This window comes from Clostridium massiliamazoniense, assembly GCF_001403635.1.
Taxonomy (GTDB): Bacteria; Bacillota; Clostridia; order Clostridiales; family Clostridiaceae; genus Sarcina; species Sarcina massiliamazoniense.
In genome coordinates this window covers 2,017,917-2,075,587 of the sequence record NZ_LN879468.1, presented here as the reverse complement: position 1 = coordinate 2,075,587, position 57,671 = coordinate 2,017,917, and the positions used below count along the sequence as shown (strand labels likewise).

At 26.7% G+C, this 57,671-nt stretch carries 44 protein-coding genes, 8 tRNA genes, 1 rRNA gene and 2 other annotated features (2 of these 55 cut by a window edge); of the genes, 12 read left to right on the top strand and 41 right to left on the bottom strand.

The features are described from left to right. From ARA19_RS16765 to ARA19_RS16740, 6 genes are all read right to left on the bottom strand, one after another. Nucleotides 1-77, bottom strand: the beginning of a protein-coding gene (locus tag ARA19_RS16765) for a GTP-binding protein (RefSeq protein WP_055072050.1). It extends 508 nt beyond the left edge of the window; the window shows 77 of its 585 coding nt (coding positions 1-77); its start codon is at nt 75-77; the stop codon falls past the left edge of the window. Between the two features lie 2 nt (nt 78-79). Beyond that, nucleotides 80-1,024 (bottom strand): CobW family GTP-binding protein, encoded by a 945-nt coding sequence (locus ARA19_RS16760; protein ID WP_055072049.1) that lies wholly within the window; start codon nt 1,022-1,024, stop codon nt 80-82. 170 nt (nt 1,025-1,194) lie between these two features. Then, complete coding sequence (locus tag ARA19_RS16755) at nt 1,195-2,241, bottom strand: TDT family transporter (protein ID WP_055072048.1); 1,047 nt, start codon at nt 2,239-2,241, stop codon at nt 1,195-1,197. 201 nt (nt 2,242-2,442) lie between these two features. Further along, a complete protein-coding gene (gene tadA, locus ARA19_RS16750; protein ID WP_055072047.1) occupies nt 2,443-2,880 on the bottom strand; it encodes a tRNA adenosine(34) deaminase TadA in 438 nt (145 codons plus the stop codon). A 34-nt stretch (nt 2,881-2,914) separates the two neighbouring features. Continuing rightward, nucleotides 2,915-4,189 (bottom strand): HlyC/CorC family transporter, encoded by a 1,275-nt coding sequence (locus tag ARA19_RS16745; protein WP_055072046.1) that lies wholly within the window; start codon nt 4,187-4,189, stop codon nt 2,915-2,917. A 297-nt stretch (nt 4,190-4,486) separates the two neighbouring features. Next, nucleotides 4,487-4,561 (bottom strand) — tRNA-Arg (locus ARA19_RS16740). 196 nt (nt 4,562-4,757) lie between these two features. Here ARA19_RS16740 and ARA19_RS16735 point away from each other — a divergent pair. After that, a complete protein-coding gene (locus ARA19_RS16735; RefSeq protein WP_055072045.1) occupies nt 4,758-5,648 on the top strand; it encodes a phosphatidylserine decarboxylase in 891 nt (296 codons plus the stop codon). 21 nt (nt 5,649-5,669) lie between these two features. Here ARA19_RS16735 and ARA19_RS16730 read toward each other — a convergent pair whose 3' ends face one another. The 5 genes from ARA19_RS16730 to ARA19_RS16710 form a co-directional block, all read right to left on the bottom strand. Beyond that, nucleotides 5,670-6,809, bottom strand: coding sequence for a Card1-like endonuclease domain-containing protein (locus ARA19_RS16730; protein ID WP_055072044.1), 1,140 nt, complete (start codon nt 6,807-6,809; stop codon nt 5,670-5,672). Nucleotides 6,810-6,869: 60 nt separating this feature from the next. Then, entirely contained in the window at nt 6,870-7,862 is a 993-nt protein-coding gene (locus tag ARA19_RS16725) for a 4Fe-4S dicluster domain-containing protein (RefSeq protein WP_055072043.1), read from the bottom strand. Nucleotides 7,863-8,173: 311 nt separating this feature from the next. Then, the gene (locus ARA19_RS16720; RefSeq protein WP_055072042.1) at nt 8,174-9,199 is read right to left on the bottom strand and encodes a HoxN/HupN/NixA family nickel/cobalt transporter; all 1,026 of its coding nucleotides are present in this window, start codon (nt 9,197-9,199) and stop codon (nt 8,174-8,176) included. A gap of 741 nt (nt 9,200-9,940) precedes the next feature. Beyond that, nucleotides 9,941-10,714, bottom strand: coding sequence for an SH3 domain-containing protein (locus ARA19_RS16715; RefSeq protein ID WP_055072041.1), 774 nt, complete (start codon nt 10,712-10,714; stop codon nt 9,941-9,943). A gap of 614 nt (nt 10,715-11,328) precedes the next feature. Then, a tRNA-Arg gene (locus tag ARA19_RS16710) sits at nt 11,329-11,405 on the bottom strand. A gap of 234 nt (nt 11,406-11,639) precedes the next feature. On the opposite strand from ARA19_RS16710, the gene rbr reads away from it, so the two are divergent. Continuing rightward, nucleotides 11,640-12,266 carry a rubrerythrin gene (rbr, locus tag ARA19_RS16705; protein WP_055072040.1) on the top strand — a complete coding sequence of 209 codons (627 nt, stop codon included), beginning with the start codon at nt 11,640-11,642 and terminating at the stop codon, nt 12,264-12,266. A 201-nt stretch (nt 12,267-12,467) separates the two neighbouring features. Here rbr and ARA19_RS16700 read toward each other — a convergent pair whose 3' ends face one another. The 5 genes from ARA19_RS16700 to ARA19_RS16680 form a co-directional block, all read right to left on the bottom strand. After that, nucleotides 12,468-15,665: an AAA family ATPase gene (locus ARA19_RS16700; protein WP_055072039.1), complete on the bottom strand. Its 3,198-nt coding sequence runs from the start codon at nt 15,663-15,665 to the stop codon at nt 12,468-12,470. 2 nt (nt 15,666-15,667) lie between these two features. Further along, nucleotides 15,668-16,861, bottom strand: a complete 1,194-nt coding sequence (locus ARA19_RS16695) for an exonuclease SbcCD subunit D (protein ID WP_055072038.1) — start codon at nt 16,859-16,861, stop codon at nt 15,668-15,670. A gap of 195 nt (nt 16,862-17,056) precedes the next feature. Then, complete coding sequence (locus ARA19_RS16690; RefSeq protein ID WP_055072037.1) at nt 17,057-17,539, bottom strand: SMI1/KNR4 family protein; 483 nt, start codon at nt 17,537-17,539, stop codon at nt 17,057-17,059. Between the two features lie 203 nt (nt 17,540-17,742). Continuing rightward, nucleotides 17,743-18,333, bottom strand: coding sequence for a hypothetical protein (locus ARA19_RS16685; protein WP_055072036.1), 591 nt, complete (start codon nt 18,331-18,333; stop codon nt 17,743-17,745). A 116-nt stretch (nt 18,334-18,449) separates the two neighbouring features. Next, nucleotides 18,450-19,022: a YcxB family protein gene (locus ARA19_RS16680; protein WP_055072035.1), complete on the bottom strand. Its 573-nt coding sequence runs from the start codon at nt 19,020-19,022 to the stop codon at nt 18,450-18,452. Nucleotides 19,023-19,303: 281 nt separating this feature from the next. Here ARA19_RS16680 and ARA19_RS16675 point away from each other — a divergent pair, with 281 nt between their 5' ends. Continuing rightward, on the top strand, nt 19,304-20,296 hold the full coding sequence (locus tag ARA19_RS16675; RefSeq protein ID WP_055072034.1) for a hypothetical protein: 993 nt from the start codon (nt 19,304-19,306) through the stop codon (nt 20,294-20,296). Between the two features lie 110 nt (nt 20,297-20,406). Further along, nucleotides 20,407-20,673 (top strand): hypothetical protein, encoded by a 267-nt coding sequence (locus tag ARA19_RS16670; RefSeq protein WP_055072033.1) that lies wholly within the window; start codon nt 20,407-20,409, stop codon nt 20,671-20,673. Between the two features lie 289 nt (nt 20,674-20,962). Here the strand turns inward: ARA19_RS16670 and ARA19_RS16665 are convergent, their stop codons facing one another. Together ARA19_RS16665 and ARA19_RS16660 are read right to left on the bottom strand one after the other, a co-directional pair. Next, nucleotides 20,963-21,553 carry a hypothetical protein gene (locus ARA19_RS16665; protein ID WP_055072032.1) on the bottom strand — a complete coding sequence of 197 codons (591 nt, stop codon included), beginning with the start codon at nt 21,551-21,553 and terminating at the stop codon, nt 20,963-20,965. 130 nt (nt 21,554-21,683) lie between these two features. Beyond that, the gene (locus ARA19_RS16660) at nt 21,684-22,274 is read right to left on the bottom strand and encodes a hypothetical protein (RefSeq protein WP_055072031.1); all 591 of its coding nucleotides are present in this window, start codon (nt 22,272-22,274) and stop codon (nt 21,684-21,686) included. A gap of 322 nt (nt 22,275-22,596) precedes the next feature. On the opposite strand from ARA19_RS16660, the gene ARA19_RS16655 reads away from it, so the two are divergent. Then, a complete protein-coding gene (locus tag ARA19_RS16655; RefSeq protein WP_055072030.1) occupies nt 22,597-22,848 on the top strand; it encodes a hypothetical protein in 252 nt (83 codons plus the stop codon). Nucleotides 22,849-23,358: 510 nt separating this feature from the next. On the opposite strand, the gene ARA19_RS16650 is transcribed toward ARA19_RS16655, so the two are convergent. From ARA19_RS16650 to ARA19_RS16625, 6 genes are all read right to left on the bottom strand, one after another. Continuing rightward, the gene (locus ARA19_RS16650; protein ID WP_055072029.1) at nt 23,359-24,447 is read right to left on the bottom strand and encodes a hypothetical protein; all 1,089 of its coding nucleotides are present in this window, start codon (nt 24,445-24,447) and stop codon (nt 23,359-23,361) included. A 210-nt stretch (nt 24,448-24,657) separates the two neighbouring features. Next, entirely contained in the window at nt 24,658-24,867 is a 210-nt protein-coding gene (locus ARA19_RS16645) for a hypothetical protein (protein WP_055072028.1), read from the bottom strand. A 26-nt stretch (nt 24,868-24,893) separates the two neighbouring features. Next, nucleotides 24,894-26,117, bottom strand: a complete 1,224-nt coding sequence (gene pepT / locus ARA19_RS16640) for a peptidase T (RefSeq protein WP_055072027.1) — start codon at nt 26,115-26,117, stop codon at nt 24,894-24,896. 110 nt (nt 26,118-26,227) lie between these two features. After that, nucleotides 26,228-26,959, bottom strand: a complete 732-nt coding sequence (locus ARA19_RS16635) for a MerR family transcriptional regulator (protein ID WP_055072026.1) — start codon at nt 26,957-26,959, stop codon at nt 26,228-26,230. A 166-nt stretch (nt 26,960-27,125) separates the two neighbouring features. Next, entirely contained in the window at nt 27,126-27,812 is a 687-nt protein-coding gene (locus ARA19_RS16630) for an ABC transporter ATP-binding protein (protein ID WP_055072025.1), read from the bottom strand. 11 nt (nt 27,813-27,823) lie between these two features. Continuing rightward, entirely contained in the window at nt 27,824-28,993 is a 1,170-nt protein-coding gene (locus ARA19_RS16625; RefSeq protein ID WP_055072024.1) for an ABC transporter permease, read from the bottom strand. A gap of 283 nt (nt 28,994-29,276) precedes the next feature. On the opposite strand from ARA19_RS16625, the gene ARA19_RS16620 reads away from it, so the two are divergent. Continuing rightward, on the top strand, nt 29,277-30,443 hold the full coding sequence (locus tag ARA19_RS16620; protein ID WP_055072023.1) for a L,D-transpeptidase: 1,167 nt from the start codon (nt 29,277-29,279) through the stop codon (nt 30,441-30,443). Between the two features lie 94 nt (nt 30,444-30,537). Here ARA19_RS16620 and ARA19_RS16615 read toward each other — a convergent pair whose 3' ends face one another. Further along, the gene (locus ARA19_RS16615; RefSeq protein ID WP_055072022.1) at nt 30,538-31,506 is read right to left on the bottom strand and encodes a 3'-5' exoribonuclease YhaM family protein; all 969 of its coding nucleotides are present in this window, start codon (nt 31,504-31,506) and stop codon (nt 30,538-30,540) included. 224 nt (nt 31,507-31,730) lie between these two features. Here ARA19_RS16615 and ARA19_RS16610 point away from each other — a divergent pair, with 224 nt between their 5' ends. Then, a complete protein-coding gene (locus ARA19_RS16610) occupies nt 31,731-32,933 on the top strand; it encodes a CCA tRNA nucleotidyltransferase (RefSeq protein WP_055072021.1) in 1,203 nt (400 codons plus the stop codon). A 304-nt stretch (nt 32,934-33,237) separates the two neighbouring features. Here the strand turns inward: ARA19_RS16610 and ARA19_RS16605 are convergent, their stop codons facing one another. Further along, entirely contained in the window at nt 33,238-34,239 is a 1,002-nt protein-coding gene (locus tag ARA19_RS16605) for a GGDEF domain-containing protein (RefSeq protein ID WP_242862456.1), read from the bottom strand. Nucleotides 34,240-34,439: 200 nt separating this feature from the next. Then, nucleotides 34,440-38,234, bottom strand: coding sequence for a helicase-exonuclease AddAB subunit AddA (addA, locus tag ARA19_RS16600; protein WP_055072019.1), 3,795 nt, complete (start codon nt 38,232-38,234; stop codon nt 34,440-34,442). A 345-nt stretch (nt 38,235-38,579) separates the two neighbouring features. On the opposite strand from addA, the gene ARA19_RS16595 reads away from it, so the two are divergent. From ARA19_RS16595 to ARA19_RS16580, 4 genes are all read left to right on the top strand, one after another. Then, a complete protein-coding gene (locus ARA19_RS16595) occupies nt 38,580-39,218 on the top strand; it encodes a hypothetical protein (RefSeq protein WP_055072018.1) in 639 nt (212 codons plus the stop codon). An 852-nt stretch (nt 39,219-40,070) separates the two neighbouring features. Continuing rightward, a complete protein-coding gene (pnuC, locus tag ARA19_RS16590; protein WP_055072017.1) occupies nt 40,071-40,871 on the top strand; it encodes a nicotinamide riboside transporter PnuC in 801 nt (266 codons plus the stop codon). 544 nt (nt 40,872-41,415) lie between these two features. After that, the gene (pnuC, locus tag ARA19_RS16585) at nt 41,416-42,186 is read left to right on the top strand and encodes a nicotinamide riboside transporter PnuC (RefSeq protein ID WP_055072016.1); all 771 of its coding nucleotides are present in this window, start codon (nt 41,416-41,418) and stop codon (nt 42,184-42,186) included. A gap of 197 nt (nt 42,187-42,383) precedes the next feature. Next, on the top strand, nt 42,384-42,962 hold the full coding sequence (locus tag ARA19_RS16580; protein WP_055072015.1) for a TMEM175 family protein: 579 nt from the start codon (nt 42,384-42,386) through the stop codon (nt 42,960-42,962). Between the two features lie 217 nt (nt 42,963-43,179). Here the strand turns inward: ARA19_RS16580 and addB are convergent, their stop codons facing one another. The 4 genes from addB to ARA19_RS16560 form a co-directional block, all read right to left on the bottom strand. Then, entirely contained in the window at nt 43,180-46,632 is a 3,453-nt protein-coding gene (gene addB / locus ARA19_RS16575) for a helicase-exonuclease AddAB subunit AddB (protein WP_055072014.1), read from the bottom strand. A 117-nt stretch (nt 46,633-46,749) separates the two neighbouring features. Continuing rightward, the gene (locus tag ARA19_RS16570; protein WP_055072013.1) at nt 46,750-47,616 is read right to left on the bottom strand and encodes a metallophosphoesterase; all 867 of its coding nucleotides are present in this window, start codon (nt 47,614-47,616) and stop codon (nt 46,750-46,752) included. A gap of 149 nt (nt 47,617-47,765) precedes the next feature. Next, nucleotides 47,766-47,856: transfer RNA gene (locus ARA19_RS16565), tRNA-Ser, on the bottom strand. 35 nt (nt 47,857-47,891) lie between these two features. Next, a tRNA-Ser gene (locus tag ARA19_RS16560) sits at nt 47,892-47,982 on the bottom strand. Nucleotides 47,983-48,266: 284 nt separating this feature from the next. Here ARA19_RS16560 and ARA19_RS17905 point away from each other — a divergent pair. Further along, nucleotides 48,267-48,437, top strand: a complete 171-nt coding sequence (locus ARA19_RS17905; protein ID WP_207643347.1) for a hypothetical protein — start codon at nt 48,267-48,269, stop codon at nt 48,435-48,437. A gap of 32 nt (nt 48,438-48,469) precedes the next feature. On the opposite strand, the gene ARA19_RS16550 is transcribed toward ARA19_RS17905, so the two are convergent. The 10 genes from ARA19_RS16550 to rrf all read right to left on the bottom strand — a co-directional run bounded on the left by ARA19_RS16550 (nt 48,470) and on the right by rrf (nt 56,416). Then, a tRNA-Ser gene (locus ARA19_RS16550) sits at nt 48,470-48,560 on the bottom strand. A gap of 33 nt (nt 48,561-48,593) precedes the next feature. After that, nucleotides 48,594-48,684, bottom strand: a tRNA-Ser gene (locus ARA19_RS16545). 254 nt (nt 48,685-48,938) lie between these two features. Next, nucleotides 48,939-50,216 carry a serine--tRNA ligase gene (serS, locus tag ARA19_RS16540; RefSeq protein WP_055072011.1) on the bottom strand — a complete coding sequence of 426 codons (1,278 nt, stop codon included), beginning with the start codon at nt 50,214-50,216 and terminating at the stop codon, nt 48,939-48,941. Between the two features lie 64 nt (nt 50,217-50,280). Further along, nucleotides 50,281-50,486, bottom strand: a binding site (T-box leader). A gap of 98 nt (nt 50,487-50,584) precedes the next feature. Next, nucleotides 50,585-50,821, bottom strand: coding sequence for a DUF1667 domain-containing protein (locus tag ARA19_RS16535; protein WP_055072010.1), 237 nt, complete (start codon nt 50,819-50,821; stop codon nt 50,585-50,587). Nucleotides 50,822-50,834: 13 nt separating this feature from the next. Further along, the gene (locus ARA19_RS16530; protein WP_055072009.1) at nt 50,835-52,226 is read right to left on the bottom strand and encodes an NAD(P)/FAD-dependent oxidoreductase; all 1,392 of its coding nucleotides are present in this window, start codon (nt 52,224-52,226) and stop codon (nt 50,835-50,837) included. 237 nt (nt 52,227-52,463) lie between these two features. Next, nucleotides 52,464-55,196, bottom strand: coding sequence for a UPF0182 family membrane protein (locus tag ARA19_RS16525; RefSeq protein WP_055072008.1), 2,733 nt, complete (start codon nt 55,194-55,196; stop codon nt 52,464-52,466). Nucleotides 55,197-55,486: 290 nt separating this feature from the next. Next, nucleotides 55,487-56,023 carry an HD domain-containing protein gene (locus ARA19_RS16520; RefSeq protein ID WP_055072007.1) on the bottom strand — a complete coding sequence of 179 codons (537 nt, stop codon included), beginning with the start codon at nt 56,021-56,023 and terminating at the stop codon, nt 55,487-55,489. Nucleotides 56,024-56,137: 114 nt separating this feature from the next. Continuing rightward, nucleotides 56,138-56,213: transfer RNA gene (locus tag ARA19_RS16515), tRNA-Ala, on the bottom strand. 5 nt (nt 56,214-56,218) lie between these two features. Then, nucleotides 56,219-56,295, bottom strand: a tRNA-Ile gene (locus ARA19_RS16510). A gap of 3 nt (nt 56,296-56,298) precedes the next feature. Next, nucleotides 56,299-56,416 (bottom strand): 5S ribosomal RNA (gene rrf, locus ARA19_RS16505). A 59-nt stretch (nt 56,417-56,475) separates the two neighbouring features. Then, nucleotides 56,476-57,671, bottom strand: a sequence feature (23S ribosomal RNA rRNA prediction is too short); it runs 505 nt beyond the window's last position.

Below are 57,671 nucleotides of genomic sequence, written 5' to 3'. Positions count from 1 at the left end.
CTTAAAAATCCATTCAAAAAAGTAGTCTTGCCAGATGAAAGAAATCCATTTATAATTTCCACCGAACATTTTCTCATAACTATTTCCTTCTTTCTTTTAAAAACAATTCCCTTAAATTATTTTTATTAAGATTTTTTCCTATAACACAAATCCTTCCTGTATAATCACTTTTAAAATCTTTTATATCAACATTCTTGGGAACATAATCAAACTGAATCCATTTTCCATCTTCTATAGAAACTATGCCCTTTGCTCTAAGAACTTCACCATATATTTCTTTTTTATCTAAGTTTTTTAACAGATTATTTAATTTATATCTATTAAAGCTTTTTGTAGTTTCTATACCTATGTTTTCAAAAATCTTATGAGCTGAATTATTATTTTTTATACTGACTTTTCCTTTGAACATCTGCATCTCATAAGTTAAATTTTCCTTTGACATCTTAGCAACTTCCATTATTCTTTTAGCTGTCATTTTATCTAAAGAAGTTGTTATTATTTTTAAAGTAGGTTTTATATTTTTTATACTACTACATATGTCATCAACTTCTTCAGCCTTTAAAGACTCTGTTCTATTTAATATAATTAACTCTGCTGACTCTAACTGATTTTTATAAAATTCTCCAAAGTTATCTAAATAATATTTATAGTTATTTGCATCTACTAAAGTTATTTTCATATTTATATCTATATTCTTTAGATTAGAACTTTTTATAGATGAAATTACTTCTGAAAATTTAGCAACTCCTGATGGTTCAATAATTATTCTCTCTGGTTTATACTTTTCTACAACTTCTTTTATACTATCTTTAAAGTCACCCTTTATACTGCAACAAATACACCCTGATGTTATTTCTTTAACTTCAATATCACCACTACTTAATATAGTTCCATCAATAGCAACCTCACCATATTCATTTTCTATAATTGCAATTTTTTCTTTATACAATTCTTCATCTATGAGCTTTTGAATAAGAGTAGTTTTTCCTGCTCCTAGGAAACCAGATATAATATCTATTTTCATCTAATCGCTCCTTATAATTTCTCCTTTAAATTTTATTCTTCCTTAATTATTTTTATTACAAAAAAGATGAAGTCCTCTGCAAGACTTCATCTTCTACTTATATAGACACTAAATTTAATTTTACATTTAATATTTATTATATTTTTTTACTCTTTATACCTCTTTATATACTAAGCATGTATTTTTTCTTCTTTTATTTTTTCATTTAATGTTGTTTCTTCTATTATAGTTTCTTTTATCGCTTTAGCTTCTATTTCTAATTTCTTCTCTATAGCTGGATTTATAGCATTTACAAACATTTTTAAGAAATTATATAAAACTGTAAAGATTACATAAGTTGCAATAAATATTTCTACATTTCCAAGGAAAGTAAATACATTACTTAAAACTCTATGACCTTGCCCATTGAAATAAACTCCTAATTTAAAAGCAGCTAATGTTGCTATTGCTAAAGGGAATGTAAATGATGCATGTGATGGTTTAAATCCATCTTTAAATAACTTAATAATGTAAAAATAAACTACAGGTAATAACATTAATCCAGTTACAATTAACCACCATAACATATACTTATTTGGATTAGAACTCATTGTTAACATTCCAACTACCCCAAGAGGTGCTGGTGAACAAATTATTCCTACTGTTGGTAACTTATGATCTTCCATTTTTTCGCTTCTAAATACTATAAATAATACTAAAGGTAATAATGCAGTATAAAATACAAATCCGAATAGTAACATGAAATGTGCTATAGGTTCAACTCCTGCTATATTCTTACTTACAACAGTTCCTGTAATCATTCCTGTATATACTATAAACATAGTAGGAACTAAATTCTTAAAGTTTCTTTCTTTAATTCTAAAAACAGTATATAAAATTACTATTCCATAATGCCAAATCACTGCCCCTAACCATAATGCTGTACAGAATTTTGGAAACATTGGATAAAAATAAGCTGATACCAACCATGTTACCATTCCTATAGTAGGATAAAATGTTCCTGTAACAGGATGTTTCACTTCTTCAATTACTGTTTTAGGAAACTTTATAAATCTTATAACCATTAATGTAAGCATCCCCACAGCTAATATTATTGATATAGGCTTTAAATAATCTACTCCTTTTAAAAGCCAGCAATTACTTAATGTTATAAAAGATAGACAAGTTCCACTTATTCCAATTGGATACCTTTCTAACTTTTCTAAATACTTATTCATTAGCTTCTCTTCCTTTCTCTTTTGTTCAATCTATATAAAACTCTTATTTAAAACTAATTTTTTAATAACTTTTACATCTTTATTATAAAAACTTATCATATATAAGTAAAATACTATTATTATTTTATAATAATAATTATTTACCTATATATAAATATAAAAATAAAGCTTGTATCAATATAAATTAATACAAGCTCTACTTTATCTTCTTCTATATTTGAAAAAACTGCTAAGTAAATTACTACAGTCCTCATTATATTCCCACTTCAAATCTAAAAAAAAGTTAAGATTGTCATTTTGTACTATATTAAGTACTGAGCCACAAGCTCCTGTTTTCTCATCAAAAGTTCCTATATGTAATTTAGATATTCTACTCTGTAATATTGCCCCCGCACACATAGGACAAGGCTCTAAGGTTACATACATTTCACAGCCACTTAATCTCCAATTCTTTAGAACTTTAGTAGCTTTTTGTATTGCTAAAATTTCAGCATGTGCTGTTGGGTCATTTAATGTTTCTTTTAAATTATGAGCTTTGCTTATAATTTTATTATCTTTAATTATAATAGCACCAACAGGGACTTCTCCAAGCTTCATAGCTCTTTTCGCCTCCTCTAATGCTATATCCATATAGCCCATATTTTAAGTTCTCCTTAAATCACAAAAAAAACAATTATTCCTCATCTTTAGCCACCTTAGAATTAAGAACAAAAATTCTAACTTTCATTATTCTCTTCTTCTCTATTTCTTCAACCTTAAACTTAAGATTTTCATACTCTATTTCTTCGCCTTCTTCTGGTAATCTATCTAAAAGACCTATAATAAATCCACCAACTGAGTCAAACTCATCTGAAGCTATTTCAACATCTTCAATTATATCACTTAAATCTTCTAATCTTGTGCTTCCATCAACTTCATATTCGTTTTCTTTAACTTCTTTGACCTCATCTTCGACTTCATCATATTCGTCTTCTATTTCTCCCACTATCTCTTCGATTAAGTCTTCTATAGTAACCATACCAACAGTTCCACCATACTCATCTAAAACAACAGATATATGGTTTCTTGTATTTTTCATTTCTTCAAAAAGATCTGAAATGTTTTTAAATTCAAAAGTATAATAAGGCTTTCTCATATGCTTTCTTACATCGAAATCTTTTTTACTTTCGTCATCTAGAAGTATTAAATCCTTTATGAATAAAATACCTACTATATCATCAATAGTTTCTTCATATATAGGAATTCTTGAAAATTGATATTCTTTTATACCAGCTAAAAGTTCCTCATATGTTACATCAACACTCTCAGCTATTATATCAACTCTTTGAACCATTATATCTTTAACTTGATGATCTCCAAATTCAAAAACATTGAATATCATTTCCTTTTCTTCCTCTTCAATGACACCTTCTTCTCCACCAACATCAACAAGGGTTTTTAGCTCTTCCTGAGTAATGAAGGCTTCTGCTTTGCTAGGGTCTCCTCCTAATATTCTTATAAAGAAAGATGCTATCTTGTTAAATAACCATACAATAGGCTTTAATAAATACACTGTGAAAATAACAGGTTTTATAACAACCTGTGAAACACCTTCTGAATATTGTTTCGCCAATGATTTTGGAGTTATTTCACTAAATATAAGTATTACAACTGTCATTATCCCAGTTGCTATGGCAACCCATGCTCCACCGAATCTATATGCAACAGTTGTTGCTAAAGATGATGCCGCTATATTTATAACATTATTTGCAACTAAAATTGTAGCTAATAATTCATGTGGGTCCTCCGTCCAATTATAAACAAGTTGCGCTTTTTTTACACCTTCCTCTGATAAATGTTTCATTCTTATTCTGTTTACAGACATCAATGCGGTTTCTGAAGCTGAATAAAATCCTGAAAGAAATACCATTATTATAAGAATTATTACCTGCCCCGTAAAAGGATCCAAAAATATCACTCTCCTAAAAAAAAATTTTATATCTATTATAACACAATAAAATATTTTTTTCGTAATTCCTTCTAAAAAAAAAATATTAAAATTGAGTTTTAATTTTCAATTGATTTAATTTTTCGTTTACTTATTAAATATTTTTTAAAAATTTGACCTTCTTGATACATTATATCTATTAATTATTAAATATGATATATATTATTTACATATTTTGTAATATTAATTTATAATAAAATTTAGAGACTTAGAATAAAATTTAGATAAAAAAATAAGCTCCATATAAAATATGAAGCTTGGTACCCCTAGTAGGAATCGAACCTGCATCTATCCCTTAGGAGGGGATTGTTCTATCCGTTGAACTATAGAGGCTTATGAAATTCTATTAAGGTTATACCTTCTTATTTAATTTTATATTTATTACTAATTAGTGTCAATAATATAATTGTATTTATATTGCTAAAAATTTTAAAACAATTATTTTATATATATTTTTATATTTTTAATTCTTACGTAATTTATTAATGGTAATATAATTACAATAAATAATTAAGGGGAGTTTTATTTAATGATTAAAATTTATAATAGAGAAACTAAAGATTATGATATAGAAAACGTTGCTGGACTAAATTATATTAATTGGTCTTATTGCTCACCAGTTGGTAAGGGAATGGTTGAGCTCTTTGTTAAGAAAAAAATGTTTTCTAGAGTTTACGGACTTTATTGTAGCAGTCGTCTAAGTAAAAAGAAAATTCCTAAATTTGTAGAACAATTTCATATTGATACAGAATTATGTGAAAAAGATCTACATGAATTCAGAAATTTTAATGACTTTTTTAGCAGAAAACTTATTGATTCCGCTAGACCTATAGATAAAAAAACTACCTCCCTAATTTCACCGGGAGATGGAAGGCTATTTGCCTTTGAAAACATCAATATGAATGCTTTAGTTCAAGTAAAAGGCTTTACTTATTCACTTAGAGAATTAATATCCAATGATGTTGTCGCAAATAAATATGAAGGTGGAACATGTCTTATCCTTAGACTTTGTCCAACTGATTACCATAGATTTCATTTCATTGATGATGGCATATGTGGACCTACAAAAAAAATAAAAGGCTCTTATTATTCTGTTAATCCTATAGCCTTAGAAAAAATACCTAAACTTTTTTGTAAAAATAAAAGAGAATGGTCTATATTTAATTCAAAAAATTTTGATGATGTTATTTTAATAGAAGTTGGAGCCACTTGCGTTGGAACAATAATTCAAAGTTACCAAAGTAATATTCCTGTAAAAAGAGGAGAAGAAAAAGGCTTTTTTAAATTTGGTGGTTCTACAACTATACTTTTCTTTAAAAAAGATACTGTAAAAATAGATAGTGATATAATTAAACAAACCAATAAAGGTTTTGAAACACAAGTTTCTATGGGTGAAAAAATAGGAATATCATTAAAATAAGCTGAGGTCTTAAACATCAGCTTATTTTAAAATTATTGATTTAAGTTCTTCTTTAAATCCTTCTATTGAACCATTAAATAAAACTATATTTATCCCCATTTCTTTTGCTCTTAATTCTACCACAGGTTTTGCTGGTACCATTGTAGCTACTAATATCTTTTTAACATTTTCCCCACCTAATTGATTAGCATATACATTTAATTCATTTAAAGCTCTTTCATCATATTTCTTTGAATCCTTGCAAGAAATACAAATTAATATAGAATCTTTTATTGCAACTACATCTAATTCATTTTTAACTCTACTTTGACTATCATTCCAAAGAAATAATAATCCACTTTTTATATCATCAATTTCTTTTATTTCTTCAATTATATTTTTTGTTAATACCTCTAACCAAGTACCACTTTTAAATATAAAACCTTTTATGAAGTCATTTAAAAAATATACCTTTATAAAATCATCAGAATTCTTATAAGCTATCATTTCTAAATTCTTTAAATAATTTAATGCCCTATAATAAAATTCCATTTTATCTTTACTTAAAATATTTTTATCTATTTTCATTATTTCCGGATTACATTCATCTCTTATAAAAACATCATTCATCTGTAGATCACTTTTTATTTCTTCCCAAATTTCAAGATGCTTTGCTATCCAATAAGTTATGCAAGTTATAGCTTCTCTATTATAAATTTCTGTTGAGTCTACTATTATTGAACCTCCAACGCTTTTTATAATATCATCTATATTTAAATCAACAAAACTATTTTTACTTATATTAATTTCCTTATCTGAAAAATCTATAATTAATTCCTTTTCTATATCAACATACTTACATTGAATATAATTTTTTAAAGCTAAACTATAAACCATTAAAAGAGCTACTTTTTTTCCCGAAGTAACGTTAAATATATTTTCATTAGCTTTATATTTCATTATAATATTTTCAATTTCCATAGGATTATTAATATTAATTTTTTCATAGCAAAACTCTATATTAGGGAATTTTTTTGTATAATATTCTTTAAACTTTGTAAGTCGATATGCTTCCTTGCTAGTCAAATAAAAAAATAATATTTTTTTAGGTTTATATTTTTCTGACAATAATATACTTGCTTCATTATGTCCATCAAATATACTCATTAAAAGGTCTATCATTTCATAAACACCTTCTTCTTTTATTATTAAAGTTAGTGTTGCCCAATACTATAACTTATATTATTTTTCTATTTCTTCTGAAAGTTCGTTTACTATATTTACCAGAGATATTCCTTCAGAACAATTATCAATGCATCTTCCACATCCAACACACATTGGCATTCCAAATTTATTTTTATACGTATAGAACTTAGAAAATATCTTATTTTTTATTTTTTCACTCTGTGATTTCATAAAATTATATCCACCCATCATGGCATCAAAACCTTCTGTATCATAAAAAACATGAATTTGTTCAGAACTTTTTCTATTTTTTTTTAATTCTATGGTAGCAAAACATGAACATACACTACAAACAAAATTACATTTTCCACAATCTATGCATTTTTCATTAAAATTTTCCCATAATTTAAGATTGTTAAGCTTTTCAAATTCCTTATCACTCTTTATATTTAAGTTTGGAACTTTAAATTTATTACTTTCAATAAATCTAATTTTATAATCAAATTCCTCACTGCCAATAAAATACTTAAAAAATTTATTGTCTTTAACTTCAAATAGAAGATTATTTTCGCTAAATTTAATAGCCATACTATAATTATTAGTTTTATTACTTCCCATTGATACACAAAAACAATTATCAAAACTTTTATCACACTCAATACATATAAACTTTACCTTTTTTCTCAAGTTTTTGTAAAATTCATCTTCTTCATTTTTAAAATATATATTATCTTGCCTTAATTGTGCATTAATATCACAAGCTCTTGCAAAAATAATAATATCTTTGTCATCCTCTAAATTATTTATTTTTAAATTTCCATCTTCATAATATATAGTTTTAGTTATTGTTAATATTATTTCTTTAATTGGATATTCAGATTTCTCTTTATAATTAATCTCACTAATAGAATTTATTTCATCGTAAGCAATAACTTCCTCCTCAAAAAAATCATTATATTTTATTACTTTTTTAGGACCATATATTTTATACTCTTTTTTTAGTTCATTAATTAAACTTTCACTATTTGAAATGCTTAATCTATGTCCCATTGTCACTCCTCCAGCTGTCAATTTTCATTAATTTCTTAAATAAAACTATGCTTATCTCAGACATAACCTTCGATTTATTTAAGGTTTATCCAATAAATTTTAAATCTATTTGATTTTATCTAAGAACGTAACATCATTAATTTTCCAATTATTAGTCGTTTAATAATTAATATCATTAAAATGATAATCCTTTTTTATTTTATTATCAATAAATAGTTATTATTCAATTTATACTTTTATATATAAAAAATGAAGATATTTAAGTTCTATATTGCTTAAATATCTTCATTATACTTTTAATTATTAAGATCTTAATTTGCCATCATATTTTTATCTTTTTCATCTAAATTAAATATTCTCCAACAAATTAAAGATACAATCCAAACTACTACAAATAATCCAACAAGACTATATCCCATCATACCAAAATCTAAGTTTTGTAACCAACCCCAAAATCCACTATTCCAATTTTCTTCCATAGCAAGAACTTGTCCAACTTCTATAATACTTATAACTCCCGCTGCTATTATAGAAATAGTAGTAATAGTGATATTATAATATACCTTCTTTAATGGTGAAGTAAGTACCCATTGATATGCTGTAGACATAAAGAAACCATCTAATGTATCCATAAGACACATACCTGCAGTAAATAGAACAGGAAAGGCTAATACTGCAATCCATGGTATTCCTTGAGCTGTTGCAGTGGCTGATGTTGCAAGAACAGCAATTTGTGTAGCTGTATCAAATCCAAGCCCAAATAGAAAACCTATAACATAAATATGCCAATTTCTATTAGCGATATTAAGTAAACGATTTATTGCGCGGTTTATTGCACTTGTTTCAGGTCTTTCAAGGCTTTCTTCAGTGTAAGTTCCATTTTTCATCATTTTAAAAGTTTGTACTGAATTTTTTAATATCATAAAGTTAGCTATAGCAAGAATAAATAGGAACACGGCTGAGATAATAGTACCGATAACTCCTCCAACAGCTTGAAATTGAGGTATTGCTTTCTTTGCCCAGTTAACGGCAAAAATTGTTGCTATTCCCATAAGCATAACTACTGTTGAATGACCTAATGAAAAGAAAAATCCAGCTCCTCTAGTTTTTCCTCCTTCTTGAACTAATTTACGAGTCATGTTATCGATACATGCTATATGATCACAGTCAAAAGCATGAGCAAGCCCAAAACTTAAAGATATTACTCCCATTCCTAGAAGAGTTGGAAATTTAAAAACTCCAGTTGAAAGTAATAGACCTCCACAAACAAACATAAAGATAATAAATGCACCATATCTTGTTGCATCTACCTTCCAGTTTCTGCTACTATTACGCATAAAAATAATCATTCCTTTCTTTTATTGCATACATTGTACACAAAATTATTAAATTAAAAATATATACTAGATATAAATTGGATATAATTTAGATACAATTTAGATACAATTTAGATACAATTTAGATACAAGTTAGTATAATTTAAAATAAAGTTTTTCACAAACCTTTCAAATAAAAAATCTACGAAAAAATCTACCTTCATCTTTTAAATTTAATAAATATTTAACTATTTATTAAAAAAATTCAAAAAATATTTATATAAAAAATATTAAATTCAATTTATTTTATATTGAGAAAACTTTTTCAATTAATACTTGAATATTAATTAAAAAATAAATATCAATTTGAATTTAGATAAAGTTTAGACTTTATCTCATTACGCAGTTTTAGCTACTTAAAAGCATGAACCTATAGTAATACTCCTCTTTCTTACTTATAAGAAATAACAATAACATCACTCTAGTTGAGTTATATTTAATTCAACATATTATTAACATAATATTAACTTTTTATTAACTATTTTATAACAAAAGATTTACAAAAAATATTCATTTTATTTTATACATCATATTTTAAGGAATAATATAATACTATATTATCCAAAAAGTTATTTTCTTAATTTATTTTTTAAATAATATTTTTTTTTCACATTTAATAATATTTCTAGATATAATATTCTTTAAAATATAATAAAAAACAGTAAGAAGAAATTTCTTACTGTTTTTTATCAAACTATATATTTATTTAAGGTATGTCGCACTAACAAAAGCTACTTTTCCATTGTACATAATTTTTGACCAATTTCCTTCTTGTCCTATAACTTCAACTTTTGAACCCTTTGGTAAAATTCCTAATCTTGAAGAATTTACTGATGCTTTTGCTCTAACATTTAGTCCATTTGCTGTAACTACTTTTGCTTTTTGGCTTGTACCTTGTGGTTTTGCTTGGCTTGTGCTAGTTCCACTAGTTCCGTTAGCTAAATAGCTTGATGCTACATAAGCTACTTTTCCATTGTACATAATTTTTGACCAATTTCCTTCTTGTCCTATAACTTCAACTTTTGAACCCTTTGGTAAAATTCCTAATCTTGAAGAATTTATTGATGCTTTTGCTCTAACATTTAGTCCATTTGCTGTAACTACTTTTGCTTTTTGGCTTGTACCTTGTGGTTTTGCTTGGCTTGTGCTAGTTCCACTAGTTCCGTTAGCTAAATAACTTGATGCTACATAAGCTACTTTTCCATTGTACATAATTTTTGACCAATTTCCTTCTTGTCCTATAACTTCAACTTTTGAACCCTTTGGTAAAATCCCTAATCTTGAAGAATTTATTGATGCTTTTGCTCTAACATTTAATCCATTTGCTGTAACTACTTTTGTATTTCTGTTTGCTAATAATCTTACATTTTGTTGAGCTGGAGATGCTGTTGCTGTAATGCTTGGTACTGCTGAAAAAGCTACTCCTGATAATAATGTTGCTGCTCCTAAAATTCCTAAAATATTTGTTCTTTTCATAATAATTCCCCTCACGTTTCTTAATTTCTATTTTTCTATTTGTATATATTTTCTAATAAAATTTCTATATTTTTCTTTGCCTTTTGTGATTTCATTATAGCTAAAAATAAATATACGTACAGTTAAAAAAATGTAAATATTATTAATGAATAGAGAATAAATTGATTATAAAATATTAATTTTTTAAAAAAATTAATATTTTATTTAATAAGTATCAAAAAGAAAACAAATTAAATTATTTTTCTTAATACTTTTGAAATTACTAATCTCTTACTTGTATATAATAATACATTTAAATCAAAATAATTATCCAATAAATTCAATTTTAAATATTAAATTTTCTCTATTTTTTTATATATTATTGTATTATATTTTTATTTTTTCTATGGATAATACTTTTTAAATAAAAAAACTATAAATCAAAATCTTTATTTAAAAATTAATTTACTAATACACAAACTATTCTATTTTTTATAATATTACTTAATCTAATATTAAGATAAACTAATATTAAAAATGACAATTTTTAATATTGAATTATTCTACATCATAATAAGAAAAAAATAAAAAAACACTAAATTTCAATAATTGAAATCTAGTGTTTCTCTATTTTATGGTGCGTCGGAGAGGATTCGAACCCCCGGCCAATCGGTTCGTAGCCGATTGCTCTATCCAACTGAGCTACCAACGCATATATTATAATTACTCTAATATGATAGCATAATTAATTTTGGAAATCAAGAAAATATATATATATATTAATATAGTTATTTATTTTAATTAACTCTTCCTCTTCTCTAAACACCATATAAATATTACCACTTCCCTAAATAAAATTATTTTTAGGTTATTTTACAATTCTTGAATAATAATAGCTTATTTCTAAAAAACTATCTTTAATAACATTTTACTAGGAGGTATTATTATGAAAAGTTTAAAAGGAACTAAAACAGCTGAAAACTTAGCAAAATCATTTGCTGGTGAATCACAAGCTAGAATGAGATATGACTATTTTTCAAAAGTTGCTAAAGAAGAAAAACAAGGTCATATATCAAGAATTTTTTCAGAAACAGCTGATAATGAAAAAGAACACGCTAAGATATTTTATAAATATCTTATAGAAGGACTTGATCCTAAAGAAGTAGCTGCTGAAGTTCTTGTTGATTCTACTTATCCATTTGGTTATTCAGACACTCTACACAATCTTAAATATGCTGGAGATGGTGAAGATGAAGAAGCACACATGTATCCTGATTTTGCTGAAGTTGCTAAAGAAGAAGGATTTCCTGAAATTGCAGCTAGTTTTTTAAATATTACAGAAGTTGAGAAAGCTCATAGAAATAGATATTATTTTCTACATAAAGCTCTTGAAAACAATACTTTATATAAAAGTGATGAAAAAGAATATTGGAAATGCGTAAACTGTGGATATATTTATTATGGTGAAGAAGCTCCTGCAATTTGCCCTGCTTGCAAACATCCACAAGGCTACTTTGAACGTTTATATAAACCATTAAACGAAACTCATGTAGCAAAGAAAAAAACTATATAAAAAATTAACAGTATTGGCGCCATAGGTGTTGATACTGTTTTTTTTAGAATCAAGCCTTATTATCAAAACTTAATAATAAAACCAAAGTAATAAAATTATTTTTACATATTAATTTCTTTATGAAAGTAAAAAAATACTCAATTGAGTATTCTTTTACTTTTATATTTTTAATTTTTTTGATAAGAAAATTACTACTATAAATTATATTGTATCATTATAATTTGGAATATTAAACTTGGCAGTACTTCCCTCTCCATCCTTAGCTTTGACTTCAAGTTTTACCTCTATTCTTTCTTTTAATTCATCTACGTGAGATATTATTCCAACAAGTCTTCCCTCCTGTTGTATATTTAATAAACATTCTATAGCACTATCTAAAGATTGTGGATCTAATGTTCCAAAACCTTCATCTACAAACATAGTGTCAATAGATATTCCCCCAGCATAGCTTTGTATTACATCAGCAAGTCCTAAAGCTAAGCTTAAAGCTGTTTTGAAGCTTTCTCCTCCAGATAAAGAGTTTACCCCTCTTTCTCTACCAGTATTATTGTCGTAAACTTCTAAATCTAGCCCCTGCTTTTTATTACCTTTTCCTAAATCCTCTTTTCTTTTAAGAACAAATCTTCCATTAGTCATTCTATCTAATTTTATATTAGCTCTTTCTATTATTTCATCAAAATATGATGTTAGAACATAACTTTCAAAGGTTACTTTCTTTAAATTTCCTTTATCACCATTAGCAATATTACTTAAATGAGATAACCTTTCATAAACCTTTTCTTTCTCCCCTATTTTATTTCTTATAAGATTTACTTTCTTAAGCATAGTTTCATTATGTTCAACTCTGTTACTTAATAGATTACACTTACTATTTTCATTCTTTTCTTTAAGTTCTATTTCCTTATACTCTTCACCAAGCTTATTTCTTAGTTCTTCTAAATCATTCTTATCCTTTACTTCTAACTTATTAAAACTATTATTTATATTTTCATATAAAGCCTCTAAAGCTTTAAGATTTTCATAATAGGACTTTATTTTATTATCTATTAACTCTAAATCTCCTGAAATCAACGAAACCTTATAGTCTTCATAGGATTTAAAATCATTTTCCTTTATGGCTACTTCAAATTCTTCTCTTATGATATGAAGCTTTTCATTTATTTTTAAAAGTTCTTCTTCATATATTTTTTCACTTTTATTAAGTTCTGTATATTTATTATTTATATTATTAAAAGCATTTTCTGAAGTTATAATATTCTCCTCAATTTCTTTAATGGCTAATTCAATTTTCTTCATTTCATTCTTTATAGAAATTCCATCCCTAAGACTTTCTGGAACTTCAGCTTCTATAGCTCTTAAAACTTCAATTTCCTTTGATAACTTGGGTCCATTAATTTTAATAAATTCATTACACTCTTCAACTGTTTCTTTAGTAATTTTTAATTTACCTTCAAGAGCTAATTTTACTTCTTCTAACTTAGGCTTTAGATCTGATATTTTCTTTATATCTCTATATATTGCCCTTTCTTCTTCTATAATTTTATTTAATTTTAATCCTTCAGAAGTTATTTTTTCCCTTTGCTCACTTTCATTTAAAGTACTTAAAAAGTCTTTTTCTAAAATTTCTTCAAGTGCCTTAACCTTAACCCCTATAACTTCCTTCTGAAAACTCTCAATTTCTTTGTTCAATACAGTTAATTCTCTTAAGAAAAGTTCTTTTTCTTCATAAGCTTTATCATAACCTTCTTTTAAGACTTTAAGTTCTTCTTCACTTAGAACACTACTTAGCCTTACTGCTTTATTTGGATGCTCCTTAGAACCACAAACAGGACAACTCATTCCTTCTTCTAAGCTTTCTGCTAATATACCAGCTTGTCCCTTCTTAAAGTCATCTTCACTTTTCTCAAATTCTAACTTAACCTTTTTAAACTTTTTCTCTACTAAAGTGAACTTATTCTTTTTTTCATCAAAATCCATCTTTTTATATCTTATATTTTCATAACATTCCTTTAAGTCTCTTAAAGCATCTATATCTCTTTTATGCTTTTTACCCTTTTCTAATATTAAAGCAATTTGTCCTTCTGCTTCTATGGACTTTCTTAATTCCTCTAAATTATCTTTTATTTCTTTTTCTAACTCAACTTCTCTCTTCTTTGAATTTTTCAATCCCTTCTCTTTTTCCCCTAACAGTCTCTCTAAATTAACAACCTTATCTTTTTTATCTATATAAGTTGATACAGCGTGTTCTTGCTTTTTAAGTTTCTCTAACTTAATGATTAATTCTTCTTTTTCTTTAACCTTACTTTTAGACTCTTCTAAATTCTTCTTTGTTTTTTCTAAATTAGTTGAAACATCATCTTTTTCTCTTCTAATATTTAAAATAGTGTTTTCTCTTTTTGTCTTATTATCCTTTTCTTCATTTAATTTATTTTCTATTAATTTTATTTTTTCAGCCTTTTTCCCTTTTGAAAGTTTCTCTTCATAAGTCTTAACAGTTTCTATTTTCCCCTTATGTTCTTCTAATCTTTTCTTAGTATTTTCATATTCTTCAAGGACTTTTTTATCATTAGCAAGACCTAATATTTTTCCATCCAATTCTTTTAATTGGTTTCTCAATAGGTTACTATTTTCTTTACTCTTAATAACATCCTCTTTATCCTTTTTTATTCCTTCTACCACTAAATTGCAAACTTGCTCAATATCTATATCTTCTCTGTTTATAAGCTCATAAAGCTCACTATCTTCATCACTTTTTATTTGCTTTACATATAAATCTCTCTCATTTTTACTATCCTTTAATTCTACCCATAACTTCTTGACATCATCCCTTAAATCATCTTGTATTTTCTTAAACCCTTCTGTACCAAATATCCTTCTAAAAATCTCTTCTCTATCTTTAGAGTTTGCCTTTAGAAGCTTTAAAAATTCTCCCTGTGGAAGCATTACTATTTGTCTAAATTGGTCCTTATCAACACCTAAAAGTTCATTTATTCTATCATCAACTTCCTTAACCTTTGTTAAAGGTTTTTCATCACTATCTAAGAATATAAGCTCTACCTTAGCCCCTTCCTTCTTATATCCTTCTCCCCTCTTTTTATTTAACATCTGTTCAGGACTTCTTCTAATTCTATATCCCTTATTTCTAAGTTGAAATTCTAACTCAACAAAGGTTTCAACATCTCCATCTACATAATGACTTCTTAAGGATGCAGTATCTCTAAACTCTCCTGATGGGGAACCGTATAAAGCATAACTTATAGCATCAAATATTGTAGTTTTCCCTGCTCCAGTATTCCCTGTTATAAGAAATAAGTTCTTTCCATTTAACCTTGAAAAATCTATAGTTTGTTCCTTTGCATAATTCCCAAAAGCACTTAATGTTAATTTTAAAGGCCTCATCTTTACTCTTCCTCCCTCTTTTCAATAAATTCTGTCATTAAGGTTATTGATACTTCATCAATCTCTCTTTGAGTAACATTTTCATAGAAATCCTTAAATAAATCTATTTTAGATTTTTGTCTTTCTTTCACGTTTAACTCTATATTCTTATGACCTAAGGTTTTCTTTGAATCTTTCCTAAGACCCATTATATTAGGATAAATAGCCCTTAAAGTTGCCATAGGCTCATGCAAATCGCCTTCATCATTTAAAAGAGCAAAGACATAATCATCTCTATTTCCCTTGTTATAAAATTCAGGCTTTATTAATTCTTCTAAAGTTCCATTAATTACTCTCATATCTCTAAGAGGTTTTAAATTCTTTAATTCTACCTCCACATCACCTTTTTCATTTATGCTAACTAGAGTAACTGTTTTATTTTGATGTTCTTCTGAAAAGGAATATTTTAATAAAGAACCAGAATATCTTATTTTATCTGATCCAACCTTTTGCGGACCATGTAAATGTCCTAAAGCAACATAATTAAATCCATCAAAAACTTTCCCAGGAATTATATCCGTTCCCCCTATACTTAAAGGTCTTTCTGATTCACTTATTTCAAGTCCACTTTCCTTTATTGCTTCCTCTCTAGATAAGTTTTCATTACTTCCCATATTAGTTATATATCCATGTGCTATTGCTACTGCTCTTCTCTTCATATCTCTTTTACTATTTATTTCATCTACTATCTTTTTCATAGCATCTTCATGAGTTCTTATAGTATTATCTCCATAAACTTCTCTAACTACAGCAGGATCTCCATAAGGAACTAAATAAAAGTCAACATCTCCATATGTATCATTTAAAGTTACACAATTTATTTTTCCCTTAAGTTCTCCTTCAATATAAAAACCTTGTTTTCTTAAAATTGAACTCATAAATCCTAGTCTTTCACCACTATCATGGTTACCTGCAATAGCTAAAATAGGTATTTTTAAATCTAAGATTATCTTTTCTATATATTTATCTAATAATTCCACTGCTCTAGCTGGAGGCACACTCCTATCATATAAATCTCCAGCTATAACTAAAGCATCAGGTCTCTCACTTTCTAAAAATTCTATTAATCTATCTAAAATATATTGTTGGTCCTCTAACATAGAAATTTCATTTACAACTTTACCTATATGCCAATCTCCAGTATGTACAAATTTCATATAGTCCCCTCCTAATCCATATCCTTTTCATTTAATTATATCTTATAGTAATCTTCTTAGTCTCCTATTATTTACATTAAATCACCTTTCCTACTAATAAAAATAAAAGATTGTCTTAAACTTATTTAAGTACAACCTATTATTTTCAAATTCACTTATAACTTTATATCATAATGATTTATATTCTACTAATATTTAATCAATTAGAATTAAGCTTAATTGATTGTATAAAAATTCTCCAAAATCTTCAGCTATAATTTCATTTGGTTGCTCATCTAATTCATATCCTGGAATATATATAATAACTTTTGGCTCTCCATTAGTTTTATTGATATTATTTAAGTCTAGGCAATATAATTCACCTTCTCCAAAATTAGCAATAATTATTAAGTTTTCAGGTAAATTCATTCCCTTTCTTTCATCTAATGTATACCAAATTGCATCTGGTGTTCCTATCTCTTCTCCTATTTCATCATTTACTATTCCGTATATTTCTAAATCATCAAAATATAAAACACCAAAGTCCATTAAAAACTTATTATACAAGTATGAAAAGTTAATATTAAGCCTTTTTTCTGCTAATTCAATAGTTTCTTTAGAAGCACCTTTACTTTCTATCAATAATCCTTTATTTTCTCTTATCAAATCTAAACTTTTTTCATAGTCCTTATAGCTCATTCTATTCTCTCCTTTAATTTCATTCCATAAAATCATTTACTCTATTTTTCTAATATACTTTTCTCCGATAAATAAAAGCACTTCTATTCATATCACTTCCAATAGTTCTTTGATTTATGCGAATAACCTTATCTAAAGTTAATTATAAAAAGCTAAAGAATTAAAACTCCTTAGCTTTTTAATATTTTTCCTTTTATTTATAATTACACTTCTTGGTTCATGCTCTTTAAATATTCATTTGAATTATCTACTAATATTTTATTTTCTATATTATTCACACAGTATTTAGCTACTTTTAGTTTAATTTCTTTATATTTATCTTCTCCATATAAGTTGTAAAAATTATCTCCCCCTAGAATAGTTCCATCATCAAGTACCATAAGTGGAACTTCTAAAGTGATTTCATCGCTTAAATGTAATAAATTATATCTAAATTTTTGTTCTATGAAATACACTTTTATACCATCTATTTCAGTTGAACCCAAAACTTCAGCTTTATCATATGAATTATTATCATCTAGTGTATTTGAAACTCTATATAATTTAATCTTCTCCCCTTTAAAATTAGCATATACTATAGCCTCATAAGTTTTAAGCCCTAACCTATCAACATAGGCTATATCACCTTCTATAGATAAATTATTATCTAACTTTTCAACGTATCTATCATTTGGACGTATTAATTTTGCTTGTTCAATTCTAGCATGATTCCCCCAAATTATTAGAGAAATTGTACAAATTATCAGAAACGTACAGACACCAAAAAACATATTTTTTTCCTTTTGACTTAACATAAACTTCCCCTTTAGATAGCATAGTTTATACTAACTTAATATTTTTAATATCCATTAAAATTTTATAAATTCAAAAAAAGTATAAATACTAAAAATATACTACCTTCAACTTAAAACTATATTGCCATTTGTATCAACTTCTCATCTATATTCATCGTACAAGTCCTATCTATATTCAATTTAATAATTTCCATAAATTCTTTTTTCTTATTACTATCATTAAAAGCTCTACTTGGAATTAAAATATATCTATTATCAAGTACTTCTATAAGAATCCCATCACTATCTTCAAATACAGATTTAATGTCACCTAATGCATAAATATTTTTCATTGTACCAATGTTATAAATTATATTACTATGATCTATTTCTAATGATATTTTTTCATTAGAATCTTTATCTATCTGTAAATTCCTATATAAAATTTGTTTAGTCTGTTGTTTAAAATGCTCTTTTCCTTTCTTTACATAGTAAATAGAAAAAATTAAAGAGATTATATAAAGAAGTTTTACTTTGTTACCCCTTCCAATAGACAATGTAAATGACACTAAAAATGTTAATATTATATACTTTAACCAAAACTTAAATAATTTCTTCTTAATACTTTTTTTATAATTATCATTATTTTCAATTTTAGTCATAATAAAATCTATACATTCATCTTTTTTTAACTCATAAAAGATATTCATTTGACTCCCCCTTAAATTACAATAATACCTTTTAAAAATTTATTTTAAATCCAATCTCTTAGTATTTTAATTTTAATATGTAATAATCATAGCAATAAATTATAGACTTTTAATATATAATTGGTTAATAAATAGTTGCTTTTTCACATTTCATTTAATTACACTTTAAAATAATTTATCATTTACAAAAATTACTTTATTTATACATGGATTATTATTTTGTTTATTATATAATAAACAAAAGTACATATATAAAAATTTTATGTTTAGGGGGATAAGCATTGAGAATACAATATGAAATGAAATTAAATGAGTATAAAAGTGAGTTATCCAAGTTTAATAAACCTACAAAATTGTCTTATCTTCTTAGTAAAAATTTTAATTATAGTAATAACACCACAAGTAATGTAATAATACAGCTTTCAAATGATGAATTACAAATATACGAAAATGATAATTTTATGAAAATTTCCCTTGATACTATAGTAAAATTAGAATGTAATGAAAAGTATATATATATATTAAATAATTTAAATTATAGCATAATCATTCCTTGTAAAGCTTTTCTCAATGATTATGAAAGAGAGAGTTTTATTGATATTATAAACTCAAAATTATCTAGTGAAAAGAAATATATCAACATTGATAAAGAGACTCTACTATTTAGTTATAAAAAATTCTATATATTTTCTTGTATACTAATTCCAATAATAATTGCAAGTATAAACATACTTATTTTTTCTAAAAATTTAAATATACTTGATCTCATAGTATCATTATTTACTATTGCTTCAATTATAAGTTTATTTTATCATTTGATAATTATTAAATTATTAAACACTAAATTACATATAAAAAAATCAACAGAAGAAAAAGTATCATTTAAATTTCAAAATAATGAAATAGACTTATGCACTTCAGGCTTCGTAGCCAATATTAAAATTAATAACATAACTAAAATAAGTTCCTTAAAAAGAAATACTTGCTTTCATATGAATAAAAATATTGTTATTAATTCTATATTTATTTCTAAAAACATGATAAAAGAAACTCTTAGTTTAAAAGAATTCTTTGCAACTATAAAAATTATAAACAAAAATATAAAAGTAAAAAAATATAAGATATTTACTATCTATCCATCATATTTAATTCTATTTCTAACTGGTGTATTTATTGTTATTTTACCTGCAGTTATAAAATTAATTTGTATCATTATGGCACTTATAATGCTATATACAACTTCTTTTATTTACTATATTTCTAATCATATATAAAATTTATCTTTTAATAATACAATCTTAGAAGATTTTAAAACTATTTTATTACTTTATTATTAATTTTAATTTATATTATTAAAATTATATTGCAGTAAGGGGTTGAACAAATGAAAAAATTAGAAGGCACATTAACAATAGAAAATAAAACATATCCTTTTGACTTAAAAGAAACACATATTGGTGATAATATATTTTTAGGTTCTGTCTCAAATAATTCTAATATATTAAGAATCCATTTTAATCTTAATACTAAAGCTATATTAATTTATAACAGTGAATCAAATACACTTTTGTTTAATCATAGTGATAAACTAAAATCTTATGATTATACCTCTATTTTATATAATGTAAATGGTCCTCTTAAATTAAAATAATTATTTGAACCTTACTACAAAATATTAAAAGATGCCATTTCACAATGCTACAATTATATTTTTATAAATCTACATGTTGTATTTGATGTAGGTGGTTTTAAATTTTTTAGAATATTTTCTTTATTCATAGTTAAGTTTATATCATAAATTTTATTTATTTTGCATGATTATATTTTAAGCAAAATCTATAAAAAGTCATTTAAATACAAAAAGGGGATTGCCTTCAAAGCTAGAATTTAATTCTACCTTGAGACAGTCCCTCTTTAATATTTTTCCTTTTTATTTATAATTACACTTCTTGGTTCATGCTCTTTAAATATTCATTTGAATTATCTACCAAAATTTTATTATCTATATTATTCACACAATATTTAGCTACTTTTAGTTTAATTTCTTTATATTTATCTTCTCCATATAAATTGTAAAAATTATCTCCCCCTAGAATAGTTCCATCATCAAGTACCATAAGTGGAACTTCTAAAGTGATTTCATTGCTTAAATGTAATAAATTATATCTAAATTTTTGTTCTATGAAATACACTTTTATACCATCTATTTCAGTTGAACCCGAAACTTCAGCTTTATCATATGAATTATTATCATTTACTGTATTTGAAACTCTATATAATTTAATCTTCTCCCCTTTAAAATTAGCATATACTATGGCCTCATAAGTTTTACGGCCCCATAAATCAACATAGGCTATATCACCTTCTATAGATAAATTACTATCTAACTTTTCAACGTATCTATCATTTGGGCGTATTAATTTTGCTTGTTCAACTTTAGCATGATTACCCCAAATTATGAGAGAAATTGTACAAATTATTAAAAATGCACAAACACCAAAAAACAATTTTTTCTCCTTTTGACTTAACATAAATTTCTCCCTCATTTCCTACAAATATATATAATTGAAAATTATTATTTAGAACATAAAAAAGAGATTTTGAAATCAATCAACATCTCTTTTATCTATAACTTGAACTATATTATCAAGTTCTCACTAACTAGTTACTTAATTCAATATTTTTTAAAGCCTTTATCATTTTCCTTTGAACATAAGTTTCAAATATCTTAACATATATTAGACCTATGCCTATAACAGATAAGAATATAATTAAAAAATATAAGATGTATAAATTATTCTTATCTATAATCTCAAAAAGGTATTGATTTTTATCTATAATTTCATTTCCTAGATATGTACATAAAAAATATATAAAAAATAAAATTACTGACCCTATTTTTAATGATTTCTGTTTCTCAATATAAAGACTACATGGTATAAGTGTTAGTTCATCATAATTATTTAATGATTTCTGTTTCTCCGCATCCAAATCATAAACTTTCAAAGCTTTCTTTCTCATAATAAATATTTGCTTCTCAATTATATTTTCTTCCTTAGAGAATATATTTTTTAAACTACCCTTAATTTCTTTATAAGCAGAATTCTTAGGTAGAATATTTATTAAACCTTCTATTTTTTTATCTTTTGAAAATATAAAAAACTTTTCAAAAAATATTATATATCCACTATAAAAATTTTCTAAGTTAACTAAACTTCCATTTATATTTTCTAATAAAACACTTGTTTTCATATAAAATCACCCTCATGTTGAACTAATTATTTATAAGATATAATAATAATAGCAATATTTTATAAACTTATAATATACAATCAGTTAACAAATAGTTGCTTTTTCATACTTCATTTAATTACACTTTAAAATAATTTATCATTTATAAAAATCACTTTATTTATACATGGATTATTATTTTGTTTATTATATAATAAGTAAAAGCACATATATAAAAATTTTATGTTTAGGGGGATAAACTATCTAACCTTATGATAATATAAAAATTCAAATAAAAGCTAACATAATTGATGGGAAGTATAGTGAAATTGGCCATAAAATAATGAAATTACTAAAAGGAACTTTAACACTAGAAAATAAATCTTATCCATTTCAATTAAAAGAATTATATTATGGAAACAATATTTTTTCTGGTGTTGTTACTACAGGTAGCGACTCATTGGGAATTACTTTTAATTCTAATACTAAAGCTATATATATTCAAAACTTTAAAGAAGAAACTATTTTATTTAATTATAGTAATAATTTAAAGTCTTATAATTATGATTCTCTTTTTGAAAGTGTAACTACTTAAATTAAATATATATTACTTAATAAAAAACACTTTACATTTATAGCCTTAATTATACTTGTAAAAAAGTATAATCAAGGCTAATAAAAAATATTTAATACATTACATTGCTTGTCCCATATAACATCCAACGATAAAAAATAGAATACAAAGTATAAAAACTATTATACTTATTGATAAAAGTACCCAAAAAAGTATCTTATATATTTTTTCCATAAATTTACGTCCTACTCAACAAATATATTATTTAAGAACTTAAATAATATCATAATAATATCATAATTTTTTCTATTTTAAATATCCATTTTGTAAACTTTCTATTTTTACAACGAAGACATAACTACAAACTTTATATATATCTTATACGAATAATGGATACTTATGAAAATATTCTATATATTAGATATACATCCTAAATCTGTCTTATACCAAAAAATTGCTTGATAGTATATTTTTTATTAAAGATTAATGCATATCTTTATTATTTATATGCTTTTATCTATAGATTTCCTTCTAACTTAGTTCAACTACTCTCATTTGAGCATAAACTCCTCCTGTATAAACTTTTATACTAGTTTCAGAGCTATTAACTAAACTCAATGTGCCCCTACCATCAACCTTAACTATAGCATTTCCATTATATTGAGTTCCTGCTGATGATAAAGCTAAAACTCTAACAGTACTTATAGATGAACTATCTAACTTTAAAGTAACACTATAATTTTCAACAACTGAAACTTCAGCTGTTTGTATCCACCAATCTACTAGATATATTCCTGATTTTGAAATATAAATATTATTATTTACCAACGAAATATTACTACCACCTAAAAATTCTGTATCATTAAAAGGAACAGAAATACCACTTTCTATAATTCCTCCTCTTAAATCTCCTGTTGCTACAGCAACTATACCATTGAATGTACATGCTTCCGTGGCTCTCCTTTCATCAGTTATCCCTGTTGTTCCTGCATCTTCTGTTTCTCCTCTCGAATCTGTAACTCCATTTACTATTCTTTCTTTCCATCCTCTATAAGCTAAGTTACTTATTTCATCAATATCACTATTATAAGCTCTTAATCTCTCTAACCTAGGAACTTTACTCTCATTATATTCTATTAATATATGAGAGTCTCCATTGTCATTTTCCCCTTCTATTTTTCCTTCAGAGTTATCTATTAAAATAGCCACACCATTATTACTTTCTGGATGTGTTATCCACTTCTTAAATAAATCAGTTATATCAAATTCTAAATACTCATTTTTTATTCCATTCTCTAAATTTTTGCTCTCAATTTCTTTATTAAGCCTCAAATTATCAAAACTTAATTCAGTAAGTAACTTATTGGAATTTAAAATACTGCATAACTTTATAGTTACAAGTTTATTTTTACTATACACACTATTAAGTAAAATCCTAAGCTTTGCACTATACAACTTTTCTATATCTAACTCTTTATTGCTCAAATCAACCTTTAATAAAAACACTGTTTTCTTAGGCATCTTTTTTTCATTAAATCGCTCAATTATCATATAATCATAAAATCTATTTAAATTATCAAGTGAAAAACTCTCTACATCATTTAACTTAAATCGAAACATAAATACTCCTAGCATAATCTTAATATACTTATAGTCTATGCCCTTGCAAATGCTTATTGATACAATAAACTTTCACCTAAAAAGCTATCTTCCTCTTATGTAACTTTCAATAATACCTTTAAAATCTACTAACTAAAATAAAGGAGTACCCTTAAGTAGAAAAATTCCTACCCTTGGATACTCCAACACTTTTCCATTGTTTAATTGTATTTATTGTTGTTCAGCATATTGAGATACAGTTATATTATTAGAATGATTAATTTCATTATGATTAACATTACTTATAAATGTTTTTGCTGTACCTATAAGGAATAAAATCGCTATTACTATTATAGCTATTTTCACTACCTTCATAGTTATTTTTATAGCTATCCAAATTAAAATTAATGCTATAATTAACCAAATTACTGAATGTATCATACTCTACTCCTAAACTATTTTAAACCTTACTTTGCATATATTTTGATTATATTTAGTATAGTTTCAACAGCCTTCTCCATTGATTCTAATGCTATATATTCATATCTACCATGGAAGTTCTCCCCACCTGTAAAGATATTAGGTGTTGGAAGTCCCATAAATGAAAGTCTAGCACCATCAGTACCACCTCTTATAGGAATTATATTAGGTGTTAATCCAGCCTCCTCCATAGCTAACTTTGCATTATCTATTATATGCATTACTGGTTCTATTTTTTCCTTCATATTTTTATACTGTTCTATTATTTCTACTTTTACAGTACCTTCACCGTAAGTTTTATTAAGAACTTCTTCTATTTCTTTAAATTTAGCTATTCTCTTTTCATATCCATCTTTAAAGAAATCTCTTATAACATAAAGCATTTCTGTTTTTTCAACAGTTCCTGATATATTTGCTAAATAATAAAATCCTTCGTACCCTGAAGTTTTTTCTGGAACTTCATTAGCTGGTAACATTGATATTAATTCATGAGCAACTAAACTAGAGTTTATCATTTTATTTTTTGCATAACCTGGATGAACATTAACTCCTGTTATAACTATTTTAGCCATAGCTGCATTGAAGTTTTCGTACTCTAATTCTCCAACAGATCCACCATCAATAGTGTATGCAAAATCAGCTCCAAATTGCTCTACATTAAAGTGATCAGCACCTCTTCCTATTTCTTCATCTGGAGTAAATCCTATTTTTATATCACCATGTTTTATTTCTGGATGATTCATTAAATACTCAACAGCTGTAACTATTTCAGTTACACCAGCTTTATCATCAGCTCCTAAAAGAGTTGTTCCATCTGTAGTTATTAATGTCTTTCCAATATATTTTTTAAGCTCTGGTGATTTACTTGGTGATAACACAATGTTTAACTCCTTGTTTAAAACAATATCTCCACCATCATAATTTTTAACTACTTGAGGATTTACGTTTTCTCCTGTCATGTCAGGAGCTGTATCCATATGTGCTATAAGCCCAATTATTGGAACTTTCTTATCTATATTACTTGGAACTGTTCCATAAACATAACCTAATTCATCTACAAAAGCATCCTTTATTCCTATAGCCTTTAAATCATCTACTAGAACTCTAGCTAAGTCAAATTGTCTTTCTGTACTTGGTGTTACAGTACTTTTTTCATCTGATGTAGTATGAATCTTAACATACTTAAAAAATCTTTCTTGAATATTATTCATTTGTACCAACTCCTCTTAAATATATTTTAAATTAAATATAATCATATCATATAAAGTTCAATTTTTTCCTCTTTTAATATTATATAATAAATTAAAATAAAACTTCCATTCTACCCTATATATTTATTTATTATATCAATAAGTGCTTTAGCATCGCTACTTGTTAATCCTCTAATATGTCCTGGTATGTCTTCAACATCTTCTAATATGTAAATAAGCATTTCAAGCCCATTACTTCCATTGACCATTTTGTTCATATGCCCTTTTAATTCATTTATTATTTTTTCTTCCTCATTAATATTTTTTCTTTTTAAAAGTTCCATTAATACATTAATAAGTTCACCATGTAAAACCTTATGTTTTTCCTTATCTTTAATTTCTTTTCCAAAGCTAGCTTTATGACTTTCAATTCTTGAATTTTTAATTTCAGAAGCTATAGAACACCAATCTATATCTGTATTTATATTTAAATTGCTCTCTACCTTATCATTATCATTTATATTTAAATTACTCTCTACCTTACCAAGAGAATCATTTATAAAATTAAGATTTTTAATTTTTTGTTCTAATAATCTTTTTTTCTTTTTAAGCATTTCAGCTTGTTCACTTTTATCTGCCACTCTAATTTCTTCTATTTCACTAATAGAAAATCCTAAAAATTTTAGTGATATAATTTTTTGAAGTTCCATTAAATCTTCATCAGTATAAAATCTATAATTTAAATCATTTTTATAACTTGGTTTTAAAAGTTCTATCTTATCATAGTATCTTAAAGTTCTTACTGTAACTCCAGCTTTATCAGCTATTTCTTTTATCTTATAATATTTTTTTGTTTCCATCATAACCTTTTCCTCCGTAAGAAATTCCATTCCCAATATTATATTTCTAGTTTACAGCTTATATTTCTTAATATATATCTTGTCCTTATTTTTTTCAAATATAAATGATTCTATAATAGTAAAAAAAGAAAGGATGCACTTTAATCTCTTTGTGCATCCTTCTTTATGATTAATTATTCTTAATATCACTTTCTATTTTTCCGTCTTTTACAGTAACAACTCTATCTGCCATTTCAGCAATTCTATTGTCATGTGTTATTATAACGAAAGTTGTATTAAATTCTTTATTTATCTCTCTAAGAAGTTTATATACTTCTTGAGTTGTATTTGAATCTAAGTTTCCTGTTGGCTCATCAGCTAATATTATCTTAGGATTATTAATAAGTGCTCTTGCTATTGCACCTCTTTGTTGTTGTCCACCTGATAAATCAGTAGCTTTATTATTTTTTACCTTTGATAAATTAACAATTTCTAAAAGTCTTTCCGCTCTAGCTAATACTTCTGGTGTTACTTTTTTTCCTGATAATCTATATGGCATTAGAACATTTTCTAATACTGTGAATTCAGGAAGTAAGTAATGGAACTGAAATATAAATCCTATTTCTTGATTTCTTAATTCGGCTAACTGATTTTTACTCATTTTATCAGTTCTTGTTCCATTTATATAAACCTCTCCAGATGTTGGTGTATCAAGAGTACCAACTATGTTAAGCATTGTACTTTTACCACTACCACTTTGTCCTATTATAGATACAAATTCACCTTGTTCTATACTTAGGTTTATATCGAATAAAACCTGTGTTTTTACCTTATTACCATAAATTCTATTTATATTTTTTAATTTTATAGCTTCCATTGTTTACCCTCCTAGTTATTTCTTATTACTTCCATAGGGTCTAATTTTAATGATTTTGATGCTGCAAGTGATGCTGCAAAAATAGCTACTATAATTGCTATAATAGCACTCATAATTATATATCCACCATAAATATTTCCTGTAACTATTGGTGCACCTGTAGCACTTTTTACTGCGTGAGAGAATATTTCAAACATTCCTACTCCTAAAATTCCTCCAACAACAGCTCCTATTACTCCAAGTATTAATCCTTGATAAATAAATATAGATGCTGCACTTCTGTTTTTAATCCCCATAGCTTTTAATATACCGATTTGCTTTGATTTTTGCATTACTGAAACTGCTAAAACTCCAGCAATACTCATAGCTACTGATATTATTATAAATACTTGAATTGTCATACTTGAAGAACTTTGTCCACTTAATGCACTTAATAAATTAGCATTACTTTCTTTCCAATTAGTTATAGCTAAAGAACTTGGTAAAGTTGTCTTAATACTATCTGCAATTGTATTTGCATTAAATATTTGATTATTATATAACTTCATTTCTATTGAATTAACTTTGCCTTTTTCATTAAACATATCTTGAGCGTATGATAATTTAGTTACAACCCATGAATTATTTAATTGAGAAACTCCAAAGTCTGCTATTCCACTTATATCTACAGTCTTTTCTTGTTGATTTGGTTCTGCAAAAGTAAATTTATCTCCTACTTTTAAATCAAACTTTTTAGCTATTCCTGTACCAATAACAACTTGTCCCTCTTTTTGAGGTAATGTTCCTGATTTTAAATCGCTCTTTAGATCATAGATATTTTGACCTTGTCCATAATTCATTCCTCTAACTAAGATTGATGTACTAGCATCACCTTTAGTTACTATACCTGGAGTATCTAAAACTCCTGTTATATCAGCTACTTCTTTAGAATGATTCTTAGTAATATTATTTATTATTTCTTGATAGTTAGTAAAAGTTTTACTTGAATTAGCTTCGTTAGTTATTGTTATTTGTGATGTTTTTCCTAATGTATCTGTTATTTGGTCATTATTAAGATTTTTAATAAGTAATCCTAAAAATATTTGAACAGTTACACCAATAGCAATTCCTAAAGCTATTAAAATAGTTTGAACTTTATTAGAGCCTAAAAATCTTGAGGCAATTTTAAAGTTTATTCCCATGATTATTCCTCCTTGTATTAATAATTGTTTTTATCTAATAAAAATTATTGTTTATTTCCTTACAAAATTGATTATAAAATATCTCCTTAGGTCATACTCAAGTTTTTTTTAAAATTTTTTTTAATTTTTTTCTTTAAACTGTTACATCTACAAAATCTGCTAATAAAATCATTGAACATTATTTATTTTTATTGTAAAATATCAAATACCATATTTTATTATTTGTTGTATTTTCTTGTATATTTTCATTAATTTAGTCAATTATTTATAAAGGGTGATATTTTTGAATGAAATTTTAAAGAAAAAAAAATACAAATATTTATTAGCTTCTTTTTTATCTATTATCTTTATACTATCAGCACTGTCTATAATCTACTTTACATCACTAAAAGCTTTTAAAAACTCTATAAAGAGTAAAGATAAAAGTAAAATAGAAAATTTAGCAAATAAACAAAATAAAATTCTATCAACAACTTTAAATAATAACTTTACCTCTATCTTAGAAGAAGAACTTCAATCTCTTAATGAAGAATATAAAAATAAAACTTTATCAGAAATACAATATATCAATTTATTATCTTCTTATAAGTCTTTAAATCTATGTAATGATATTATTGACAAATCATTAAACAATTTGCCTTTGATAAAAATTTCAGAAGAAAAATTTAAATCAGCTATGACTTATTTTAATAACAAAGATTTTGAATCAGCAATCGACTTATTTGAAGAAGTTAATGAAAATAGTCCTCTCTTTAAAGATGCTGAAAAATATATGAATTCAGCCTTTAAAGAAATAACTACTGCTACTTTCAATGAAACAGAAAATTTAATTAAAAACACCAACTATACAGGTGCTATAAACTTACTTAAAGAAAGTAAGGAAAAAGTAAACTCTGAAGAAGCTTCCTTAATTGAAAAGAAAATAAGCCAAATTGAAGATTTAAGGATGAAGCATCTCTATGATTACAGCGCTAAAGCCATTGAAGCTAATACAAATAATGCTGCAAAGCTAAAACCTTACTTTGGAAAATTAAATAAAGATAACATAAATGAATTTGATATAGAAAGTAAAACTAACAAATTAGTATTCACAGATATACAAAAGCAAAAAACTTATATTTTTAAAGGATCAAATAAAAATTGGACTTTAGAAAAAGAATTTCTTTGTTCTACAGGTGTAGATAACAAAGAAACTTTAGTAGGATACTTTGAAGTAACAACAAAGGCACCATGGTTTTTTTCTCCTAAATACGGTCAAGGTGGAAAAAATTATGTTCAATTTAAAGGAAATTACCTATATCATTCAATTCCTTTAGATAGTACTCAAACTAAAGTATTAGACTATACCCTTGGTGAACCAGCTTCTCATGGCTGTATAAGATTAGCTATAGAAGATTCAAAATGGCTATATGATAACATAAATGAAGGTTCTACCGTTCTTATTTTCTAAAAAGAAGCTAGATAGCTATCTCGGCAGATAAAAAAATATATTCATAAAAGTAACATAAATTAAGGGACTGATTTAATACAGCCCCTTAATTATTTTAATTTTCTTTGCTTAAGCTATGCTTATATACTCTTCTATTTTCAAGAGAAAAAATTCTTTCCGAAAAGGCTCCTTTTTTTGTTTCCTTCACTGCCTTTTTCATATCATACATTCTTGCATCCATCACATCTAGATAATGAACCATTTCAGCTTCTGGAATCATTGGTTTTACTGGACTTCCGTATTCTGGTTCATAATGATGTGAAAGAACCATATGCTGAAGTAATATTATTTTTTCTTCATCAGCATTTAGGCTTCTGCCCACTATTTCTATCTCTTTAATACCTTGAGTTATATGTCCAAGTAAAGTTCCTTCTAAAGTGTATTCATCTACTATTCCTAATTCAGATGCACTCATTTCTTTTATTTTGGCTATGTCATGAAGTATTACTCCAGCATAAACTAAATCTCTATTTAGAAAATCATATATGTTACAGATATTTTCTGCTAAATTTAGCATAGTTGTTATATGATAAAGTAGCCCACCCCTTAAAGAATGATGATGTCTCTTTGCTGCTGGATAATAAAATAATTTTTCCTTATTAGTATTTATTATTTCTTCTACTATTATTTGTACATCCTCATCATTTATTTCTGATACATATTTCATAAGTTTTTTTAACATTTCCTCTGATGAATATGGTGCACTCTTAACATAATCATTAACATTTATATCTTCATCTTTGTACTCTGATATTTTTTCTATTTTAAGTTGAAGACTACCTTGCCATGATGTAACAGTTCCCTTAACATCAACTATTATGTTAGGTCTAAATTCGCATTCTCTTCCATCTTTAACTTCCCATAATTTCGCTGAAATTTCACCTGTCTTATCTGCTAGAATAAAATCTAAATATTTTTTATTACTACCATTTGCGACTTTGCATATTACTGATTTAACTAAATAATATCCTTTTATTCTATCACCTTGAAGAAACTCTTCTATTTTCTTTGTCATCACTTCCATAACATTATCCTTTCAAAATTTCTTAACATACTAATGTCTATCTACTTTCTATTATTGACATATTTTCTATCTTTGTAAACACATATTCATTTATTTTAAGAAGCAAATTTATCTAACTTTATATTATTTTTTGATAAAAAAAGAATTTTTTATTTAAACAGTATATAATTATTATATATTTTATTTACTGAGGTGATATTTTGTATATTCCTAAAAAAGTCAAAATGATAATAAATACACTTAAAGAAAATAATTATGAAGCTTTTATAGTTGGTGGCTCTGTTAGAGATAGCTTATTATGTAGAAAAGTCAACGACTATGATATAACTACCAATGCTTTACCCGAAGTAGTAAAAAAACTATTTAAAAAAACTATTCCTACAGGTATAAAACATGGAACAATAACAGTAATAATAGAGAATGAACATTTTGAAGTTACTACTTACAGAATAGATGGTAACTATATAGGAAACAGAAAGCCTGAAGAAGTGCTATTTGTTTCTAATATAAAACAAGACTTAAGTAGACGTGATTTCACTATAAATGCCCTTGCCTATAATCAAGATACTGGAATTTTAGATTATTTTAATGGCTTAGAAGATTTAAAAAATAAATTAATTAAAGCTGTAGGTGAACCTAATCTTCGTTTTCAAGAAGATGCATTACGAATGCTTAGAGCTATACGATTTAGTGCTCAATTAAAGTTTAATATAGAGTATGAAACCCTCCAAGCTATAAAAAATAATAGCAATTTAATATGCAATATTAGTAAAGAAAGAATTAGAGATGAACTTGTAAAAATGCTTCTATGTACTAATCCTAAACTAGCACTAAGTAATTTGCTTCAATGTAATCTTATTCACTATATCTATAATATAGATACTTCAAAAACTATAGACTTTAAGGAACCATGGTTATTCTTTGACTGTATTCCTAAAGATTTAAGTGTTCGACTAAGTCATTTCTTATATTATTTATTTGATGGTAACATATCATTAGTTGAAGATTCATTAATTAAACTTAGATTTGATAAAAATACAATACATAGTGTAATTACTATTTGTACTAATAAATATGCCTTTAAAAATATTGAAAGAAAAAAGGATTTAAAAAAACTTATTAACTTAATAGGTATTGATATGACATATAGAATATTAGAATACAATTTAATCGAACATTCAACAAAATCTATGACTATAAAAAAAATAATAAATACTCTTAATTATTTTTTAAAAAATAATGATCCTATATTTTTAAAGGATTTAGATATAACAGGGAAAGATTTAATTGAAGAATTAGATTTAAAAGGAAAAGATATAGGACTAATGTTAAATATATTATTAGAAAAAGTTCATGAAAATCCTAAAATTAATAATAAATCAGATTTATTAAAATTAGCAAAAAATTCTCTTTATTTAATTAAATAATTAAAATATTCTTGATTATAATAACATTTTTTTTCATATTTACTTATTTAAAAGTAAATTACTCTGATTTTCTTTTTGCATTTAATTAGTCCTTACTATAATATATATTTATTAAGAATTAAACCAACACAAATATAAAAAGCTCTAACTGTTTAATGGTATAAATGAAATAATTTATACATTAAAATAGTTAAAGCTTTTTTATTAGAGCTTTTTTTTAAAAATAATATATAATTATTCTTTTAAAAAGTCCCTGTGTTGGCTTTTAAGTTTTCATTTTATTTTATCCACTATAGCTATATTTTTATACCATTCTATTTTTATTTTTTTTATGTCCTTCTATATATTTATTTAATTTTTCAATACTTATTTTTTTATTTTCAATTTTCTTTTTATACATTCTATAATCAGCCATTTTAAAGCACTCTCTTATGCTATCTTCCTTCTTTTCTTTTATAGCATAACCCATAGAAATATTTAAATGAAATCCATCTACATCTATTTTATTAAACTTTTCCTTAATTTTCTTAAGTAATTCTTCTATATATTTATTGGTCCTCTTTTGAGATATTATAACAAACTCATCGCCACCATACCTACAAAAAATATCCTTTTTATCTATGGTTAATTTTATAACTCTTACAGCTTCTTTGATTACTTTATCGCCAAAATCATGTCCTAATTCATCATTTATGTCCTTTAAGCAATCTAAATCAAGAACTATCATAGCTAAATTTTCTTCTTTTTTTAATTCAGAAATTTTTAATTCAAAATAACTTCTATTGTAGCACTTAGTTAAACCATCTGTATATGATTGTTTCTTTAATGCTAAATATTTAAACTCCTTTAAGTACATACTATTTATTATTTTTGAGAATTCCTCAATAAAGTCTAGAAAATAGTTTAATTCCAATGAATTTTCTATCCACTCAAATACTATTATTAATTTAAAATATTTTTTTACCTTTATTTTTTTACAAACCTTTAGGGTATTTTTATCTCTTATTTCTTGAAGAGAAAAATCTTTTTCATTTTTCATTAAATCTGCTATTTCTTTATATACTTCTTGTCTACTTAAATTTTTATCTTTGTTTTTTTTCTTTGTTAAATATTTTTTAAATATAAGATTATTTTTGTAATTTTCTACTATTAACAGTTTTTCTAATTTAAATATTTCCATTAAATTTTTACTTACTACTTCTAGGGACTTTTCTAAATCATCTAAACAAATAATTTGTTCATATAATTTTTTTAATTTACTTTCATAAGATAACTTTTCTAACAAAATTCCATTATAGTTTTCCATTTCCACTAAATCACCACCATAGGTCTCTATATTTATATATAGTATTACCAAATTACATATTTTTCAATATTTTTTTAATTAAATTTAGTTTACATTTTTTTCATTTTTCTTTTTTAACTTTTTTTCTTAACTAACTTCTAAAAAAGAAGATTGTACTAAATAAAAAAATGAACTTAAATTATTTAGTACAATCAATATTACTAATACTTTACTTCTTTATTTATTCCAAATAAATAAAGGTATTTTTCATCTACTTTTTTTCCTAAAATATTTTCTAATGCCTTAGAATATAAATCTATTTGTACTTTATATCTTTCTAATATTTCTAGTTCTTTTCCCTCTTCTACATAATCAGTTTTATAATCAATTAAGACAATACCATTCTTATCTTCAAAGAAACAATCTATAATTCCCTGTAATCTAACTTTATCTTCAGAATAAATATTTTTATCTAAATTACTATCAAATTCATATACCGGTATTTCCCTGAAAAACGGTAATTCTCTGTATATTCTAATTCCATCATTATAGGCTTTTAACAATCTTTCTCCTATATTTGATTTGAAAAATGCCCTTATTCTATAAATATTTACAGCCTCAGCTTCATCCTTCATTAGTAATTCTCTCTTCACCATATCATTTATTAATTCTTTAATATCATTTATTTCTGTCTTTGAATAATCAATATGTTGCATGACAAAGTGTGTTAATGTTCCTTTTTCAGCTGCTGTTAATCCCTCTCTTTTTTCAATAAACTTTGGTTTCTTCTTTGTTATATTACCAGTTGAAATTGCTGATACTGCCGTTTCTGCATCAAAATCCATTATATTTTCTTTAAATAAATCTATCTCTTCCTCCATAATACCTCTTCTTTTTAACTCTGAAACTGATATATTAGAAGGCATAGTACTAACTTCTTTATATCTATATTCATAATTTAATCTCTCTTTGATATTAGAAAAATTTTCACCTTTAATATTTTCAATGTTTAACTCTTTATCTACAAATTCCTCTTTAACAATATTACTTGCTAATTCTTCCCTTTTCCAAGTATTTATTATCCACTTAGACTCATCAGCTATATTTAAATCAACTTCGCCCTTAAAATTCTCTCTTATTTTATTTCCATCAATATGCTTACTTAAGGCCATTCCTATCCAATCCAAGTAACTCTCTGCCTTTATAACCTTTCCTTCCGTAATTTTATATCCATTACTCATAGAAGCAGCTTCAGACCATTTATCAAAGTATTTGTTTATATCCTTAATACTTCCTGTTATTATTAACTTTTCCCTAGGTCTTGTTAAGGCAACATAAAGCACTCTCATTTCTTCAGACAATGTTTCAAGTTTAACTTTTTTCTTTATGGCATACTTAGATAAACTAGAATAGCTTATTCTCTTCTGTAAATCTACTATATCAGCACCAAAGCCTAAATCATCATGATATAATAAATCACTATTCATATCCATAAAATTGAATCTCTTTCCTGTTGCTGAAAGAAATACTACAGGGAACTCTAATCCCTTACTCTTATGAATACTCATTATTCTAACAACATCTTCATTTTCTCCAAGTATCTTAGCGGTTCCAATATCTCCTGTGGATCTCTTTAATTTATTTATAAAATTTATAAAATTAAATAATCCCTTGAAGCTAGTACTTTCATACTGTTTTGCTCTTTGGAATAATATTCTTAAATTTGCCTGTCTCTGTACACCATTCGCCATGGCTCCAACATAACCATAATAAGATGTATCGCTATATAAAAACCAAATAAATTCATCCATTGGCATATATTCAACCTTTGTTCTCCAAAGTTCTAATTTTTCATAAAAGTAAATTATTTTTTCTTTTAACTCATCTTGAACTGAAAACTCTCCCTTATAAACGGCTTCTATATTTTCATAAAAATATTTATCTTTATCTAATAATCTTATTTCAGCTAATTCTTCAGCATTAAATGAAAATATAGGTGATTTCATAGCTGCGATTATATAAATGTCTTGCCTTGGATTATCAATTATATGTAGAAGTGACATTACAGTTCTAATCTCTATAGTTTGAAAATATCCTGTTCCTGTATCAGCATAAATAGGTATTCCCATATTACCTAAAACCTCAGTAATACTATCACTCCATCCTTTAGTTGCTCTTAATAAAATAACAATATCCTTATACCTTACATTTCTATACTTACCTAATGACTTATCCCAAACCACAAAGCTTCTTCCATCCTGTGGATTCATTAATTCTTTTATTTTATTTCCAATAACAATAGCTTCTAACTCAGCTGTATCCAAATCATCTTCATTACTATCATCATTTTTATTTTCCTCTTCTAAATCAACTTCTTCATAATTTCTTTCTACTATATTGATATCAACAACCTGAGAATAAAATGGATTTTCAACCTCCTCTCTTGTTGTTATATTCTCTGGAACTACCTCTGCATAAGGAGCCCCTAAATTTAATTGTTCATCTTCATTATATTCTAATTCCCCTACTGTCTTACTCATTAAAGTCTTAAAAATAAAATTTGCAGAATCTAAAATTTCTTTTCTACTTCTAAAGTTTTTATACAATGTAACTTTTCTATTTTTATCATCTTTATTTCTAGTATAACTTTCATATTTTTCACTAAATAAACTAGGTTTTGCCTGTCTAAATCTATAAATACTTTGCTTAATATCCCCAACCATAAATACATTAGGGTTCTCATCATTTTTTCTAGATACCATATTTATGATTGTTTCTTGAATATTACTACTATCTTGATATTCATCTACTAGAACTTCAACAAATTTTTCTTTAAACTCTCTAGCAACTTTAGAAGGCATTACCTTTCCATCATCAGATATATCTATTAGAATTTGTAGACATAAATGCTCTAAATCATTAAAATCTAGAATATTTTTTTCCCTTTTTTTATTATTATATCGTTCCATAAATTCTATAGTTAAATAGCTTAATTCTCTTATAATCGGATACATTGACTTAATTCCTTTTACAGTTGTAATTAAATCATCGCTGAAAATATCCTTTTTAATATCAGACATATCCTCTTTCACAGTATCTCTTATTTTCTTAACCTTATCTTTTAAATCTTCATCCTCTATATCTGCCTTTTTTATAGTTTTCAATCTGCTAAAGCTTAAGAAACTAAAAGCCTCATAAACTTCTTCTAAAGTTCCATTTTCCACAACTTCATATAATTTATTTATAAGATTATAATCCTCATTTAAATTATCTAAGTATTTTTCTAACCATAAGTTTCTTTCACATATATTAATTCCCTCTCTCAACATATGTATGGAATTTTCTATGTCTACTTTTAAACTATTCCTTAATTCTAAACTCCAAGGTAATTCATCTAAATCACTTGCAGATTCTATGTTAAATTCATTTGATTTATCAATTAACCATTGCTTTGGCCAAGGCCCACTCATAACAAATCTATGGATTAATAATATTTTTTCTTTTAATTTATCATCATTTTTCTTTCCACCATAAGTTTCTACTAAATCCAAGAAATCCTGTGAGCCTTCTTCATACTTATCTTCTAATAAATCGTTTATTATTTCTTCCCTGATAATATAACATTCTGTTTCGTCACCAATTCTAAAAGAAGGATCTAAATCTATATTGTGATAATTATTTTTTATTACATCTAAACAAAATGAGTGCATGGTCATTATATTTGATCTGTTTAAAAGAGATAGTTGTCTTTGCAATACCTGAGAGCTTGGATCCTTCTCTAACTCATCTGATATAGCATCCCCAATTCTCTCCCTCATTTCAGAAGCAGCTGCATTTGTAAAAGTAACAACTAATAATCTATCTATATCCACAGGATTCTCTTTATCTGTTATCATTTTTATTATTCTCTCAACCAATACTGCAGTTTTTCCAGATCCAGCTGCAGCTGCTACAAGTAAATTACAATTCCTTGTCTCAATAGCTTCAATTTGCTCTAATGTCCATTTTGAAGACATAATCTCCCTCCTAACTTATATACAATCATTTTTACGTAACAAAAATATCCAAAGTTCTTATTTATATTATATCCATTTCTTATTTTCTAAACAAACTTCTAGATTCTCCAAGAAAAATTACATGTTTATATCGTTTTTTTAAATTTTTTGTATACAAATTGTAAACAAATTTTATTATAATTATATTATTAAATTCGTTTGTATGTTAAAATTTATTTTTTAATCATCTATAGAATTCAAGTATTTATCAATGAATTTTGTAGAATATAAATTTTAACCTACTTTAATATGAATATTAAATCTCATAAAGATAATTAATATAAATTTGGTTGAAAGGAAATAGTTATGAAAAAATTAGTAGTTTTAATTATTGCTGTTTTAGCTGGAATAGCCTGTTATACTGCTTATGCAGTTGCTATGCCTCAAGCTATAACTGGCTCAAAAGTAGTTTATGTTAACAATAATTCAGGTAATTACAATGATAATAGTGATGCTGATGAAAATCTTCCTGATGGTCTAAAGCCACTTTCTTTACCTACTGTTTACGGTGATAGTCAAGCTTCAACAAAGGAATATGCAATTCCAGCAAATGTTCAGCCTTACGTAGGTAAATGGGTAGTTGAAAAACAAATAGGAGTAAATCCTTATCAAGTTAAAGGACCATCACCTATAGGAAAAACAATAACAATATCTCAATCTGAATTTATTGATAACAGTAAAAATTCAGCTATAAATTTAAAAAACCCTTATTATACATTAATGACTATTCCTTGTGATCTTTTAACTCAAGATTATGATGTTAACTTCTATGATCAAACAGGATTACCTAAGGAACCATTAAATGTAATAATAGTTAATCCAAGTAGTAATGATGTTCCATTACAAGATCCTGCATTTAACACAGATGCTTTATTTATTGATAATGGAAATTTAGTTGTAGTTAACGGATTATCATTCTTCTTATGTAAAAAAGTAAGTAATTAATTAAAAACCTGTTAAAATAATAGATTGAATTGAATTTATTATTTTTTAACAGGTTTTTTTATATATTTTTGTTTTTATTTTAGACATTTTTTTCTCTTTTTCTTAAAAAATAATATCATTTTTTAAGAAAATAATAAATAAATATATTTTCATTGAAATTTAATTATGTATATTGTAAAATCTAATTGAATTAATAATTAACGTTTTATTAATTCAATTTTTACAAATGATAAATTAAAATTAACGAAAAAAATTTTAATAAACTAAAATCATTTATGTGATAGTGATAAAATTTTATGAATTCTTATTTCATAATTAACTAAATAAGAATGATTTTTTACATAAAATTTAAATACAAAAGATAAAGTAAGAGTTTTTATACAAAAGATAAAATATATAAATTTAATACACAAAAGATTAAAAATTAAAATTACAAAAGATAAGATATCGTAAAGTTCATACGCAAAAGATGAAATATTTTAAAAGTTATATACAAAAGATTAAGCATTAAAAGCTTATATACAAAAGATGAAACATCATAATGATTATGCACAAAAGATGAAATTTTAATTTCATTTATCGTTTCAAAGTAGTCTTAAACTACTTTTTATTTATTCCCCTTTTGTAAATGATTACAAAAGTGATATATTTGTACAAATATATCACTTATCTATATTTTAAAATCAATTTATTTTAGTATACGTCGCACAAACTAAGACTTAATTCAGATAAAGTTTTAACTTTAACTTAATTTTAGTCGAAGTTATCTAAGGACGGGTGTCTGTTTATTTTAAACTTATATAAGATTTGAGTATTACAGATACTAGTCAACAGATAAACATAGGAGGAAATATGAACTTTTTTAAATCTTATTCACCTTTTCATAAGGTATTTTTTGTAGTATTTTTAGTGTTAAATATTATCGTATTTTTTATACCTGCATTCCAAGCTGGTTCATTAAGTCCAGTCTTATCAATTTTATCTATTGCAGGGATAATATCAACACTTTCGGGGTTAATGGCAGGTATTTATACTGCTAGAGCAGAAGTTGCTGCTTATACTTGGGGAATTGTTAATACTTGTTTCTATATCTTCATTTCACTTTCTAGACATATGTATGCAGAAGTTATACTTTACACAGTTTATATGCTACCTATGAATATCTACGGATATTTTGCTTGGAAAAAAAGTGCAAACAATATGGAACATGATGATACTACATCTTCAACTATAGAAGTTAGAAGTTTAAAAAAATCTACTTGGACTTACATTATTATATTTGTAATAATAGTCTGGATTGCTTATGGTGCTTTTGTTTATTATTTACCAAATATACTTGGCTCATTTGGAATAACAATAGCTCCAGATAAAACTTTCTTTATAGATTCATTTACAGCTACATTAACTATTTGTGCTGTTATTGTATCAACTAAAAGATTTAAAGAAACATGGTATTTCTGGTTGCTATCAGATTCTGTTGGAATATTACTTTATGTTATATCTATCTTTGAATCAGGTACTTTTTCATTCACAGCTCTTTCAGGAGCAATTATGTGGACTCAATTCACAGTAAATGCAATTTATGGAATAATAGTTTGGAAAAAACTTGAGAAAAAAGAACATCCTGATTCAGGTGGAGAATTAGCAAGTTAAAGTATACCAATAAAAGGAATTGAAATTTATTCAATTCCTTTTATTTTTTTATTTAATGTATTCTAGATATATACATGATATTTATATAATTAATAATAATATTATTTAATAAATTAATAATAAATAATATTAATTATTCGTAAATAAATAAATTTTTATTTTTTAATTGAAATTAATTAAACTTTAATGTAAAATCTTTTTTAGTTAGAGGTTAACAAATTGTTAACTAAAGTCTAATAATAAATAAAAACTTTTAATTTAGCAAAAATTAAGCAACTTAATTTTCTTCAAAATTAAGAATTGCAAAATTTTTTTGCCAAAATTCAAGAAAATTAATCTGGATTAACTAAATATAAAATTTTTTAAAGTTTATTTTAAGTCCTTTTTTATTTAGGTACTACTGTAATCATTTACATTTGTTATTAGATTTTATATTGGTAATTTATATTAAGCAATTATCTAATTCGTTTTTTATAAACTATAATTCAAAACAATTATAGTTTTTTTTTGAGGAAATTTAACACTAAAAAACTTAGGAGGCATTATGAAATTTTTTAAATCATACTCACTATTCCATAAAATATTTTTCGTGGTATTTTTAATATTAAATATTATTGTTTTCATAGCACCAGCCTTTCAACAAGGTGGTTCATGGAGTTCAGTATTCTCATTCCTTTCAATATTAGGATTTATTGTTACAATATCAGGACTTTTCGCTGGTATCTATACCGCTAGAGCTGAAGTACCAACTTATATTTGGGGTACAATAAACGTATTCTTTTATATAATACTTTCATTCTCTCGTCACTTATATGCTGAAGTAATTCTTTATACTGTTTATATGCTTCCAATGAATATTTATGGTTACTTTGCTTGGAAGAAAAGTGCTCAAAGTATTGAACATACAAATACAACAACTTCAACAATTGAAGTTAAAATCTTAAAGAAATCAACTTGGTCATACATCATTATATTCGGTATTATAATTTGGATTTGTTATGGTACATTTGTTTACTACTTACCAACCATATTCGCTCACTTCGGCATGATAATAGCACCTGATAAAGAATTTTATATAGACTCATTTACTGCTACAGTAACAATCTTTGCTGTTATAGTATCTACTAGAAGATTTAAAGAAACTTGGTACTTCTGGTTAGTATCAGACTCTGTTGGAATAATACTTTATGTAGTTTCAATAATAGAATCTGGCAGCTTCTCATTTGCAGCATTATCTGGAGCAATTATGTGGACTCAATTCGTCCTAAATGCTATTTATGGAATAACTGTATGGAAGAAACTTGCGAATAAATAATTCATACTTAAATTAGTTGTTAAATCAGAATTAGCTTAACATAAAAAACCTGTTAATCAAAGTCATTAAAATTACTTTGATTGGCAGGTTTTTATTTATCTTTGCAAGGCAAGTTATTTTTTTATATAATATATTGAAATCTAAAAAGATTAATGATTTTAGATTTCAATATATTAGACAATTATGGAGGAATCGTCGTGGAGAAATCAAGACTCGAATCATTTACAGACGCAATTATTGCAATTATTATGACAATTTTAGTTTTAGAGCTTAAAGTTCCCCATAGTGCTGAATTCTCTGCATTATGGGACATGAAAGAACAAATTTTAGTCTATGCACTAAGTTTCTTCTTACTAGCAATTTATTGGGTTAACCATCATCACTTAATGAATATGGCAACCAAAGTTAACGGTAAAATTTTATGGATAAGTATAATAATGTTATTTTGGATGTCCCTTATTCCATTTGTTACTGCATGGGTAGGAGCTTATACTGATAGCTTAGTACCATCTGTTACATATGGAGTTATATTTTTATTAACTAATATAAGTTATGGATTTTTAAGTAATGAACTTATTAAAGAAAATGGAAAAAATTCTAAAGTATATAATGTATATAATAAGAATACAAAAATGTCTCTTACTATTGTATTAAGTATTTTGGTCAACTTCCTTGCATTTATCTCTCCAATTCTTGTTCTTTTAGGATGCTTAATAATTTCAATTATGTGGGTTATACCTAGCAAAAAAGCCGAACAATGTTCAGATAAGGATTGATAATACTATAAAAACTTAAAATAAAATGTTATACATATAGCAATATTAAAAATTAAATTTAGTACTAAGACATAAAATTTAAATTTTTTATTGTTGTTCTTAAAACAGGAATATAATAAAATTTAATTATTATATTTCAAGTTTTTAGGCACTTATTATATGAAAAAAGCAGATTCAGCTATATGAATCTGCTTTTTTAAATTTCAAGGACAACCTTTTACTCTTCAACTTCTTCTTTTATTTTATTCCAAAGAACTTCTTCTTTTTCTTTCTTTATGTTTTTATAATTGTTATTTTCTACTGATAAATCAAACTGACATATATGAGAATAAGAACAATAATCACAGAATGTTCTATCCCCTTCCTTACAAGGTTCTATATTGATATTTCCACTTAACATCATCTCTGAAAGTTCCATAACTTTTTTATTTACATATTTTCTGATTAACTCAAATTGCTCTTCTGTTATTAAAGCTTTATTTTTAGCTAAATTCCCATCTTTATTTATTTTAGCAGGAATTATTAAAGAATATCCTTCTGATTCAATATCACTATCCATAGACTTAACAACATCAATATCTTTAAGCATAAGACCATCTAGTTTTAATTCTTTTAATACAAGTTCTTTAACTTCTTCTTCACTTAATTCCTTCTTACTTTTTATTATAGGATCATCTATTTTAAAATAAAGCATAGCTCCTGGAAGTGCTTGTTCTCCTATTATCTTATCTGAATTTTTTAATAGTATATCTAAATAAACTAATAACTGTATTTGAAGACCATTGAATAATCTATTTAAATCAAAATTTTGATTACCTGATTTATAATCTATTATTCTTATATAATTTGTACCATCAAGTTTTAGTCTATCTACTCTATCTATTCTTCCAGTTAAAAATATGTCTTCCCCACTAGGAAGAGTTATTTTTATTTGTCCTCCATCACCATTTCCACCAAAGGCAAATTCATTTTGGAATACCTCAAAATTACTCCTCTTCATTTGCTCTGCAATTACCATAACAGACTTTGTTATTATTCTCTTAAATCTATCAGTGAAGTACTTGTATCTATAAGAACTATTTAATATAGCCCCTTTATTCTCCTCTAATTGTCTATTAACTAAACTATTTACTATTTCCCTACACTTCTCTTGATTAAGTTCACTCCAAGCTATAGATTTTTCCTTTACTTCATTAGTAAACTCATCTAAAATTTCATGCATAAAACTACCTAAATCAGGTGCAGAAAACTCATATATTTTTCTATCCTTAGCTTTTAATCCATATTGAATATAATAAGCAAAAGGACACTGTGCATATCTTTCAAGCTTTGAAACACTAAATTGAAATCTTCCATTTTCACTAGCATATAAACTCTTAACTTTAGCTGAAGATATAGTTTCTAAATTAGAATATTTTAGTCCTTTAATTATATTGTTTAGCTTTCTTCTCCACTCTTCATCTTCAATAAAATAACTATAGACATCACTCCAATAATCCTCCATATTTTCATTATCAAAATTCTTTCTAATAGCCATTATTAATTCATTAAAGGTTGGTTGTTTTGAAGATATATTATAAAGTTCATCCTTCTTGCTTATTAAATTAAAACCACTACTCTCTTCTTTCATATGTGGAAATATTTTTTTCAATCTATGAATTATAATAGATGGTCTTAAAGCTTTCCCTTCAAAATCTGCTAGAGGGTAAGTTAATACTAAATATTCTCTAGCTATAGTTAATGCAGTATAAACTAAGAATTGCTCTTCAAAAACCTTTGTCTTAGTATCAGAAGCAAGTTGTATTCCTTTATCTTTTAAAGTTAATCTATCTCTATCTGATAATATTCCCTCTTCTTTATTAATTGCTGGTAATACACCATCATTAACTCCTACAACATAAATTGCTCTAGCACCTCTACTCTTTATTCTTGTTATATCACCAACATTCACTTGATCTATAGCAACTGGTACTACACCCATCTCATATTTACTGAATCCTACATTTATTATTCTTAAAAATTCTTTTAAATCTACTATTTCATCACCAAGAATATCTACACATTGCTCTAAAACTTCTATAAGGATATCCATTATAGTTGAATATTCCTTTGTCTTTCTAGTAAGACCATTTTCCTCAAAATAGTTAATTTTTTCTTCTATTTTTTCATATATATTTAAATCTTCATCTAAGAATTCATATAATGCAACACAAAATTCTTTAACACTTTTCTTACCTTTACACTTACTTTCTAAAGATAAAAGAGGAGTTTCTACCCAATGTTTTATATCATTTATTTCGTTTAATTCTTGTACTTGCTTTTCCGATATATCGGAATTTTTAAATGTATTAGAACTATAATACTCCCATTGTTCTTCTTTCCATTTAGATCCCTTAATACCATAGGCTAAAATATAATTTTCTAACTTATCAATATATTCTTTTTCAATACCTATAAATCCACTTTTAAGATATTTAAATACACTTTCATAGGACCAATTTCTATTTATTATATCTATAGCAGAATTTATTAATATAACTATTGGATTACTTGCAACATCAAGCTTTTTATCTATATAATAAGGAATTTCATATTGATCAAATATAACAGAAGTTATCTTTTCATAGCTATCTATATTTCTACAAATAAGAGATATATCCTTATATCTAAAGCCTTCTTCTCTTATAAGTCTTAAAATATCCTTTGCTATAAATTCTATTTCCTCATAACTATTATTAGCTTTATATAATCTTATATCTTTTTGTGCCTTCTCATAGCTTATAAAAGGATAAGAATATAATTGTTTCTCTAAATGTGCTAACTCATCACTTTCCTTAAATCTATAAGGAACATCTTCATTTAAATTTACATAACCTTTAAAGGATAAATTATTCTCCTCTAAAGCTCTGATTAATCTTCTTTCTATACTTTTACTTGTATTGAATAAATCAATATCTTTAAATTTAGTATTTCCTTCTTCCATAGGTAAAGTTATATTAACCATTTTAGCTCTTTTAATAAGTTCTACTATTATATCCATCTGTTGAGGGGTAAAAGTATTAAATTCATCTATCCATATTTCAGCATCCTTATATAAATCACAATTTTTTAAATGCTCTAAGGCAAGAGTTAGTTGATCTTCTCCATCTATATAACTCTTATGTAACTTATAATTAAAGCTTTCTAGTATACTTTTAATATCACTAATTTTACTCTTTAGGCTTTCATCTTCCACTTCATTTAACATTATTTCTAAAGTTTCATCTGATATATCATATTTTTTTAGCTCACTTATAAGAGTAGATATTATATCTATAAATCCATCTTTTTTTGATGCAATTCCAAAGGACTTCATTTCATCTGATAATTCCTCAAGAACCTTATAAATCACCATATTCTTCCCAGCATCTTTAATAAGCTTTTTAGTTAATCCTCCACATATATTAAAAACTCTATATGCTATTCTTTTAAAACTAAGTACCTCTGCATTAAGTACTGCTTTCTCACCTATATTTTCTATAATTCTATTCTCTGTTTGAAACGTAAATTGCTCAGGTACAATAAGAATATAATTATTATTTTCTTTTTTCTCTATTTTCTTTTTTATTTCATTTATACAATAAGTAGTTTTTCCTGTTCCAGCTCTTCCATATATAATTCTTAATGGCATAACTAATTCACCTTTCTTAATTAAGCTATACTTATTATTTTTACCAATTCTAATTTAATTTTACACTTAAAAAATAAGCTATAAAAGAAAAAATTCTTTTATAGCTTATTCAACAAATTATTCAATAAATTTAGGCTTCCCTAAACTTTCTTTCTTAACCACTAAAAATCCACCCTTTATAGATGTTATGGTCCATTTACATAAGGTAAAAATTCCATTTTCTAATTCTATACAAGTAACTGAATAAGGCAATACTGCAGCCCCTGTATTCATATAATTACTATCATTATCTAAAAATATACTGTTGTGAGTATGCCCCATTACTATATTAGTTTTATTTTTTCTACTCCACTCATATGCCTTCTTATCTATTCTTGCCCTCTTATTATCAAACTTAGCAGGGCTAGTTATTTCTTTAAAAGACATTACTTCAGTTAAAAATCCCCAAATATATCTTACTAAAATTTTAGTTACTGGTGCCATTTCATCACAAGCAAAATCAAACTGATGTCCATGAAATAAAAAATATTCCTTTAAATTTTTATATTTAAGTACAATTCCTTCGTATATATCTAAGTCACTATAAAAACTATATAACAATTTATTTTTTTCCTTATATTTATCTACACATCTTTTAAATCTATAACTTCCCTTTATACCATCATGATTCCCATAAATCATATAAAGTCTATTATGTTTTTTAAAATTTTCTAAAATCTTATACTCATCTCTATGAGCTTCCACTATATCACTAAGATTAGTAAACTTCCAAAGTTCATCACCATCACCAAGTTCTACGTAACTATAACCATTATTGTAATAATATCTAAGTGCAGTTAGATATATATTAACATTAGGATATAAAGCATCCTTATAAGTTCCATTTCCTCTATGACAATCACTGAACAAAACAAACTTTGAATTATTATTAATATCTATGACTTTAGATCTATTCTTTAAATTTTGCAATTTATCTCTGCCCATTAGATTCTCCAATAAATTATTTTAGTAATTTATATAAAAAAATTTTTCGATTTATAACTTATTTTTCACTAGAAAAATTAATGGGTTACATTTATTAACTTAAGTTTTTACATAGCAAAAAACACCTAGTATTTTTACTAGGTGTTTTTTGGCGGAGAATCAGGGATTTGAACCCTGGCGCCAGTTACCCGACCTACGCCCTTAGCAGGGGCGCCTCTTCAGCCACTTGAGTAATTCTCCATGCCTTCATTTATTAAAAATATAAATTTTTAATGTGGCGGAGAGAGTGGGATTCGAACCCACGGTACCCGTAAAGGTACGCCGGTTTTCAAGACCGGTGCCTTAAACCAACTCGACCATCTCTCCATGTCGAACACATTTATTATTATATCAACCTACCTTTTTATTGTCAACAATTTTTTAAAAAAATTTTTATTTAATTATTTATAATTAAAAACATTAGTATTAATCCTACTTTAAAGCCCCTTTAACCATTCTACTATTACTTTAATAAAAGTGAATTATATCTATTCCATTAAATATCAGTAAATATTTCCTATAATCACCCATGAAATATTCTAATTAAGATATTATGTAATTAAATGACTATAAAACAGAAAAAATGTAACTTAACACTAACTGATAATTATTTGAGTGTATTTAATGAAAATATAAATAATAAAATTTACTATAATAAACTTGAATATATAAAAATCAAAGAAAATTTCATAGCTATAAAAACTAAAGATATTAAGCAATTTTTACTAAATAAAAATAATGAAACAATTGAAATTTATAATAAAACTAATAAATTAATATAACAAAAAACACCTAGTATTTTTACTAGGTGTTTTGGCGGAGAATCAGGGATTTGAACCCTGGCGCCAGTTACCCGACCTACGCCCTTAGCAGGGGCGCCTCTTCAGCCACTTGAGTAATTCTCCATATTATACCATTTTATTTTTGGATAAAAAAAATGGCGGAGAGAGTGGGATTCGAACCCACGGTACCCGCAAAGGTACGCCGGTTTTCAAGACCGGTGCCTTAAACCAACTCGACCATCTCTCCGTGCTTACATATGATATTTTATCAACATCTGCTCTTTCTGTCAACATATTTTTTTCACTTTTTTTAAATTATTTTATTAGTTCCATAAACTCACTATTTAAGCCATTTTATATGGTTTTTAAAATATTTTTTATGTTAATTATTATGTTAATCAGTAAAATTTTTTCTCTTTATTATTTAATAAACTAAAAAACTACCCTTAAATAAGAGTTCCCTCTTCTCTAAAGGTAGTTTATTGTAATTATTAAAATATATTATTTTAATAATTCACATCTCATATATTCTTTTATAGCTTCTGGTATAACAACTGTACCATCTTCTTGTTGATAGTTTTCTAATATAGCTGCAACAGTTCTTCCTATAGCTACACCTGAACCATTTATAGTATGAACAAATTGTGGTTTGTCTTTAGCAGTTTCTCTGTATTTAATATTAGCTCTTCTAGCTTGGAAATCTTCAAAGTTTGAACAGCTTGAAATTTCAACGTATCTGTTGTAACTTGGCATCCAAACCTCTAAGTCATATTTTAATGCTGCTGTGAATCCTAAATCACCTTTGCATATTCTTACTATTCTATATGGTAATCCTAAACCTTGTAGTACTGATTCAGCATCTTTTACTAACTTATCTAATTCTGCATAGCTTTCTTCTGGTTTACAGAACTTAACTAATTCAACTTTATTAAATTGATGTTGTCTTACAAGACCTCTTGTATCTCTACCAGCTGAACCAGCTTCTGCTCTGAAACAAGCACTGTATGCAACATGTTTTATTGGAAGTTCTTCTCCTGATAAGATTTCATTCTTATACATATTAGTTACAGGAACTTCAGCAGTTGGTATTAAGAAATATCCGTTATTTTCTACTTTGAAAGCATCCTCTTCAAACTTAGGTAATTGACCTGTACCAGTCATACTATCTCTATTAGCCATGTATGGAGGTAGTACTTCAGTATATCCATTTTCAAATGTATGCTTATCTAAGAAGTAGTTTATTATGCTTCTCTCTAATCTAGCACCCATACCTTTATAGAAAGTAAATCTTGAACCTGCTACTTTACCAGCTCTTTCAAAATCTAATATATTTAAATCTGTTCCTAAATCCCAGTGAGCTTTTGGTTCAAAGTTAAACTTAGTTGGCTCTCCCCATCTTTTGATTTCTATGTTGTCTTCATCAGTTTCTCCATCTGGAACTTGTGGATTTGGTATGTTAGGTATTCTTAACATTATATATTCTATTTTTGAATCTATTTCATTAACTTTAGCATCAAATTCTTTTATAGTTTCACCTATTTTTTTCATTTCAGCCATTACTTCTGTAACATCTTCTCCAGCTTTCTTTCTCTTAGGAATTTCTGCTGAAACTTGATTTCTCTTACCTTTTAAACTTTCAACCTCAACTAAGATTGATCTTCTTTCTTCATCTAATGCTATAACCTCATCGATTACTGAAACATCAAATTTTTCTCCTCTATTGCCTAGAGCCTTTTTAATTTCTTCAGCATTACTTCTTATTCTTTTTAAATCTAACATTTTGCTTACTCCCTTCTTAACTTTAGCTTATTTTTTTGTATAAAAAAAAGCCCACCATCCCTATAAAAGGGACGGAAAGCTCCGCGTTGCCACCCTAATTGGTAAATTAAAGAGAATTTACCCACTCAAAATTAATAACGATTAAAAACCGTACTGCTTGTATTCACAGTCCCTCACAGGTGGATTCATAATCATTCTGTATCAGTTCACAGCTACCACTGACTCTCTTAGAGCAGAAAAAATTACTACTATCCTGATCATAGGTTTAAAATTTTATTCTTTTGAGTTTATTATAGTAATCATTTTCTCTAATGTCAATGATTTATTTACATTGACTACCATTTTTTTAAAATTAATTCTTCCATTAGTTATTTTTCATCTTTACTTAAATTTTTAGTACAAACTATATCTATTCCAGTATTTAAAATATTTTTACAAACAATATCTCCTATGTCAGCTGGAACACTCACATATAATCTACTTAAAACTTTTGAAAAATCTATCCATAAAGAAATATCAACAGGCGCTGTACTCTTAACAGGAATAACATTGTACTTTTTAGACCCTCTAACTCTCACTAAGCTTGTAAATACATCTTTACTCATCCCCACTCACCTCTTATATATCATTAAATTCTTTGATTCTAGAACCTAAAACTTTTGAATTCTTAGAATCTTCAACTATATCTGTAGGTTTTTTATCCAGTTCTCTAGCTAGTATATCTATTATTTTGCCAATACACTGTGCTCCATGGCACTTACCAAAGGTTGCATTAGTTCTTCTCTTTACACCCTCTACAGTTCTAGCACCTAAAGGTCTTCTTATACAATCTACAATTTCTCCTTCTGAAATTAAGTTGCATATACAAATAATTTTTCCATACCTACTATCAACAGATATAAGTTCATTTCTTTCCTCATTACTTGAGTTTCTAAATCTATAAAACTCTCTTCTTTTATCAATGAAATTTTTACTCTTACTACATTTTAAATTATTAACTACAGTCTCACATATGAGATTTGCTATAGCTGGAGATATAGTAACTTCAGCATAATGCTTCCCAGTCACCTTTATATATCCCTTATTTATCTCATTATCATCTATTATTATTAAATCCTTATGATGATCATCATAAAAAACATTATTTACATCACTATTACTTATATCAGGAACTAATGCCTTAGACTTTCTAAGAGACTTATAGAATCCTATAGGCTTATCAGAATTTATTCCTATAACTATCTGCCCATTAGCACCCGGTATATGACTTATAAATTGATTTGAATCCTCTATTTTAAAAATTAAATTAGAATAACTTTCTTTCTTTTGGTTCAAAAGTAAATAATAACTTTTTAAAATTTCCTCACTTGATACTTTACTTTCTTGATCTATTGAATAATTATCTCCTGGTATAGTATTAACAACAAATCTACAATTAATCTTGCTCTTATTTGTAGTAACTACAAAACCATTAGCAACACTTTGAATATCCTTAACAACTTCTTCAAGTCTAAATAAAACACCATTATCAAAAGCAACTTCACCATAAGCTATTGCTAAATCATAAGGATTAATTACTCCTGTATTCTCTGAATAAAAAGCCTTTGTAAAATTAAACTTTAAGTTAGGTTCTAAAATCTTTGCTTCTTCCTCACTTAACATTTTAACGCCATTTATCCCTCTTTTTATTGAACGGTTATACATATCCTCTATTATCTTTTCTGAAACTTCATTATCAGCAATTCTTAAAGTAGCTCTTCTAGTGAAAGGAACATTAAACTTTTTCGCTATTTCACCTAAAAGTTTATTTCCCATACTTTCTAAATTGCTCATTAAATCATTTTTACATTCAGAACCATCATAAACAACCGCAGTATTTACAAAAGATATATCATCAGCAATATCATAGTCCTTTTCTATAACAGCTATATTTAAATTATATTTAGATAATTCATAAGCTACTGCACAACCTATAATTCCTCCACCTAGAATCAACACATCATAATCCATTCTCTCACACTCCTAGTTACCAAATGTAATTATTTTATCTAATAAGAAATATCTATAATACCTATCTTCTCGTAATCTTTAGTATTATTCTATCCCATTCTTAAATAAACTTAACGCAAAAATTTTTCAATGCTCTGTTTAATTTAACCACTAAAATTATAACATATTTAAATTGTAATTTTTATAAAACACAATAAATAGAGCTGTGCTAAAATTCTTAGACACAGCCCTATCTCTTTATTCTTCTTTATTTAATGCATTTAAAACTTCTCCGACCTTATTTATATATTCTCCATAAGTAGCCCAATCTCCATTTTTTTGAGCCTCTATGGCCTTATTAAATAATTCAGCAGCTTGTTTTATATCACTACTACTTCCACTAGCTTCAGTGACAGCCTCCTCTTTTTCTTCCCCATCAACAACTTCACTTTCTATCTTAGACTTACCATAATAATTAAATAGCTTCTCTAAAGCTTTATCCACACTTGTTTCAATTACAATCTTATCTCCATTAGACATAACAACTCTTTTCATCTCTGGCATACTATGTTCTGTTGAAGCCTTCAAATAAAGAGTATTAAGATATAATAAAGAGTCTTCTATCGGCACAATTATAATATCTCCATATACAACTTCAGAACCTTTCCCTTCCCATAGACTTATTTCCTTGGAAATATTGGGGTCCTGAAGCATTCTATTTTTGAATAAATATGGACTATATATAGCTCTTTGTTGTGGGAACTTATACATTACAAGCTTTCCATAATTACCTTTGTCCATTCTAGCACCAAGTAAAGATACCATGTTTTGCTTTCCACTCATATTAAAATACTCAAAAAGCATCATTTCTAGATTTTTTCCACCATGAGCTCTACTCATTAAATATAAAACTTCAACTGGTATTTCTTCCTTTGTTTCCTTGCCATCCTTCTGAGGATTCAATATATCACTAGAAACATCCCATAAATCCTCTTGAGTGAATAGTTTTATAGGGTCATTTGTATGATATTTAGCTAAAACTTTACTCTGTAGTCTGAATATTTCCTGTGGGTATCTGAAATGTTCCTCTACTCCCTTTGGCAATTCATTAATGTTTTTAAATAAACCTTTGAAAATAGAACTATAATTTTTTATTACAGGATCATTTTCATCTATAACATAGAATTTAACATCGCCATTATAAGCATCTACAGTAACCTTAACTGAATTTCTTATATAATTTATATTATCTTGAGGTTCTGAGAAAGGATATTTATCTGAAATAGTATATCCATCTATAATCCACAATAGTTTTCCATCATTTATAATTGGATATGGATCTTCATCATACTCTAAAAATGGAGCTATTTTCTTAACCCTACTCATAATTTCCCTATTCATTAGGATTCTACTATTGTTATTTATTGCGCTAGATATTAGTATTTTAGGATTCTGCTCATAAATAGAAAATAAAACCCTATTTATTGGATTTAATTTTATTCCTGCCTTACCATCATAGGAGAAATTATTTTCACTTTCCCCTGTAGGATAATCAAATTCTGCTACTGTTGTATTTACAATTGCATAATCCTTAGTATTTTCTCCAAAATATATTCTTGGATTATCTAAATTTATATCGGTATTATTATCTGTTGGGATGTCTTTCATTATAAAGGATGGTTGTCCCTCTTTAGTTACTTCGTTAACCTTACTCATAGTTACTCCATAACCATGGGTGTACCTTAAATGTTTATTTTGCCAAACAGGCATTTCTGATGTGTTTATCTCCCTTGGAGCTATAAAGACTTGACTCTCTTCACCATTTATCTTATATCTGTCTGTATCTACATCTTTAAAAGTATAATATTTTTTAATTAATTGAACTTGTTTATAAAAATTAAGCACTGGCTCTGCTGAATTGACCCTTATGTTGCTTATTATATCTTTATTATCATCTAACTTATCAATCTTTATTTCCTTAGAAGGTTCAAAACTCTTTTCTTCAATTTTATCAATATTATAAGCCCTCTTAGTAGCCTCTATATTATACTTTAAATAAGGTAACTCAAATTCCATTTCATTAGACTTCACTATAAATTGTTGTACCCCCAATGAAACTAATGGTTGTAATCCTATTAATACTACAATTGTTCCTACAGAATAAATTATAGGCTTATATTTCTTCTTCCATATAGATACTCCAACTATAATTGCTGCCACTACTGAAGTAATGGTAATTATTCTATAAAATAATAAAGTCACTTTAACATCAGTATAACTTGCACCATATGCAGCTCCTCTACTGCTATAAACTAAATTATAAGCATTAAATACACAACCTATAGCTACAAGTAATAAAATAGCAGCAGATGTTACTGCCAATTGTTTACCTGCGAAGTTCTTGATCCCTTCTCCTCTTGATCTTATATTAATAACAGTATCTTTTCTTCTTGTTGGTACTTTTATAGATAATAAAAAATATATAGTTAGAGTTACCATTATTATTATAAATAAAATTAGAAAAAAAGAATTATAAATAGATTTTAAAATAGGAAGCTTAAACATATAAAATGAAATATCCATATTAAAAATAGGATCTACCTGATTAAAACTTTTACTATTGAGAAACTTTAAAATCTCTAACCAATTTGTAGCTGAAGTTATTATAGATAAAATTAATGATAATATAAAGTTTCCTCCAAGTGTTAACCAATTATAAAGCTTTAAATGTTCATTCCCTATTATGGTTAAAACATTTTTTCTCAAACTTTTAAAATACATATATAGTATTAAGAAACTAACTATAAATATAGGTATAGATAAAATTGCTATAGCCTTTAACTTAACTAAATAAATATTTAAGTAATTAACTTCCTTAAACCATTGCAAATCAATAATAAAATTAGTTGATAAAAAAAGTAATGCTATAGCTAAAACAATAATTACAATACTGACCTTTAAAACTCTCTTAACCTTTAGCCCCTTCTTCATACTTCCCCCTAATATACGATTCATTTCTTGTAACTAGTTACTTATAATGCCTTATACCTTTTCCCCATAAATAAATGGCATCACACTCCTAATAAGCTAGATTAAAATTCAATTAAATATCTAATTTCATATATTAAACTTAATAAATTAAATAATTATACTTTTAAAAGCCCTTAATTAAATCTAACTTGTAATATATAGAAAATTATATAATAAATTCATAATATTTCATATATACTTTTTCTCTTATTTATTTTTAAATGCTAATTTAACCTTTAATCATAATTACACTAATTTCTATCATCAGCCATTTTTACTATCTTTAATAGATAATTATTGCTACTATTAACATATTCCTCGCTTTTATGGTGAGAAGATACCACCTCTATTAATTCCTTAGAAAACTTTTTATTGCTACTTAATAATATTTTTTCTCCCTTAATAGGATGATTATAATAACTATCTAGCAATTTCCCATTTTCTTTATCTCTGTATTTCCCTTTAGTTATTTTATCAATAATAACTACTAGCATTTTACTAAAAGGATTTAAAGGAATTTCAGACTTCCCTATATCGTGTAATAATCCTGCCTTTGCTAACTCATTTCTAAACTCATCATTTTCCTTTAATTCTTTATTGTTAATCTCTTCATTTAATATATGCAAAGCTTCTTTAGATACTCTTATAGAATGTTGTTTATCAATTTTACTTAAAGCTGAAAAAAGCTCTAACTCATTTTTATTTAAATAGGTATTTAGATATTCTATGTCTAAATCTTTATAATTAGATATTATTGCCCATATAAATTGTTTAATTCTATAAAGCATAGGCTCATATTCCTTTCTTCCTTAAATTAAATAACTAATATATTTATATTAATTATTATTAATAGTATATAATTGTATAAAAAAAAATCCTATGATTTTCATCATAGGATTTCTTGGTGGAGATAAAGAGATTCGAACTCTTGACCCCCTGCGTGCAAGGCAGGTGCTCTCCCAACTGAGCTATACCCCCAAATATGGTGGACCTTCAGGGACTCGAACCCCGGACCTACCGGTTATGAGCCGGTTGCTCTAACCAACTGAGCTAAAGATCCATGACCTGGCAACAACCTACTCTCCCACACGGTCACCCATGCAGTACCATCGGCTTTCTTAGGCTTAACCTTCGTGTTCGGAATGGGAACGGGTGTTACCCTAAGAAACATAATTACCAGATTATGAAGTTTTCAGAGCTTGTTCTCTGAAAATTACACTAAATATGTGATTTTATTTATTAGATCAAGCCCTCGACCTATTAGTATCGGTCAGCTGAACATGTTACCATGCTTACACCTCCGACCTATCAACCTTGTAGTCTTCAAGGGGTCTTACTAGATTACTCTATGGGAAATCTTATCTTGAGGGGGGCTTCACGCTTAGATGCTTTCAGCGTTTATCCCTTCCCGACGTAGCTACCCAGCTGTGCTCCTGGCGGAACAACTGGTACACCAGAGGTCAGTCCATCCCGGTCCTCTCGTACTAAGGACAGCTCCTCTCAAATTTCCTACGCCCGCGACGGATAGGGACCGAACTGTCTCACGACGTTCTGAACCCAGCTCGCGTGCCGCTTTAATGGGCGAACAGCCCAACCCTTGGGACCTACTTCAGCCCCAGGATGCGACGAGCCGACATCGAGGTGCCAAACCTCCCCGTCGATGTGAACTCTTGGGGGAGATCAGCCTGTTATCCCCGAGGTAGCTTTTATCCGTTGAGCGATGGCCCTCCCACGAGGAACCACCGGATCACTAAGCCCGACTTTCGTCCCTGCTCCACCTGTATGTGTCGCAGTCAGGCTCCCTTCTGCCTTTGCACTCTTCGAACGATTTCCGACCGTTCTGAGGGAACCTTTGGGCGCCTCCGTTACTTTTTAGGAGGCGACCGCCCCAGTCAAACTGCCCACCTAACAATGTCCTGTGACCAGATTCATGGCCTCCAGTTAGAATTCCAGTACTATCAGGGTGGTATCCCAAGGTTGGCTCCACTAAAACTGACGTCCTAGCTNTAAGCGCTATGCCCCCTAGCCCATTCAGTGCTCTACCTCCAGTACTTAATTACCCGACGCTAGCCCTAAAGCTATTTCGAGGAGAACCAGCTATATCCGAGTTCGATTGGAATTTCTCCGCTATCCACAGCTCATCCCATGCTTTTTCAACAGCAACGTGGTTCGGTCCTCCACGAAGTTTTACCTTCGCTTCAACCTGGCCATGGATAGGTCACCCGGTTTCGGGTCTACGACATGCTACTAGTTGCCCTATTCAGACTCGGTTTCCCTTCGGCTCCGTACCTTAAGTACTTAACCTCGCAACATATCGTAACTCGTTGGCTCGTTCTACAAAAAGCACTTCATCACCCTCATAAGGGGCTTTGAACGGTTGTAGGCATACGGTTTCAGGTTCTATTTCACTCCCCTCCCGGGGTTCTTTTCACCTTT

What these genes read in the sequence shown, in the direction of transcription:
- ARA19_RS16635 (WP_055072026.1), bottom strand. Translation starts at nt 26,959, where the DNA reads ATGATGGAAACAAAAAAATATTATAAGATAAAAGAAATAGCTGATAAA.
- ARA19_RS16760 (WP_055072049.1), bottom strand. Translation starts at nt 1,024, where the DNA reads ATGAAAATAGATATTATATCTGGTTTCCTAGGAGCAGGAAAAACTACT.
- ARA19_RS16630 (WP_055072025.1), bottom strand. Translation starts at nt 27,812, where the DNA reads ATGGAAGCTATAAAATTAAAAAATATAAATAGAATTTATGGTAATAAG.
- ARA19_RS16680 (WP_055072035.1), bottom strand. Translation starts at nt 19,022, where the DNA reads ATGAATATCTTTTATGAGTTAAAAAAAGATGAATGTATAGATTTTATT.
- addA (WP_055072019.1), bottom strand. Translation starts at nt 38,234, where the DNA reads ATGTCTTCAAAATGGACATTAGAGCAAATTGAAGCTATTGAGACAAGG.
- serS (WP_055072011.1), bottom strand. Translation starts at nt 50,216, where the DNA reads ATGTTAGATTTAAAAAGAATAAGAAGTAATGCTGAAGAAATTAAAAAG.
- ARA19_RS16645 (WP_055072028.1), bottom strand. Translation starts at nt 24,867, where the DNA reads ATGATACATTCAGTAATTTGGTTAATTATAGCATTAATTTTAATTTGG.
- ARA19_RS16570 (WP_055072013.1), bottom strand. Translation starts at nt 47,616, where the DNA reads ATGGGCAGAGATAAATTGCAAAATTTAAAGAATAGATCTAAAGTCATA.
- ARA19_RS16735 (WP_055072045.1), top strand. Translation starts at nt 4,758, where the DNA reads ATGATTAAAATTTATAATAGAGAAACTAAAGATTATGATATAGAAAAC.
- ARA19_RS16695 (WP_055072038.1), bottom strand. Translation starts at nt 16,861, where the DNA reads ATGAAATTTGTACATACTGGAGATTGGCATATAGGTAAAGTTGTAAAT.
- ARA19_RS16690 (WP_055072037.1), bottom strand. Translation starts at nt 17,539, where the DNA reads ATGAGCTATAAGGACTATGAAAAAAGTTTAGATTTGATAAGAGAAAAT.
- ARA19_RS16625 (WP_055072024.1), bottom strand. Translation starts at nt 28,993, where the DNA reads ATGGGAATAAACTTTAAAATTGCCTCAAGATTTTTAGGCTCTAATAAA.
- tadA (WP_055072047.1), bottom strand. Translation starts at nt 2,880, where the DNA reads ATGGGCTATATGGATATAGCATTAGAGGAGGCGAAAAGAGCTATGAAG.
- ARA19_RS16715 (WP_055072041.1), bottom strand. Translation starts at nt 10,714, where the DNA reads ATGAAAAGAACAAATATTTTAGGAATTTTAGGAGCAGCAACATTATTA.
- ARA19_RS16595 (WP_055072018.1), top strand. Translation starts at nt 38,580, where the DNA reads ATGAAAAAATTAGTAGTTTTAATTATTGCTGTTTTAGCTGGAATAGCC.
- pnuC (WP_055072017.1), top strand. Translation starts at nt 40,071, where the DNA reads ATGAACTTTTTTAAATCTTATTCACCTTTTCATAAGGTATTTTTTGTA.
- ARA19_RS16700 (WP_055072039.1), bottom strand. Translation starts at nt 15,665, where the DNA reads ATGAGGCCTTTAAAATTAACATTAAGTGCTTTTGGGAATTATGCAAAG.
- ARA19_RS16525 (WP_055072008.1), bottom strand. Translation starts at nt 55,196, where the DNA reads ATGAAGAAGGGGCTAAAGGTTAAGAGAGTTTTAAAGGTCAGTATTGTA.
- ARA19_RS16610 (WP_055072021.1), top strand. Translation starts at nt 31,731, where the DNA reads ATGATAATAAATACACTTAAAGAAAATAATTATGAAGCTTTTATAGTT.
- ARA19_RS16660 (WP_055072031.1), bottom strand. Translation starts at nt 22,274, where the DNA reads ATGAAAACAAGTGTTTTATTAGAAAATATAAATGGAAGTTTAGTTAAC.
- ARA19_RS16720 (WP_055072042.1), bottom strand. Translation starts at nt 9,199, where the DNA reads ATGCGTAATAGTAGCAGAAACTGGAAGGTAGATGCAACAAGATATGGT.
- pepT (WP_055072027.1), bottom strand. Translation starts at nt 26,117, where the DNA reads ATGAATAATATTCAAGAAAGATTTTTTAAGTATGTTAAGATTCATACT.
- ARA19_RS16730 (WP_055072044.1), bottom strand. Translation starts at nt 6,809, where the DNA reads ATGATAGACCTTTTAATGAGTATATTTGATGGACATAATGAAGCAAGT.
- ARA19_RS16670 (WP_055072033.1), top strand. Translation starts at nt 20,407, where the DNA reads ATGAAAAAATTAGAAGGCACATTAACAATAGAAAATAAAACATATCCT.
- ARA19_RS16615 (WP_055072022.1), bottom strand. Translation starts at nt 31,506, where the DNA reads ATGGAAGTGATGACAAAGAAAATAGAAGAGTTTCTTCAAGGTGATAGA.
- ARA19_RS16535 (WP_055072010.1), bottom strand. Translation starts at nt 50,821, where the DNA reads ATGAGTAAAGATGTATTTACAAGCTTAGTGAGAGTTAGAGGGTCTAAA.
- pnuC (WP_055072016.1), top strand. Translation starts at nt 41,416, where the DNA reads ATGAAATTTTTTAAATCATACTCACTATTCCATAAAATATTTTTCGTG.
- ARA19_RS16755 (WP_055072048.1), bottom strand. Translation starts at nt 2,241, where the DNA reads ATGAATAAGTATTTAGAAAAGTTAGAAAGGTATCCAATTGGAATAAGT.
- rbr (WP_055072040.1), top strand. Translation starts at nt 11,640, where the DNA reads ATGAAAAGTTTAAAAGGAACTAAAACAGCTGAAAACTTAGCAAAATCA.
- ARA19_RS16530 (WP_055072009.1), bottom strand. Translation starts at nt 52,226, where the DNA reads ATGGATTATGATGTGTTGATTCTAGGTGGAGGAATTATAGGTTGTGCA.
- ARA19_RS16520 (WP_055072007.1), bottom strand. Translation starts at nt 56,023, where the DNA reads ATGCTTTATAGAATTAAACAATTTATATGGGCAATAATATCTAATTAT.
- ARA19_RS16655 (WP_055072030.1), top strand. Translation starts at nt 22,597, where the DNA reads ATGAAATTACTAAAAGGAACTTTAACACTAGAAAATAAATCTTATCCA.
- ARA19_RS16650 (WP_055072029.1), bottom strand. Translation starts at nt 24,447, where the DNA reads ATGTTTCGATTTAAGTTAAATGATGTAGAGAGTTTTTCACTTGATAAT.
- ARA19_RS16665 (WP_055072032.1), bottom strand. Translation starts at nt 21,553, where the DNA reads ATGTTAAGTCAAAAGGAGAAAAAATTGTTTTTTGGTGTTTGTGCATTT.
- addB (WP_055072014.1), bottom strand. Translation starts at nt 46,632, where the DNA reads ATGCCATTAAGAATTATATATGGAAGAGCTGGAACAGGAAAAACTACT.
- ARA19_RS16725 (WP_055072043.1), bottom strand. Translation starts at nt 7,862, where the DNA reads ATGGGACATAGATTAAGCATTTCAAATAGTGAAAGTTTAATTAATGAA.
- ARA19_RS16685 (WP_055072036.1), bottom strand. Translation starts at nt 18,333, where the DNA reads ATGTTAAGTCAAAAGGAAAAAAATATGTTTTTTGGTGTCTGTACGTTT.
- ARA19_RS16605 (WP_242862456.1), bottom strand. Translation starts at nt 34,239, where the DNA reads ATGGAAAACTATAATGGAATTTTGTTAGAAAAGTTATCTTATGAAAGT.